The 54904-nt window shown below is 65.1% G+C and carries 56 protein-coding genes, 1 tRNA gene and 3 pseudogenes; 30 read left to right on the top strand and 30 right to left on the bottom strand.

Annotated features, from left to right (window positions below; translation table 11 throughout):
* From A5906_RS45895 to A5906_RS40245, 5 genes and pseudogenes are all read left to right on the top strand, one after another.
* Window positions 1–920, top strand: a pseudogene (locus A5906_RS45895) (helicase-related protein); the annotation flags it as partial.
* A 10-nt stretch (window positions 921–930) separates the two neighbouring features.
* Window positions 931–1200 (top strand): annotated as a pseudogene (locus A5906_RS40230) (RNA-binding S4 domain-containing protein); the annotation flags it as partial.
* A gap of 132 nt (window positions 1201–1332) precedes the next feature.
* A complete protein-coding gene (gene fdxA / locus A5906_RS40235) occupies window positions 1333–1671 on the top strand; it encodes a ferredoxin FdxA (protein WP_018643465.1) in 339 nt (112 codons plus the stop codon).
* Window positions 1672–2014: 343 nt separating this feature from the next.
* A complete protein-coding gene (locus tag A5906_RS40240; RefSeq protein ID WP_080140586.1) occupies window positions 2015–2806 on the top strand; it encodes a CarD family transcriptional regulator in 792 nt (263 codons plus the stop codon).
* A gap of 57 nt (window positions 2807–2863) precedes the next feature.
* Entirely contained in the window at window positions 2864–3607 is a 744-nt protein-coding gene (locus A5906_RS40245; RefSeq protein WP_136615842.1) for a hypothetical protein, read from the top strand.
* Window positions 3608–3646: 39 nt separating this feature from the next.
* Here the strand turns inward: A5906_RS40245 and A5906_RS40250 are convergent, their stop codons facing one another.
* The 7 genes from A5906_RS40250 to cyoA are packed head-to-tail and all read right to left on the bottom strand — an operon-like array spanning window position 3647 to window position 10560.
* Complete coding sequence (locus A5906_RS40250; RefSeq protein ID WP_080140588.1) at window positions 3647–4180, bottom strand: response regulator transcription factor; 534 nt, start codon at window positions 4178–4180, stop codon at window positions 3647–3649.
* On the bottom strand, window positions 4170–5567 hold the full coding sequence (locus A5906_RS40255) for an ATP-binding protein (protein ID WP_080140589.1): 1398 nt from the start codon (window positions 5565–5567) through the stop codon (window positions 4170–4172). Before A5906_RS40255 ends, A5906_RS40250 begins: the two co-directional genes overlap by 11 nt.
* Window positions 5539–6387, bottom strand: coding sequence for an SURF1 family protein (locus A5906_RS40260; RefSeq protein ID WP_080140590.1), 849 nt, complete (start codon window positions 6385–6387; stop codon window positions 5539–5541). The genes A5906_RS40255 and A5906_RS40260 overlap by 29 nt, the downstream gene beginning before the upstream one ends.
* The gene (cyoD, locus tag A5906_RS40265; protein ID WP_080140591.1) at window positions 6384–6764 is read right to left on the bottom strand and encodes a cytochrome o ubiquinol oxidase subunit IV; all 381 of its coding nucleotides are present in this window, start codon (window positions 6762–6764) and stop codon (window positions 6384–6386) included. The genes A5906_RS40260 and cyoD overlap by 4 nt, the downstream gene beginning before the upstream one ends.
* Window positions 6761–7390, bottom strand: coding sequence for a cytochrome o ubiquinol oxidase subunit III (gene cyoC, locus A5906_RS40270; RefSeq protein ID WP_080140592.1), 630 nt, complete (start codon window positions 7388–7390; stop codon window positions 6761–6763). Before cyoC ends, cyoD begins: the two co-directional genes overlap by 4 nt.
* Window positions 7391–9388, bottom strand: coding sequence for a cytochrome o ubiquinol oxidase subunit I (gene cyoB / locus A5906_RS40275; protein ID WP_080140593.1), 1998 nt, complete (start codon window positions 9386–9388; stop codon window positions 7391–7393). It lies immediately after the preceding gene.
* A gap of 11 nt (window positions 9389–9399) precedes the next feature.
* On the bottom strand, window positions 9400–10560 hold the full coding sequence (cyoA, locus tag A5906_RS40280) for a ubiquinol oxidase subunit II (protein ID WP_080140594.1): 1161 nt from the start codon (window positions 10558–10560) through the stop codon (window positions 9400–9402).
* A gap of 180 nt (window positions 10561–10740) precedes the next feature.
* On the opposite strand from cyoA, the gene A5906_RS40285 reads away from it, so the two are divergent.
* Window positions 10741–12069 (top strand): MFS transporter, encoded by a 1329-nt coding sequence (locus tag A5906_RS40285; RefSeq protein ID WP_080140595.1) that lies wholly within the window; start codon window positions 10741–10743, stop codon window positions 12067–12069.
* 231 nt (window positions 12070–12300) lie between these two features.
* Here A5906_RS40285 and A5906_RS40290 read toward each other — a convergent pair whose 3' ends face one another.
* On the bottom strand, window positions 12301–13791 hold the full coding sequence (locus A5906_RS40290; RefSeq protein ID WP_080140596.1) for a M48 family metalloprotease: 1491 nt from the start codon (window positions 13789–13791) through the stop codon (window positions 12301–12303).
* Between the two features lie 32 nt (window positions 13792–13823).
* Entirely contained in the window at window positions 13824–14675 is an 852-nt protein-coding gene (locus A5906_RS40295) for a thermonuclease family protein (protein ID WP_080140597.1), read from the bottom strand.
* A 257-nt stretch (window positions 14676–14932) separates the two neighbouring features.
* On the opposite strand from A5906_RS40295, the gene A5906_RS40300 reads away from it, so the two are divergent.
* The 3 genes from A5906_RS40300 to A5906_RS40310 all read left to right on the top strand — a co-directional run bounded on the left by A5906_RS40300 (window position 14933) and on the right by A5906_RS40310 (window position 17814).
* Complete coding sequence (locus A5906_RS40300) at window positions 14933–16138, top strand: ABC transporter substrate-binding protein (protein ID WP_080140598.1); 1206 nt, start codon at window positions 14933–14935, stop codon at window positions 16136–16138.
* A gap of 135 nt (window positions 16139–16273) precedes the next feature.
* Window positions 16274–17062, top strand: a complete 789-nt coding sequence (locus tag A5906_RS40305; protein ID WP_080140599.1) for an enoyl-CoA hydratase — start codon at window positions 16274–16276, stop codon at window positions 17060–17062.
* A gap of 2 nt (window positions 17063–17064) precedes the next feature.
* On the top strand, window positions 17065–17814 hold the full coding sequence (locus tag A5906_RS40310) for a VOC family protein (RefSeq protein WP_080140600.1): 750 nt from the start codon (window positions 17065–17067) through the stop codon (window positions 17812–17814).
* 215 nt (window positions 17815–18029) lie between these two features.
* Here the strand turns inward: A5906_RS40310 and A5906_RS40315 are convergent, their stop codons facing one another.
* Genes A5906_RS40315 through A5906_RS40325 form a run of 3 tightly spaced genes read right to left on the bottom strand, consistent with a single transcriptional unit; the run spans window position 18030 to window position 21103 of the window.
* Window positions 18030–18842 carry an enoyl-CoA hydratase/isomerase family protein gene (locus A5906_RS40315; RefSeq protein ID WP_080140601.1) on the bottom strand — a complete coding sequence of 271 codons (813 nt, stop codon included), beginning with the start codon at window positions 18840–18842 and terminating at the stop codon, window positions 18030–18032.
* A gap of 17 nt (window positions 18843–18859) precedes the next feature.
* A complete protein-coding gene (locus tag A5906_RS40320) occupies window positions 18860–20020 on the bottom strand; it encodes an acyl-CoA dehydrogenase family protein (protein ID WP_080140602.1) in 1161 nt (386 codons plus the stop codon).
* Window positions 20021–20038: 18 nt separating this feature from the next.
* Window positions 20039–21103 (bottom strand): acyl-CoA dehydrogenase family protein, encoded by a 1065-nt coding sequence (locus tag A5906_RS40325; RefSeq protein ID WP_080140603.1) that lies wholly within the window; start codon window positions 21101–21103, stop codon window positions 20039–20041.
* A gap of 246 nt (window positions 21104–21349) precedes the next feature.
* On the opposite strand from A5906_RS40325, the gene A5906_RS40330 reads away from it, so the two are divergent.
* Window positions 21350–22135, top strand: a complete 786-nt coding sequence (locus tag A5906_RS40330) for an SDR family NAD(P)-dependent oxidoreductase (RefSeq protein ID WP_080140604.1) — start codon at window positions 21350–21352, stop codon at window positions 22133–22135.
* 128 nt (window positions 22136–22263) lie between these two features.
* Here the strand turns inward: A5906_RS40330 and A5906_RS40335 are convergent, their stop codons facing one another.
* Both A5906_RS40335 and A5906_RS40340 read right to left on the bottom strand, forming a co-directional pair.
* Window positions 22264–22536, bottom strand: coding sequence for a GlsB/YeaQ/YmgE family stress response membrane protein (locus tag A5906_RS40335; protein WP_080140605.1), 273 nt, complete (start codon window positions 22534–22536; stop codon window positions 22264–22266).
* A gap of 42 nt (window positions 22537–22578) precedes the next feature.
* On the bottom strand, window positions 22579–23172 hold the full coding sequence (locus A5906_RS40340) for a YidB family protein (RefSeq protein WP_080140606.1): 594 nt from the start codon (window positions 23170–23172) through the stop codon (window positions 22579–22581).
* Between the two features lie 162 nt (window positions 23173–23334).
* Between A5906_RS40340 and A5906_RS40345 the strand changes: the two genes are divergently transcribed.
* Window positions 23335–24336 carry a 2-dehydropantoate 2-reductase gene (locus A5906_RS40345; RefSeq protein ID WP_080140698.1) on the top strand — a complete coding sequence of 334 codons (1002 nt, stop codon included), beginning with the start codon at window positions 23335–23337 and terminating at the stop codon, window positions 24334–24336.
* A gap of 32 nt (window positions 24337–24368) precedes the next feature.
* Window positions 24369–24578 carry a hypothetical protein gene (locus A5906_RS40350; protein ID WP_080140607.1) on the top strand — a complete coding sequence of 70 codons (210 nt, stop codon included), beginning with the start codon at window positions 24369–24371 and terminating at the stop codon, window positions 24576–24578.
* 117 nt (window positions 24579–24695) lie between these two features.
* Here A5906_RS40350 and A5906_RS40355 read toward each other — a convergent pair whose 3' ends face one another.
* A complete protein-coding gene (locus tag A5906_RS40355) occupies window positions 24696–25316 on the bottom strand; it encodes a hypothetical protein (protein WP_080140608.1) in 621 nt (206 codons plus the stop codon).
* A 208-nt stretch (window positions 25317–25524) separates the two neighbouring features.
* Between A5906_RS40355 and A5906_RS40360 the strand changes: the two genes are divergently transcribed.
* From A5906_RS40360 to A5906_RS40375, 4 genes are all read left to right on the top strand, one after another.
* Window positions 25525–26553: an alpha/beta hydrolase gene (locus tag A5906_RS40360; protein ID WP_080140609.1), complete on the top strand. Its 1029-nt coding sequence runs from the start codon at window positions 25525–25527 to the stop codon at window positions 26551–26553.
* A gap of 191 nt (window positions 26554–26744) precedes the next feature.
* Window positions 26745–27383, top strand: coding sequence for an RraA family protein (locus A5906_RS40365; protein WP_080140610.1), 639 nt, complete (start codon window positions 26745–26747; stop codon window positions 27381–27383).
* A 27-nt stretch (window positions 27384–27410) separates the two neighbouring features.
* A complete protein-coding gene (locus A5906_RS40370) occupies window positions 27411–27782 on the top strand; it encodes a dimethylsulfonioproprionate lyase family protein (RefSeq protein WP_080140611.1) in 372 nt (123 codons plus the stop codon).
* A gap of 124 nt (window positions 27783–27906) precedes the next feature.
* Window positions 27907–28863, top strand: a complete 957-nt coding sequence (locus tag A5906_RS40375; RefSeq protein ID WP_080140699.1) for a tripartite tricarboxylate transporter substrate-binding protein — start codon at window positions 27907–27909, stop codon at window positions 28861–28863.
* 12 nt (window positions 28864–28875) lie between these two features.
* On the opposite strand, the gene A5906_RS40380 is transcribed toward A5906_RS40375, so the two are convergent.
* Window positions 28876–29235, bottom strand: a complete 360-nt coding sequence (locus tag A5906_RS40380) for a VOC family protein (RefSeq protein ID WP_080140612.1) — start codon at window positions 29233–29235, stop codon at window positions 28876–28878.
* Window positions 29236–29376: 141 nt separating this feature from the next.
* Between A5906_RS40380 and A5906_RS40385 the strand changes: the two genes are divergently transcribed.
* Window positions 29377–29453: transfer RNA gene (locus tag A5906_RS40385), tRNA-Arg, on the top strand.
* A gap of 126 nt (window positions 29454–29579) precedes the next feature.
* Entirely contained in the window at window positions 29580–30719 is a 1140-nt protein-coding gene (locus A5906_RS40390) for an amidohydrolase/deacetylase family metallohydrolase (RefSeq protein ID WP_080140700.1), read from the top strand.
* 7 nt (window positions 30720–30726) lie between these two features.
* Here the strand turns inward: A5906_RS40390 and A5906_RS40395 are convergent, their stop codons facing one another.
* The 3 genes from A5906_RS40395 to A5906_RS40405 are packed head-to-tail and all read right to left on the bottom strand — an operon-like array spanning window position 30727 to window position 32211.
* A complete protein-coding gene (locus A5906_RS40395) occupies window positions 30727–31269 on the bottom strand; it encodes a TlpA disulfide reductase family protein (protein WP_167523713.1) in 543 nt (180 codons plus the stop codon).
* Between the two features lie 31 nt (window positions 31270–31300).
* Entirely contained in the window at window positions 31301–31762 is a 462-nt protein-coding gene (locus A5906_RS40400; RefSeq protein ID WP_080140614.1) for a DsrE family protein, read from the bottom strand.
* 20 nt (window positions 31763–31782) lie between these two features.
* A complete protein-coding gene (locus tag A5906_RS40405; protein WP_080140615.1) occupies window positions 31783–32211 on the bottom strand; it encodes a DoxX family protein in 429 nt (142 codons plus the stop codon).
* Window positions 32212–32314: 103 nt separating this feature from the next.
* Here A5906_RS40405 and A5906_RS40410 point away from each other — a divergent pair, with 103 nt between their 5' ends.
* On the top strand, window positions 32315–33199 hold the full coding sequence (locus A5906_RS40410; protein WP_080140616.1) for a LysR family transcriptional regulator: 885 nt from the start codon (window positions 32315–32317) through the stop codon (window positions 33197–33199).
* Between the two features lie 15 nt (window positions 33200–33214).
* On the opposite strand, the gene A5906_RS40415 is transcribed toward A5906_RS40410, so the two are convergent.
* Both A5906_RS40415 and A5906_RS40420 read right to left on the bottom strand, forming a co-directional pair.
* Window positions 33215–34360, bottom strand: coding sequence for an acyl-CoA dehydrogenase family protein (locus tag A5906_RS40415; protein WP_080140617.1), 1146 nt, complete (start codon window positions 34358–34360; stop codon window positions 33215–33217).
* Window positions 34361–34495: 135 nt separating this feature from the next.
* Window positions 34496–35440: an SDR family NAD(P)-dependent oxidoreductase gene (locus A5906_RS40420; RefSeq protein WP_080140618.1), complete on the bottom strand. Its 945-nt coding sequence runs from the start codon at window positions 35438–35440 to the stop codon at window positions 34496–34498.
* Between the two features lie 74 nt (window positions 35441–35514).
* On the opposite strand from A5906_RS40420, the gene A5906_RS40425 reads away from it, so the two are divergent.
* Both A5906_RS40425 and A5906_RS40430 read left to right on the top strand, forming a co-directional pair.
* The gene (locus A5906_RS40425; protein ID WP_080140619.1) at window positions 35515–36171 is read left to right on the top strand and encodes a TetR/AcrR family transcriptional regulator; all 657 of its coding nucleotides are present in this window, start codon (window positions 35515–35517) and stop codon (window positions 36169–36171) included.
* Window positions 36172–36196: 25 nt separating this feature from the next.
* Complete coding sequence (locus tag A5906_RS40430) at window positions 36197–36874, top strand: alpha/beta hydrolase family protein (RefSeq protein ID WP_080140620.1); 678 nt, start codon at window positions 36197–36199, stop codon at window positions 36872–36874.
* Window positions 36875–36953: 79 nt separating this feature from the next.
* Here A5906_RS40430 and A5906_RS40435 read toward each other — a convergent pair whose 3' ends face one another.
* Window positions 36954–37928: a ketopantoate reductase family protein gene (locus A5906_RS40435; protein ID WP_080140621.1), complete on the bottom strand. Its 975-nt coding sequence runs from the start codon at window positions 37926–37928 to the stop codon at window positions 36954–36956.
* A 155-nt stretch (window positions 37929–38083) separates the two neighbouring features.
* Between A5906_RS40435 and A5906_RS40440 the strand changes: the two genes are divergently transcribed.
* The gene (locus A5906_RS40440; RefSeq protein WP_080140622.1) at window positions 38084–38887 is read left to right on the top strand and encodes an enoyl-CoA hydratase-related protein; all 804 of its coding nucleotides are present in this window, start codon (window positions 38084–38086) and stop codon (window positions 38885–38887) included.
* A 3-nt stretch (window positions 38888–38890) separates the two neighbouring features.
* On the opposite strand, the gene A5906_RS40445 is transcribed toward A5906_RS40440, so the two are convergent.
* Window positions 38891–39163: a hypothetical protein gene (locus A5906_RS40445; protein WP_080140623.1), complete on the bottom strand. Its 273-nt coding sequence runs from the start codon at window positions 39161–39163 to the stop codon at window positions 38891–38893.
* 102 nt (window positions 39164–39265) lie between these two features.
* Window positions 39266–40131 (bottom strand): annotated as a pseudogene (locus tag A5906_RS40450) (LysR family transcriptional regulator).
* 111 nt (window positions 40132–40242) lie between these two features.
* On the opposite strand from A5906_RS40450, the gene A5906_RS40455 reads away from it, so the two are divergent.
* The 4 genes from A5906_RS40455 (at window position 40243) to A5906_RS40470 (ending at window position 44351) form a co-directional block, all read left to right on the top strand.
* Window positions 40243–41607 carry an FAD-dependent oxidoreductase gene (locus tag A5906_RS40455; RefSeq protein WP_080140624.1) on the top strand — a complete coding sequence of 455 codons (1365 nt, stop codon included), beginning with the start codon at window positions 40243–40245 and terminating at the stop codon, window positions 41605–41607.
* Window positions 41608–41638: 31 nt separating this feature from the next.
* On the top strand, window positions 41639–42643 hold the full coding sequence (locus A5906_RS40460) for an ABC transporter substrate-binding protein (RefSeq protein WP_080140625.1): 1005 nt from the start codon (window positions 41639–41641) through the stop codon (window positions 42641–42643).
* Between the two features lie 129 nt (window positions 42644–42772).
* A complete protein-coding gene (locus tag A5906_RS40465) occupies window positions 42773–43546 on the top strand; it encodes an ABC transporter ATP-binding protein (RefSeq protein ID WP_080140626.1) in 774 nt (257 codons plus the stop codon).
* Complete coding sequence (locus A5906_RS40470; protein ID WP_080140627.1) at window positions 43539–44351, top strand: ABC transporter permease; 813 nt, start codon at window positions 43539–43541, stop codon at window positions 44349–44351. Before A5906_RS40465 ends, A5906_RS40470 begins: the two co-directional genes overlap by 8 nt.
* Before the next feature lie 156 nt (window positions 44352–44507).
* On the opposite strand, the gene gtdA is transcribed toward A5906_RS40470, so the two are convergent.
* Window positions 44508–45548: a gentisate 1,2-dioxygenase gene (gene gtdA / locus A5906_RS40475; protein WP_080140701.1), complete on the bottom strand. Its 1041-nt coding sequence runs from the start codon at window positions 45546–45548 to the stop codon at window positions 44508–44510.
* A gap of 221 nt (window positions 45549–45769) precedes the next feature.
* On the opposite strand from gtdA, the gene maiA reads away from it, so the two are divergent.
* Both maiA and A5906_RS40485 read left to right on the top strand, forming a co-directional pair.
* Window positions 45770–46402, top strand: a complete 633-nt coding sequence (gene maiA, locus A5906_RS40480; RefSeq protein WP_080140702.1) for a maleylacetoacetate isomerase — start codon at window positions 45770–45772, stop codon at window positions 46400–46402.
* Complete coding sequence (locus A5906_RS40485) at window positions 46392–46904, top strand: MarR family winged helix-turn-helix transcriptional regulator (RefSeq protein ID WP_080140628.1); 513 nt, start codon at window positions 46392–46394, stop codon at window positions 46902–46904. The genes maiA and A5906_RS40485 overlap by 11 nt, the downstream gene beginning before the upstream one ends.
* A 196-nt stretch (window positions 46905–47100) precedes the next feature.
* Here the strand turns inward: A5906_RS40485 and A5906_RS40490 are convergent, their stop codons facing one another.
* The 5 genes from A5906_RS40490 to A5906_RS40510 form a co-directional block, all read right to left on the bottom strand.
* On the bottom strand, window positions 47101–48714 hold the full coding sequence (locus A5906_RS40490; RefSeq protein WP_080140629.1) for a benzoate-CoA ligase family protein: 1614 nt from the start codon (window positions 48712–48714) through the stop codon (window positions 47101–47103).
* Window positions 48711–49877 (bottom strand): FAD-dependent monooxygenase, encoded by a 1167-nt coding sequence (locus tag A5906_RS40495; RefSeq protein ID WP_080140630.1) that lies wholly within the window; start codon window positions 49875–49877, stop codon window positions 48711–48713. Before A5906_RS40495 ends, A5906_RS40490 begins: the two co-directional genes overlap by 4 nt.
* Before the next feature lie 189 nt (window positions 49878–50066).
* Complete coding sequence (locus A5906_RS40500; RefSeq protein ID WP_080140703.1) at window positions 50067–50282, bottom strand: hypothetical protein; 216 nt, start codon at window positions 50280–50282, stop codon at window positions 50067–50069.
* 130 nt (window positions 50283–50412) lie between these two features.
* On the bottom strand, window positions 50413–51243 hold the full coding sequence (locus A5906_RS40505) for a hypothetical protein (protein WP_080140631.1): 831 nt from the start codon (window positions 51241–51243) through the stop codon (window positions 50413–50415).
* Between the two features lie 146 nt (window positions 51244–51389).
* A complete protein-coding gene (locus A5906_RS40510; protein WP_080140632.1) occupies window positions 51390–52397 on the bottom strand; it encodes an NADP-dependent oxidoreductase in 1008 nt (335 codons plus the stop codon).
* 210 nt (window positions 52398–52607) lie between these two features.
* Here A5906_RS40510 and A5906_RS40515 point away from each other — a divergent pair, with 210 nt between their 5' ends.
* The gene (locus A5906_RS40515) at window positions 52608–53903 is read left to right on the top strand and encodes a dicarboxylate/amino acid:cation symporter (RefSeq protein WP_080140633.1); all 1296 of its coding nucleotides are present in this window, start codon (window positions 52608–52610) and stop codon (window positions 53901–53903) included.
* Between the two features lie 12 nt (window positions 53904–53915).
* Window positions 53916–54833 carry an amino acid ABC transporter substrate-binding protein gene (locus A5906_RS40520; protein ID WP_080140634.1) on the top strand — a complete coding sequence of 306 codons (918 nt, stop codon included), beginning with the start codon at window positions 53916–53918 and terminating at the stop codon, window positions 54831–54833.
* The last annotated feature ends 71 nt before the right edge of the window (window positions 54834–54904 follow it).

Genomic DNA, 54904 nt, shown 5'->3' on the forward strand with positions numbered 1-54904 from the left:
CCGCCGCGCCTGCTGCCGTCGAGACGGTTGCGGCGGAGACGCCGCCCGCTGAAGGCGCCGCTGCGACGTCAACCGAGACTGCGGCTGAGGCCGTCGCCGGACTGCCGGAGGAGACGCCGGCTGCCGAGGCTGCTGTTGAAGCCGTCACCGTTGAAGACGCGCCCGGCATGGAGCAGCACGACGAGCCCGCCCATGACGAGCCGGCGCTCGAAGCGTCTCCCGACGCGCCCTTCACGCCCGAAGATGCCCCCGGCATCGCGCCGCCGACTGACGAGGCGGCAGTGCCGGTCGAGGCTGCCGGCCTGGAAGCCGCACCTGCCGAGACCGCGGCGACCGAAGCCGCCGCATCGCCCGATGCCGCCGCGCCGGTCGAGGCCGCAGCGACACCCGCCGAGCCCGAGCTGGTCGAGGTCTGGCGTCCCGGCGGCCGTCACGAGGATCGCAAGCCGCGCCACGAGCGTCATCGCCACCAGCGCCACCATCATCAGCCGCGCCCGCAAGCCGGTGCTGAGGCCGGCGCTGCACCCGATGCAGCGAGCGCCGCGCCCGGCGAAGCCGCCGAAGGCGCGAAGCCGGGTCACCGTCATAGCGGACATCGCAAAGACTTCCGCAAGGGCCGCGAAGAAGGTGGTGGCGAGCGCCGCGAGCAGCGCAGCGACAACAATCGCCGCTTCGAGGGCAAGGATCGCGATCGTGATCGGGGCAAAGGCAAGCCCGGCGATCGCGACAGCGGCCGCGAGCACCGTGGTGGCCGTGACCGCGACAAGGGCCGCGATCGTCGCGACCGCGAGTCGGGTCCGTCGCTGCGGCCCTACGCCTCGAGCGCGAACCCGCGCGAGCGCGATCGTCCCATCGATCCGAACTCGCCGTTCGCAAAACTCGCCGCGCTGAAAGAGCAGCTGTCCGGTCGCAAGGAGTGATCCCACGACCGAGCGGCAGCGCCTCGACAAATGGCTGTGGCACGCCCGGGTGGTGAAGGCGCGCACCTCGGCGGCCGAGCTCGTCGGATCCGGCCACGTTCGCGTCAATGGCACGCGCGAGACCTCGCCCGGCCATGCGATCAAGCTCGGCGATGTCCTCACCATCGCCCTCGACCGCACCGTGCGGGTGTTGAAGGTCACCGGCTTCAACGAGCGCCGCGGCGATGCCGCCTCCGCGCGCGTGCTCTATGAGGAGCTGAGTGGAGCAAATCGCAATTAATTGCGCTTCGCGTTCATTTCTTGGTCGATCAATCACACAAAGCCGTCATGATCGGGTCTTCCCGACCTTGCGGCGCCGGGCCATCCGCGCTACGCAAGCCGCGACTTTTAAAAGAGCTTTTCGGAGCGTTGGATGACCTACGTCGTCACTGAAAACTGCATCAAGTGCAAGTACACCGACTGCGTCGAGGTCTGCCCGGTCGACTGCTTCTACGAGGGTGACAACATGCTCGTCATCCACCCCGACGAGTGCATCGATTGCGGCGTGTGCGAGCCGGAATGCCCCGCCGACGCCATCAAGCCGGACACGGAACCGGGGCTGGAAAAGTGGCTCCAGGTCAACGCCGATTACGCCAAGAGCTGGCCGAACATCACCCAAAAGAAAGAATCACCCGCCGACGCGAAGGAATTCGACGGTATGGAAGGCAAGTTCGAGAAATATTTTTCTCCGAACCCGGGCTCGGGAGACTAATTTCCGCCCAAACTTAACCCTAATACCTTCGTTGCGGCCGAAAACCAGCCTCAAGACCCCTAAATCATTGATTTTTGCGGGAAATGTGCTATATTGGGCACATTAAGCCGAACCCCGTCAGCCCCGTTGGCCCCTCTGGGTTCCCGTGAAACCAAATGTCGAACAGGGGCGTGGCAGTTTCCGCGCGCAGGCTGTGTCACAGAAAACGCGTAAAAAGAGTACTTCAGCGAGGGCTTCCCATAAGGAGGCCAAAAAAGTCGCCGCGGCCAGCCGTAGCGCATCCAAGGGTCGGACCGCGACGAAGGCGCCGGCTGCAAAGTCCTCGAAGAACAAAAGAAGCGCAATGCCTAACAAGACTGCCAAGCCGGCCGCGAAAGCGACCGTTTCCAAGCCTGTTGCTGCCAAGGCTCCCGCTGCCAAGCCCGCGCCGAAGGCCCCTGTTGCTGCTCCTGCGAAGGCTCCCGTTGCTGCCAAGCCGGCCGCAAAGCCCGCTGCTGCGCCGAAGGTCGAGGAAAAGAAGGTCGTGACCCAGCGTCAGGGCTTCAAGGCCAACGAGTTCGTCGTTTATCCCGCCCACGGCGTCGGCCAGATCCTGGCCATCGAGGAGCAGGAGATCGCCGGCGCGAAGCTCGAACTGTTCGTCATCAATTTCATCAAGGACAAGATGACGCTGCGCGTTCCGACCGCCAAGGTCGCCAATGTCGGCATGCGCAAGCTGTCCGAGCCCGCCCTCGTCAAGAAGGCGCTCGAGACCCTCAAGGGCCGTGCCCGCGTCAAGCGCACCATGTGGTCGCGCCGCGCCCAGGAGTACGAAGCGAAGATCAATTCGGGCGACATCGTCGCGATCGCCGAAGTCGTGCGCGATCTCTACCGCTCGGAGTCGCAGCCGGAGCAGTCCTACTCCGAACGCCAGCTTTATGAAGCGGCGCTCGATCGTCTGTCCCGCGAGATCGCGGTGGTGCAGCACTCGACCGAGACCGAAGCGGTCAAGGAGATCGAGGCCCAGCTCGCCAAGAGCCCGCGTCGCGCCAACGCCAAGGCGGAAGCCGCCGACGGCGAGGGCGATACGGATGCCGAAGGTGACACCGACGATACCGATGGCGACGACACCACCGTCGCCGACGAGGCCGCGTAAGCAGCTTCGTTCCGCGCAAAGAAATCAAAAGCCCGGCCGTTCGGCCGGGCTTTTTGTTTGCGCGCGGTCTCGCTCATTGATTCCAGTGAACCGGGAGCAGGTCCGCAGGCACTGATGAAAGCAGCGCCAGGCAGTTTCACCGAGATGGCCAAGTCGATCCTCCGCGCCCTTCAGTCCTGCCTCCTCCTGTGCTGCATGACGCTTCATGCGGCAGCAGCCGAGCACATCGTATTCAAATATGGACACACCGCAGATCTGCGCGGCCTTGCAAATGTTCTGACCGCCTTCCGCTCCGCGTGCCTCGCCGAGCCCGTGACAGCGAGCCTGCCCGCCCAGCTTCTTCCCGACGGCTATCGGATCGTCACCCGCGCGGTACACATGTGGGGCAAGGAGGACGGATCGTTTCCGGATACCGCCATTCTGTCGAAGACTGGCGACGAGGACGGCGATATCGCCGGCGGCTACCCCATCATCGATTTCATGCTTCCGACCGCAAAGCTTCCCGACGGTGCATGCAGCGTCAGGTGGAAGCGGCGATGGGCGCAGGATTATCCCGATGGCGCCAGTCGCCTGAGCCTCGACATGGCGGCATCCCTTGCCGCGCGGGTGTCTTACTATCTCGATGCGACCCTGACCTCCAAGCCCAACGACATCTTCGCCATCGCAGGCAGCTACAGCGACCTGACGACGTGGCGGACCGGGTGCAGAGCGACGAAGCCCTGTCGCTTCGACGTCAATGCGCGTTTCGATCAGGAGGGGGTCGACCTCACCGTCACGTCCCGGGGAGAGGTGAAGAAGTAGGCCGCTCTCTCGGGCGGCACCGCGCTGCTGCGCGTCAGCCTATTTCACCGGCCGCTTCTCGAGCTTCCGCGCCAGCGTGCGCCGGTGCATGCCGAGCCTTCTCGCCGCTTCCGAGATATTGAAATCCGTCTCGATCAGGGTCTGGTGGATGCGCTCCCATTCCAGCGTCTTGATCGAGGTCGGCCGCGCGTCGAGCGCGACCTCGGCGTTGCCTTCGGCCTTGTGGAAGGCGGCCTCGATGTCGTCGGTGTTCGACGGCTTTGCCAGATAGTGGCAGGCGCCCAGCTTGATGGCCTCGACGGCGGTGGAGATGCTGGCAAAGCCGGTCAGCACCACGATCAGCATGTCCTCATCGTGCGTGTGCAGCAGCTCGACGCAGGCGAGCCCCGAGGCGCCGCCGAGCTTTAGGTCGACCACGGCATGGCCGAAGGAGCGCTCCTCCAGCACCTTGCGCACCTCCTCGATCGAGGCGGCGATCACGACCTCGTAGCCGCGGCGCTCGAACGAGCGCTTCAGCGTGCGCGCAAAGCCGGAATCGTCCTCGACGACGATGAGCGAACGGTCAGGGGTCAAAGCTGCCTCCGATCGCGAGGGTTGCGAGCGGCAGCGTCAGGCGGACGGTGGCGCCGCGCTTCCTGTGGTTCTCGGCGGTCACGCTGCCACCCAGCTTGCGCACCACATTCACCACCAGGAACAGGCCGAGCCCGCCGCCGGGGCGGCCCTTGCTCGATTGATAGGGCTTTCCTAGCTGCGCCAGCATCTCCGGCGCAAAGCCCGGGCCGCGGTCGGAGATCGACAGCACGAGATTGTCGCCCTCGCGCTCGGAGAGCAGCTCGACCCATTCGCGCGAAACCTCGTAAGCGTTGTCGAGCACGTTGAAGATGACCTGCTTCAGCGCGACGTCCGAGACGATCGCGACGTCCTCGCCGAAGGTGTTGACGAAATAGAGCGTGCGCGCCGAACGCGCGTCGCGCCACTCTTCCACCAGCGCGGTGACGAAAGCCGTCACCGTCGTCGGCGAGGAGCCTTCGCCGCGGGCTTCGCCGGCCGATACCAGGATGCCCGTCACGATCGACTTGCAGCGCTGCAGCGAGGTCTCCATCTCCGCGAGGTCCTCGGCGAGCTCCTGCCTGGAGGCAAGGTCCGGCATGCGGCGCCAGTCGCTCAGGATCACCGAGAGCGAGGCCAGCGGCGTGCCGAGCTCATGCGCGGCGCCGGAGGCCAGGAGGCCCATGCGAACGATGTGATCCTGCTCGGCCGCATGCTGGCGCAGCGCCGCCAGATGCGCGTCGCGCTCGCGCAAATTCCTGTTGATGCGGGTCACGAACACGACCAGCAGCACGGCGTTGAGCGCGAAGCCGAGCAGCATGCCGGCGACGGTGAGCGTGTAGGTCTCGCTGAGCGGATTCGGCGGCAAGTCGAGCGGTCGATAGGCCAAGGTCAGCCAGACGAAGCATGCGCAGGTCAGCGCCACCAGCGACCAGGTCGAGCGGGCGTCGAGCAGCACGGCAGCCAGCGTCACCTGGAGCAGGAACAGCGAGGTGAAGGGATTGGTCGCGCCGCCGCTGAGGTAAAGCTGCGCGGTCAGCGCCGCGACGTCGAGCATCAGGGCGACCAGCAACTCGTTGCTGGAGATCGCGGCGCGATGGCGCACCCAGACCAGGCTCGAGACGTTGAGCAGCACCAGCGCGCCGATCACGGCGCCCATCCGCTCCAGCGGCAAGGGAATGCCGAGCCAGAAATGCACGCCGCCGATGGTCACGATCTGGCCGACCACCGCGGTCCAGCGCAGCTGGATCAGCAGCGTCATGTTCTTGCGGTTGGTCTCGTCGTCGGTGGGCGCAGCGCCGATCAGCTCGCTGCGCGCGTCCGGCGGCGATTGCAGCGTGACGGCCAGCTCGCCAAATGGTTGGGAAGGCGTTCTTCCGTCGTCAGGCCTGTTCGACGATCGTTCCAGCATCTGATCCCGTCCTGCGGGCGGCGGCATCTGGGCCGCCGGCCGGTTCGTGGACGAAGCGCCTGCGACGGAACAGCCCGCCGCCGAATGTGACGAAAAGTTTACCGGCCAACATGAAAGCCAGGGCAAACCACGTCAGCGCATAGATCAGGTGGTTATTGGGAAAGCGGATCACGGTCAATCCGCCGATCGGCCCGCCGGCGCTTTGTGATCCCGCGTCGGCATCGACGAAAAACGGGGCGACGTCGTGCAGACCGCGTGAGGCCGCGATCGCGGCGACATCCCGCGAATACCAGCGGTTGTGCTGGGGAACGTTGTTGCGGAGGAAGCCGCCCTTCGGCTCGGTGATGCGCAACAGGCCGGTGATCTCGACCCGGCCCTCGGGATTACCGCCTAGACGCGTCGATGCGTCGCGCCGCTCGGTCGGCACGAAGCCGCGGTTGACCAGAACCAGCGTGCCGTCGCCGCGCTGAAGCGGCGTCAGCACCCAATAGCCCGCGCCTTCCTCGGTCACGGCCTGAACCAGCGTCTCGCGGTCGTGCAGGAAGCGGCCGGCCACGCTGACGTGCCTGTACTCGTCGCTTGCGGCGGTGACGGCGGGCCACGCCGCGGGCGCGGGAATCGGCTGGGCCGGGGCATGGACGCGCTGCTCGACCCGGTCGATCAGCGCCAGCTTCCAGGCGCGGCGCTCGATCTGCCAGACGCCGAGGGCGATCAGAATTGCAAAGGCCGTGAGCGACAGGACCGTGAGCCACAGGGACGGACGTGCAGCCTTGCCGCGCGTCGCGTTTCCCTTGCTCGTCACGGTCCCGAGATCGCTCACTTCATTCCGCTCATCTGGTGGATGGGCATCATGTTGCTGTTGAGATGGCTCATCACCCACAGCGAACCGGACAGCGCGATCACCACCATGACGATGGTGAAGATCAGCGCCATCATGCTCCAGCCGTTCTCGGACTTGGTGTTCATGTGCAGGAAGTAGATCATGTGCACGACGATCTGCACGACCGCGAAGGCCATGATGACCAGCGCGGTGATCTGCTTGCTCGGCAGCGCGCCGCTCATCACCAGCCAGAACGGGATCGCGGTCAGCACGACCGAGAGCACGAAGCCGAGCATGTAGCCCGAGAACGTGCTGTGGGCGTGGCCGTCGTCGTGGTGATGGTCGTGCGCGCCGGCTGCGTGGGTATCGGTGCTCATCGCAGAACTCCCAGGAGATAGACGAAGGTGAAGACGCCGATCCAGACCACGTCGAGGAAGTGCCAGAACATCGACAGGCACATCAGGCGGCGGCGGTTGGCCTCGATCAGGCCGAATTTCCCGACCTGCACCATCAGGGTCACCAGCCAGATCAGGCCGCAGCTGACGTGCAGGCCGTGGGTGCCGACCAGGGTGAAGAAGGCGGACAGGAAGGCGCTGCGCTGAGGGGTGGCGCCTTCGTGGATCATGTGGGCGAACTCGGTGAGCTCGATGCCGATGAAGGCGGCGCCGAACAAGCCGGTGATCGCCAGCCAGATCTGCGTCTGGGCGACCTTGTTCTGCTGCATGGTCAGCATGGCAAAGCCGTACGTGATCGACGACAGCAGCAGCATCGAGGTGTTCACCGCGACGAGGTTCAGGTCGAACAGGTCCTTCGGCGCGGGGCCGGCGGCGTAGTTGCCCCCGAGCACGCCGAAGGTGGCGAACAGGATCGCGAAGATGAGGCAGTCGCTCATCAGGTAGATCCAGAAGCCGAGCGAGGTGCTGTAGCCTTCCGGATGCGGGTGTTCGTCGGCGAGATAGAACAGCGGCTCGCCTGTTTGCGTGGGATTGACAGCGATCGTCATTTACTTGGCTCCGGCGAGCAGTTTGGTGCGCGCGTCCTCGGTCCGGATGACGTCCTCAGCCGGGATGTCGAAGTCGCGGTGATAGTTGAAGGTGTGACCGATACCGACGGCGAGCATCGCGATGAAGCTCACGGCCGCCAGCCACCAGATGTACCAGATCAGGCCGAAACCCATCGCGGTGGCGAGGCCGGCGAGAATGACGCCGGTGCCGGTGCTGCTGGGCATGTGGATCGGCTTGAACCCGGTGAGCGGACGCTGATAGCCGCGCTTCTTCATGTCCCACCACGCGTCATTGTCGTGAACGACGGGGGTGAAGGCGAAGTTGTAGTCCGGCGGCGGCGATGAGGTCGCCCATTCCAGCGTGCGCGCGTCCCAGGGATCGCCGGTGACGTCCTTGAGCTGTTCGCGCTTGAGCAGGCTCACTGCGAACTGCATCAGCATCGAGAGAATGCCGATGAAGACGAACAGCGCCCCGATCGCTGCGATGACGAACCAGATCTGCAAGCTAGGATCGTCGAACACGCGCAGGCGGCGGGTCACGCCCATCAGGCCGAGCACGTAGAGCGGCATGAAGGCCAGGTAGAAGCCGGTGACCCAGAACCAGAACGACATCTTGCCCCAGAACGGATCGAGCTTGAAGCCGAACGCCTTCGGGAACCAGTAGTTGATGCCGGCGAACGCACCGAACACCACGCCGCCGATGATCACGTTGTGGAAGTGCGCGATCAGGAACAGGCTGTTGTGCAGCACGAAGTCGGCCGGCGGTACCGCGAGCAGCACGCCGGTCATGCCGCCGACCACGAACGTCAGCATGAAGGCGATGGTCCACATCATCGGCAATTCGTAACGGATGCGGCCGCGATACATCGTGAACAGCCAGTTGAACATCTTCGCACCCGTCGGGATCGAGATGATCATCGTGGTGATGCCGAAGAACGAGTTGACGCTGGCGCCAGATCCCATCGTGAAGAAATGGTGCAGCCACACCAGGTACGACAGGATGGTGATGACGACCGTGGCGTAGACCATCGAGGTGTAGCCGAACAGCCGCTTGCCGGAGAAGGTCGAGGTGACCTCCGAGAAGATGCCGAAGGCGGGAAGAACCAGGATGTAGACCTCGGGGTGGCCCCAGATCCAGATCAGGTTCACGTACATCATCGGGCTGCCGCCGAAATCGTTCGTGAAGAAGTTGGTGCCGACGTAGCGGTCGAGCGAGAGCAGCGCGAGCACGACGGTCAGGACCGGGAAGGAGGCGACGATCAGGATGTTGGTGCAGAGCGAGGTCCAGGTGAACACCGGCATCTTCATCATGGTCATGCCCGGGCAGCGCAGCTTGACGATGGTGCAGATCAGGTTGATGCCGGATAGCGTCGTGCCGACGCCGGCGACCTGCAGCGCCCAGATGTAATAGTCGACGCCGACGTCGGGACTGTAGCCGATGTTCGACAGCGGCGGATAAGCCAGCCAGCCGGTGCGGGCGAACTCGCCGATGAACAGCGAGGCCATCACCAGCACCGCGCCGCCGACCGTCATCCAGAAGCTGAAATTGTTCAGGAACGGGAACGACACGTCGCGCGCGCCGATCTGCAGCGGGACGACATAGTTCATCAGGCCGGTGACCAGCGGCATCGCCACGAAGAAGATCATGATCACGCCGTGGGCGGTGAAGACCTGGTCGTAGTGATGGGCGTTGAGATAGCCCTCGGAGCCGCCAAAGGCGAGCATCTGCTGGCCGCGCATCATCAGCGCGTCGGCGAAGCCGCGCAGCAGCATCACGATGCCGAGGATCATGTACATGATGCCGATGCGCTTGTGGTCCACGGTGGTGAACCATTCGCGCCACAGGTAGCCCCAGAGGCGGAAATAGGTGAGGCCGGCGAGCAGCGTGGCGCCGCCGAGCGCGACCACCACGAAGGTGCCGACGACGATCGGCTCGTGCAGCGGCAGCGATTCGATGCCGAGCCGGCCGAAGATGAGCTTGAGAAGATCAGGAGACATGCGAGCTCTCTTTAGGAGTCTGACTTCGGACGCTGTCCGAGGAAGAAGGACGAGGACTTCAGCGGCGTGAAGGTCGGCCGCTTCAGGCCGGCGCCGGTGAGCGGCGCAATGTCGGTCGGAGCCTTGATCGACGCGGTGGTCTGGCCCTGCGGCGCATCCGGCGTGCAGGTGCCGGCGACGAAGGTCGGCTCGGGTCCAAGCGGGGTGCCGCGGCGGGCGTACTTGTCGTAAGTAAGGGGCAGGGTGTTGTTCAGGCCTTCATGGCCGCGACCGCCCTTGGCGTCGATCGCCATCATCTCGCTCTGGCACATCTTGCCGGTCTCGACGCACATGTTGAGGATCAGGCGGTAGAGATCGGAATCGATGGTGCCGTAGCGGCGCACCGGCTCGTTCTGGCTGGGCTTTTCGAGCTGGAGATATTCGGCGCGGCCGAGCGAGCTTCCGGAGGACTTGGCGCTGGCGATCCAGGCGTCAAAGCCCTTGTCGTCGAGGCCCTGGAAGTTGAAGTGCATGCCGGAGAAGCCGGCGCCGCTGTAGTTGGCCGAGAAGCCCTTGTAGGTGCCGGCGTGGTTCACGACGGCGTGGAGCTTGGTCTCCATGCCCGGCATCGCGTAGATCTGGCCGGCGAGCGCGGGGATGTAGAACGAGTTCATCACCGAGGAAGCGGTGATGCGGAAGTTGATCGGACGATCGACGGGAGCTGCGAGATCGTTGACGGCGGCGATGCCGTAATCCGGATAGATGAAGAGCCACTTCCAGTCGAGCGCGACGACATCGACCTCGAGCGGGGCCTTGGACTGGTCCACGGCCTGCTCCGCCTTGATGCGGCCGAGGGTGCGATAGGGGTCGAGCAGATGCGTGCCCATCCAGGTCAGCGCGCCGAGGCAGACGATGATCAGCAGCGGCGCCGACCAGATCACCAGCTCGAGCTTGGTCGAATGGTCCCATTCCGGCTCATAGCGGGCCGAAGTGTTGGACTGGCGGTAGCGCCAGGCGAACAGCACCGTCAGCGCCATCACGGGGACGACGATCAGGAGCATCAGGACGGTGGAGATGATGACGAGGTCGCGCTGCTGGGCAGCGATGTCGCCGGCTGGCGCCAGCACGACGTAGTCGCAGCCGCTGAGTGCGGCAGCCAGAGGTAGTAGCGCCAGGATCTTGAGACGAGACACGGGCCGAGCCTTTGAGAATGAGTTTCCTTTGCGGGGCCAACGGGTAGCTGCGACGCAGCAATCCGGACATTGGACAATTTGTCCAATGTTGCAGTGCGGAATGTTGGGCCAGACAAGGCGGGATCGCCTGGCTCCCGCCGGGCGGTCGGCTTTGGTTTTCAGGACGTTAAGGGCGCACGAATGGCGACGGCACAGACCCCTGCAATGGCAGACCTCCACACGGGTGAGCACGGCCACGACCAGGCCAGTCCCGGCGAGATCGCCATCGGCGTCATCATCGGCCGCACCTCGGAATTCTTCGACTTCTTCGTGTTCGCGATCGCGTCGGTGATCGTGTTTCCCCGCCTGGTGTTTCCGTTCACCAGCGAGCTGACCGGCACGCTCTATTCCTTCATGATCTTCGCGCTGGCGTTTTTGGCCCGGCCGATCGGCACCGTCATTTTCATGACGGTCGACCGTGAGTACGGCAAGACGGCCAAGCTGGTCTCGGCGCTGTTCCTGCTCGGTACCGCCACCGTCGCGCTCGCCTTCCTGCCCGGCTATCACGAGATCGGCGTCGCCGCGATCTGGCTGCTGGCGCTGGCGCGCATCGCGCAGGGTCTGGCCTGGGGCGGCGCCTGGGACGGCATGGCCTCGCTGCTGGCGCTGAATGCGCCGGCCTCCCAGCGCGGCTGGTACGCAATGGTGCCGCAGCTTGGCGCTCCGCTCGGGCTGATCGTGGCGAGCGCGCTGTTCGCCTATTTCGCCGGCAACCTCTCGGCCGACGACTTCTTCGACTGGGGCTGGCGCTATCCGTTCTTCGTTGCGTTCGCCATCAACGTCGTGGCGCTGTTCGCGCGCCTGCGCATGGTGACGACGGAGGAATATGCCTCGCTGTTCGAGACCCGCGAATTGCAGCCCTCGCGCATCTCCGACACCGTCGCCCGCGAAGGCCACAACATCATGCTCGGTGCGTTCGCGCCGCTGGCGAGCTTCGCGCTGTTCCACATGGTCACCGTGTTTCCGCTGTCCTGGGTGTTCCTGTTCACCCGCGAGAGCCCGGTGCGCTTCCTGATCATCGAGATCGTCGCCGCCGTGTTCGGCGTCGCCGCGATCGTCGCGTCCGGAATCATCGCCGACCGCGTCGGCCGCAAGTCGCTCCTGATGGGGTCGGCGATCGCGATCGCGATCTACAGCGGCTTTGCCCCGCAGCTGCTCGATGCCGGCGCGTTCGGCGAGACCATCTACATGGTGATCGGCTTCATCCTGCTGGGTCTTTCCTTCGGCCAGTCCTCCGGCGCGATCGCCTCGAACTTCAAGCAGGCTTATCGCTACACGGCCTCCGCGCTGACCTCCGACATGGCCTGGCTGTTCGGCGCCGGCTTCGCCCCGCTGGTGGCGCTGCTGCTCGCCACCAATCTCGGTGTCATCGCCTCGGGCGCGTATCTGCTCTCCGGCGCGTTCTGGACCCTGCTCGCGCTCTGGCTGAGCGGCCAGCGCGAGGCGGGGGATATGGACGCGGGCGCTTAGGGCCCAGACAATCTCGGTGTCGTCCTGGCGAAAGCCAGCCCATTAGCCCGATTGTTTATTGTTGAAGCGCGCTGGAGCTGCCAGCGTGCCCGTTCTGTAGTCGTGTGATTATGGGTCATCCCGGATGTGCGCGCGCTTTGGCGCGCTTGTCCGGGACGACAGCGGAATTTGTCGAGCGAGATCCCGCGTTCGCGCTCAGCGCGCTCCGGGATGACGGGCGCTTAACGCACGTCAATCCGCCACGATCTTCACGCGATCGCGCACCTTCACCTGCGCGGTGCGGTCGAGGCCGTTGAGCACGCGGAAGCGTTCGGCGGGGTGATCGACGCCGGACATGCGGTGGGAGAGCGATTCCACGGTGTCGCCGGGCTGCACGGTGATGACCTTGATGCGCAATGGGCGCGCGGCCTGGATCTCGTCGAGCGTCAGGCGGCGGAATGAGTTGACGGTCTCGCGCGCGTTGCGCTCGCTCTCGGTCGACTTCTGACGGGTGGCGAAGATGAAGCGATAGACGTCGCTGCCGAAACGCAGCGCATAGACCTTGAACTGCCACTGGTCGCCCTTGGCGGTGGCGGACGCGCCCGGGAAGCCGTTGATGGTGAGGTCCTCGGTCGAGGCCTTCTCGACGCCTTCCATCCAGCCGGAATTGAGGTAATCGCCGAGCGACTGCTCGGCCGGCACGCGCACCACGTCGAAGCGCATCGCCTGCGAGCCGCCGTCGCGCACGCCGATCACGGCCTGCGCTGTGTTGTCGAGCGTGAAATTGTCAGGCGCCTGGAAGGTGAAGCCGAGCTTCGGATGCAGGAAACGGCGGCCGCGGACAAAGCCTTCGCTGGGGTCTTCGCCATAGACGAGGTTGTCGATCGCAGCGAGATAGCTCTCGCGGTCGCGCTCGGCGCCTTCGGGCGCCGCATATTGCCGCGCGATGTTCTGCGCGTTCTGCACGCGCTCCGGCGTTGCCGGATGCGACGAGGTGAAATCCTGCGCGCGCGGATCGAGCGAGCTCTTGCCGGCCTTCAGCTCGGCATTGCGCTCCATCGCGGAGAGGAAGCGGGCCGCGCCATAGGGATCGAAATGCGCTTTCGCGGAGATGCCGACGCCGATGCCATCGGCCTCGAACTCCTGGTTACGCGAAAAGCTCGCCATGGTGAGCTTGGTCTTGGCGAGCGCGAGCGCGGTGAGATCCGGATCATTGCTCATGTCGGTGACGACGCGGGTGACGATCGCGGCCTGGCGCGCCTGGTCCTCGCGCATCGCGGCGTGCTTGGACAGCACGTGCGCCATCTCGTGGCTGAGCACGGAGGACAATTCCGACGTGTCGCTCGCCAGCGCAAGCAGTCCGCGCGTGACATAGAGCTGGCCGTTCGGCAGCGCGAAGGCGTTCACCGCGCCGGAGTTGAGAATGGTGACCTTGTAGCCCTGGTCGGGGCGGTCGGACGCGGCGACCAGCCGGTCGACGGTCTTGCTGACAAGCGATTCGAGTCTGGGGTCGTCATAGGCGCCGCCATAGCTCGCCAGGATGCGCTCGTGCTCCTTCTCGGTGGCGGGGGTCTGCGCCACCGCCGGCTTCGGCTTGGGCATCGCGACCGTGGGCGGCGCGGCGGCGGTCTGGAACCGGCCCATATCGCCGCAGCCGGCAAGAAGCCCGCCCAGCGCAAGGCAAAGCGCGGCCGGCGCAGCCCGCAGGCGGCGGCAATCACCCAGTCCGTGCCGTTCTAGCACCCCATTCACGTTGCTTAACCCGTGCCCGGCCGTTAAGGCCTTACCCCAGTAGGCTCATTTGCGCCCAGCAATTCAACCTGTCCCAAGAGACGCACATCGATACGCGGCCCCGTATTCCCCTCGATCCAGCCTCGGACAAGAATTCGCTTATTCTCCAAGGCCTTAAGGGAGATCCCGGCGCTTTCGAATGCCGGTAGCGCGCGCCTTGAAATAGTCACGGCGAAGCCGCGTGTCCAGTTCCGTCCGAAGTTGAGGTAGGTCGTTGCCCCAGCTTGCCGGACCGACAGGACTTTGCCCTCGACCACCATAAAGCGCCCGATCCCCGCCAAAATATCGTCCGGACTTTCCGCGTTTTTTATGGCCAATGGGTCAGCCCAGTTGCCCATTTTTTGGCGCCTTGCCTGCGCCTCCGACGCCATCAGGGCGGCCGCGCAGTCCTTGTCGGCGATTTCGGCGGAGGCGATGGCCTCGCCCTGGGCCAGCAGCGTGGCCTGCACCGAAGCGTCGCTTTCGCCGATGAAGACGAACGCGCCCTGACGGCCATAACGGTCGGGCGTGTCGTCGGTGCTCCGCAGCGTCACGTCGCGTCCGACCAGCAAAGATGCCAGAGCCTGCTTCGTCGTCGCCGTTGGCTCGATGCCGGCAAGGCGGACCTCGCGACCGTCATCGAGGCGCACGCTCCGTCCATCGACGATGGCAGTGACGCGGCCTTCGCCTTGCGTCTCGAAGTGGCATGGCATCGCGAACGCGGAGTGACCCGCGACGAGAAGACATGCGACGATGAAGGGAAGCCGTTGCGTCACGTGACCCGGAGAGGTTGTGTTACGTCCGGAGTTTAACTCAAGCGTGGCGGGTCGCGAAAGGGCTTCCTCGTACGCCGTCATTGCGAGGAGCCCTTCGCGGAGAAGCAATCCAGAATCTTTCCGCGGATGCATTTCTGGATTGCTTCGCTGCGCTCGCAATGACGGAGTCGAAACATTTCGCTGTGCCCCACCATTCCGCTTTGCGGAAAACACGCGCGGCAATCGCGCGCTCTCAGCACCCGCGCGCTTGCTGCCCTCCCGGGCATGCGGCATGATTGCCGGAACAACGATAACCAAGCCGCCATCAGAGTACGGCGCGATAAGGGAGGTCTTTTTCGATGAAGAATATTTTGTCCGGCATTTTTGCCGCTGCGTTTGCCCTGAGTGCAAGCGCCGCGCAGGCCCAGGACAAGCCGCCACTCAAGATCGGCGGCATCCTCGACATGTCGAGCCTGTATGCCGACATCACCGGTCCCGGCAGCGAGACTGCAGCGAAGATGGCCGTTGAGGATTTCGGCGGCGAGGTGCTGGGACGCAAGATCCAGGTGCTGGCGGCGGACCATCTCAACAAGGCCGATCTCTCCGGCAACATCGCCCGCGACATGCTGGACAATCAGGGCGTCGAGATGATCTACGACGTCGCGGCGTCCGCGACGGCACTCGCCGCCGGCGAGATCGCGAAAGCGCGCAACAAGATCATCATCTTCAACGGACCAGGCTCGATCCGTCTCTCCAACGAGGCCTGCGGTCCCTATACCGTGCATTACGTATTCGATACCTTCGGCCAGGCCAACGTGACCGGCCTTGCGGCCGTGAAGTCGGGCCTCGACACCTGGTTCTTCCTCACGGCCGATTACGCCTTCGGCCAGGACCTGGAAAAGGACACCAGCAACGTCGTGACCAAGACCGGCGGCAAGGTGGTCGGCAGCGTCCGCCATCCGCTCAACACGTCGGATTTCTCCTCGTTCCTGCTTCAGGCCCAGGCCTCCAAGGCCAAAGTGATCGGGCTCGCCAACGCGGGCGGCGACACCGTCAACGCCATCAAGCAGGCCGCCGAGTTCGGCATCATGAAGGGCGGTCAGAAGGTCTCGCCGCTGCTCGCCTTCGTCACCGACATCGACTCGATCGGGCTGGAGACCGCGCAAGGCCTGCTGCTGGCGGAAGCCTTCTACTGGGACATGAACGACGAGACGCGCGCGTTCTCGAAGCGCTTCATGGAGCGCGTGAAGCGGCCGCCGACCTCGGCGCAGGCCGGCGTCTATTCGTCCGTGACGCATTATCTGAAAGCCGTGAAGGCAGCCGGCACGACGGATGCCGCCGCGGTGATGAAGGTGATGAAGGAGACTCCGATCAACGACTTCTTCGCGAAGAACGGCAAGATCCGCGAGGACGGCCGCATGATCCACGACATGTATCTGTTCGAGGTGAAGAAGCCGTCGGAATCCAAGGGCCGCTGGGACGACTACAAGCTGCTCGCCACCGTGCCCGGCAGCGAGGCGTTCCAGTCGCTGGAGCAGTCGCGCTGCCCGCTGGTGAAGAAATAAGTCTCGTCATTGCGAGGAGCTCTTGCGACGAAGCAATCCAGATTGTCTCCGCGGAAACATCTCTGGATTGCTTCGCTACGCTCGCAATGACGGGTGGGTGATAGCTCGGTCAAACAACAACAAGGGAGACGTCCCATGAACGACATGGTCCTGCAGAAGCTGGAAGGCGGGCTGCTCACCATCACCATGAACCGTCCGGAGCGGAAGAACGCGCTCAACCCCGACATGGTGCGCGGGCTGGTCGAGGCCGCGCGGCGCGCCGCTGACGATCCGGAGGTGCGCGCGGTGCTGTTCAAGGGCGCCGGCGGTTCGTTCTGCGTCGGCGGTGACGTCAAGTCGATGGCCGAGGGCCGCGCGCCGCTGCCGTTCGAGCAGAAGCTCGCAAATTTGCGCCGCGGCATGGAGGTCTCGCGCATCCTGCACCAGATGCCGAAACCCGTGGTGGCGCAGCTCGATGGCGCCGCGGCCGGCGCCGGCCTGTCGATGGCGCTGTCCTGTGATCTCCGTATCGCCAGCGAATCCTGCAAGATCACCACGGCTTTCGCAAAAGTCGGCTTCTCCGGCGATTACGGCGGCACCTATTTCCTGACCCAGCTTCTCGGCAGCGCGCGGGCGCGCGAGCTCTACCTGATGTCACCGGTGCTCACGGCGAGGGAAGCACATGCGATCGGCATGGTGACGAAGGTCGTGCCCGACGCCGAGGTCGATGCCGCCGCGCACGAGCTCGCGCTGTCGCTGGCGCAAGGGCCCTCGATCGCGCTCGGTTTCATCAAGCGCAACATCAACAACGCCGAGCATCTGGCGCTGGAGGATTGCTTCGACGGCGAGGCGATCCACCACACCCGCTGCGGCGACACCGCCGATCACAAGGAGGCCGCAAAAGCCTTCGTCGAGAAGCGCAAGCCTGCCTTCAGGGGCGAGTGACGATGGCGCCCTATATGCGCTTGCGGCAGATTTGCCTGGTCGCGCCGCAGCTCGAGCCCGTGATCTCCGACATCGCCCGGATCATGGGCCTCGCCGTCTGCTACCGCGACGGCAATGTCGCCAAATACGGCCTGGAGAATGCGCTGCTTCCGGTCGACACGATCCTGCTGGAGGTGGTGGCGCCGTTCAAGGACGGCACCACGGCCGGCCGTTTCATCGAGAAGACCGGCGGCCGCGGCGGCTACATGGCGATCTTCTGCTGCGATGATCCCGACGAGCGCGGACGTCATGCCAACGCCATGGGCGTGCGCACCGCCAACGTGATCGACCACGCGCCCTATCACGGCGTGCAGCTCCACCCCCGCGACTGCCGTGCCGCCTTCATCGAGTTCAACCACACCGAAGGCAGCGACGACATCCTGGGCCCGTATCCGCCGGCGGGGCCGGACTGGCAGAAATTCATCCGCACGGACATGACGCAGGCGCTGACGGCGGTGGAGATGCAGAGCCCGGATCCGGCGGGGCTCGCGGAGCATTGGGGCAAGATCATCGGGATCGCGCCGATCGATAGCGAATTGAAGCTGCCCAACGCGATCCTCCGCTTCGTGAAGGGCGCCAGCGAGATCATGAGCGCGCTGGAGTTTCGGGTGGCTGACGCGGCTCAGGTGCTGCATGCCGCCAAGGCGAGGGGCCTTGCGGTCGCGGGCAATGAGTTCTTGCTCGGCGGGGTGACGTTCCGGCTTGGTGCGTGACGATCGTCGGTTCGCCGATGATAGCGAGGGTAGCACGTCAAAGATTGTTGTCGTCCCGGCGAAGGCCGGGACCCATACGCCGCAGCAATTGTTCTGCGAACACTCGGAGTCACCTGCTCGTCCTGAAACCACTCCCCGTGGTTATGGGTCCCGGCCTTCGCCGGGACGACCTGGGGGTTGTAGCGACGTCAGAGTGACACGGCAAAACGCGTCGATCACCTTCCCCTAAAATTCGCCGCGCGTCGCTCTTCGGTGGCCTTCACGCCTTCCTTGAAATCTTCAGTCGCGCGCAGGCGCGTCTGCTCGGCGAGCTCGTGATTGGTCGCGGCCATCACGCGGTCCGCGAGGCCATTGCGCATCGTGGCGCGGGTGGAGAGCAGGCCGAGCGGGGAGCATTCGGCGATCTCATTGGCGAGCTTCATTGCGGCCGATTTCACCTGGTCCTGCGGCACCAGCTCGTTGGCGAGGCCCCATTTGACCGCCTCTTCGCCGGTGACGCGGCGGCTGGTGTAGAACATCAGCTCGGCGTTGTTCTTGCCGATCAGCTCGGGCAGCGTCACGGTGAGGCCGAAGCCGGGATGGAAGCCGAGTTTTGTGAAATTCGCGGAGAAGCGCGCTTCGGGACAGGTGACGCGGAAATCCGCGGACACCGCGAGACCAAGGCCGCCCCCGATGGCAGCTCCTTGCACAGCGGCGACGATCGGCTTCTTGGCGCGGAAGATGCGCACAGCCTGGATGTAGAGATGGTTGATCGGCCCCAGATTGTCGGCCGGATCGCCCTTCTTCTCGGCTTCGCGCGCTTCCTGCGCCTGCCGCGCCGGGTCGCCGAAATTGGCGCCGGCGCAGAACGCCTTGCCCTGCGCCGAGAGGACCGAAGCGCGGATCTCGATGTCGCGGTCGAACTCGTCGAGCGCATCCGCAATCTGGTTGATCAGCGAGATGTCGAAGAAGTTGAGCGGGGGCCTGCGGATCTCGATGGTGCCGACGTGGCCGACTTTTTCAACGCCGATGTCTTTATACGTGCTCATGATGGTCCTCGATTGAATTAGCGCAGCCCCAAACCACGCGCGATGATGCCGCGCAGGACTTCAGTGGTGCCGCCCTGGATGGTGAGTTTCGGTGCGGTCTTGATGGCGAAGTCGAGCTGCCGCTCCAAGGTCTCGCGGTTGGTCGCGGTCTCCTCGACGAAGGCGGCAAGATCGCGGACGCGATGCGGCAGCTGCTGCTCCCAGACCGTGCCGATGTCCTTGACGATGGACGCTTCGACCACCGGCTCCTTGCCGGCTTCCAGCATGCCGGCCACCGAGACCGACATGCGTCGCATGGTGTGGAGCTGCGCGACCAGCCGGCCGATGCCTTCGGCGCTGCGCGTGTCCGGACTAGGACCGACCGCGCGCACCAGCTCCGTCAGCACGTAGTAGGTTTCGAGAAAGCGCTCGGGGCCCGAGCGCTCATAGGCGAGTTCTGATGTCGCCTGCTTCCAGGCGCCGTCGACTTCGCCCAGCACGTGATCGTCGGGCACGAAGAAGTCGGTGAAGACCACCTCATTGAACTCGTACTGGCCGGTGATCTGGCCGATCGGATTTACCTTGATGCCCGGCTGCTTCATCTTGACCAAAAATTGCGTCAGGCCGTGGCGGCGGTTCTCCTTGGTCGGCGGCGAGGTCCGAAAGATCGCGATCATGTAGTCGGCGATATGCGCGGACGAGGTCCAGATCTTGGTGCCGTTGATGAGATAGCCGCCATCGGTCTTGGTCGCGCGCGTCTTCGCCGCGAACAGGTCGGAGCCGGAGTTCGGCTCGCTCATGCCGATGGCAAAGCAGATCTCGCCGCGACAGATGCGCGGCAAGATCTCCATCTTGATGTGCTCGGGCGCATATTTCAGCAGCACCGGCCCGCTCTGGCGGTCGGCGACGAAGAACCGCCGTGTCGGGGCATTGGCGACGCGCATCTCTTCGGTCACCACGTAGCGTTCGAGGAAGGAGCGCTCCTGGCCGCCATATTTCTTCGGCCAGGTCATCCCGAGCCAGCCCTTGGCGCCGACCCGGCGGGAAAATTCCGGCGCGTCGGTGTCCTCGCGGTTGGGCTTGTTCGGATCGAAGGTGCCGGCGGCGATTTCCTCGGCGAGAAACGCGCGCACTTCCTTGCGCAGCTGTTCGCACTTTTCCGGCAGGCGGATCGGATCGAAACGGAGGGCAGCGGTCATTGTTGTCTCGTCTCCTGATCAGCGCGACGCCACGAGCGGCCACAATTCATCGGCGCCTCTGGTGGCGACCAGCTTGCCGAGTTCGACCGCCCAATGGCTTTCCGAACCGAAATCGTCGCGCCAGGCCAGCGCGCGCAGCGAGTAGCGGTGCAGGATGTGCTCCATGGTGAAGCCGATCGCGCCATGGACCTGATGCGCGATGCCGCCGCCTTTTTCGGCAGCTTCCGCGCAGCGGATTTTTGCCGAGGCGGCCTCGAGATAGACTTCGTCGTTGAACGACTGCGCATTCGCGATGGCGTCGGCGGCGGAGGTCGCGGCCGCAAGCGCTGCGGCGGATTCGCCGGCGAGGCGCGCGAGATTGTGCTGCACCGCCTGGAATTTCGAGATCTTCTTCTCGAAGGCGACGCGCTCGTTGGAATAGCGCACGGAGATGTCCAGCATCGATTCCAGGGCGCCCGCGATCTGAAGGCTGCGCGCAACGCCGCCCATCAGCATCATCGTTGTCTGGTCGAGGCCCTTCGGCGCCGGTTTGATCGAAAGGGGCTGCACCTTGTCGAGCGTCACGGTGTCGCTGTGGTCGTAGCCGACATTGAGCCCGGATTCGATCCGCCCCTTGCTCGCATCGACCAGCGCGACGACCGCGCCGTCCTTGCCGTGCGCCAGGACGGCAAAATGCTTTGCCGCTTTCGCAAAGGGCACACCGCGGGCGCGGCCGGAGAGCGCCCCGTCCGCATCAAGCATGATGCGATCCTTTGGAGACGCCGGCACGACCGTCATCTCGCCCTCGGGCGAAGCGATCCTCGCTTGGGCGAGCAGCCAGCCCGCCAGCATGGTCTCGGCCAGGGGAACCGCGACCGCGAAGCGGCCGGCGGCGTTCAGCAGCGCGAAGCCGTCGGCAAGACTCGCGCCGGAGCCGCCGAGACCGTCAGGCACCCAGGAGAGCGGCAAGCCGGCTTCGCTCAGCGCCTGCCACAGCGGCGCCTGCCACGAATTCGTCTTGTCGTTGTTGATCTCTTGCGGGTCGGCGAGATCGGCGAAGATTTTTTCCGCGGTCTCGACGACGATATTGTCACTCTCCGCCACAGCGTTCCCCGTGTTTTGCCATTGGCGCGTCCCGCCTGACGGGGCGGCGCGCAGGTTCTTCTTGCGCCCGATGATCGGAAAAAGCCATGGCCCTGACAAGCGTTGATCGCAGGTCCATCTGCAGCATCGGCATGGGGACGAGAGCCGCTCTGGACTAATTCCGCTTAGCGGAGTTTGCTCGATTTGCAGGGCGCGGCAAACTCGCTAAACAGGGCGCCTGAGGTTACAAAGGGAAGGAAATACCGGATGGCAAAGGACGGCTTGTGCGCAATCGTGACGGGGTCCGCATCCGGGCTGGGTGCGGCGACTGCGGAAATTCTCGCGCGGAGCGGGGCGCGGCTCGTCATCAACTATTCGTCGAGCCAGAAGGAGGCCGAGGCCACCGCGGAAGCCTGCCGCAAGGCTGGCGCGGCGGAGGTCCTGGTTGCGCAGGGCGACGTCTCCAAGGATGAGGATTGCCGCAAGATCGTCGCGGCCGCCAGCGCCTGGGGCCGCCTCGACATCCTCGTCAACAATGCCGGCACCACCAAGCATGTCGCCCATGCCGATCTCGACGGATTGTCGGCGGAGGATTTCCAGCGGCTCTATGGTGTCAACACCATCGGCCCGTTCCAGATGGTGCGCGCGGCGCGCCGGCTGCTCGAGGCCGGTGCGAAGGCGTCGGGCCGGCCTTCGGCGGTCGTGAACGTGTCGTCGGTCGCCGGCATCAGCGGCGTCGGCTCGTCGATCGCCTATGCCGCCAGCAAGGGCGCGCTCAACACCATGACCTTGTCGCTGTCGCGCGCGCTGGCGCCGCTGATCCGCGTCAACACGGTGTGCCCCGGCTATATCGACACGCCCTGGTTCACCAAGGGCCGCGGCGAGGCGGGCGCCAAGCAGGTGCGCGACAGCGTGGTGGCGAAGGTGCCGCTCAAGGTCGCATCGAGCGCCGACGACATCGCCCAACTCGTCTGCTTCCTGGCGATGCCCGCCTCCAGCAACATGACCGGCGAGGTTGTGCGCATGGATGCGGGGATGCATTTGACTACTTAACTCGTCATTGCGGGCGAAGCGAAGCAATCCAGAACCTGTCCGCGGTGACAGTCTGGATTGCTTCGTCGCAAGAGCTCCTCGCAATGACGACGTGGAGGCAGTGTGACTTCCACCGACGCCTCAGCGGCCTACCCCTTTATCACCCCGCTCGCCACCAGGCGGTGCCAGATGAACAGCACCACCACCGCGCCGATCGTGGCCATGATGAAGCCGGCGCCCTGGTCGGGGCTGTAATGACCGATGGCCTGGCCGACGAAGGTCGCCAGAAACGCGCCGGCAATGCCGAGGATGGTGGTGAGGATGAAGCCGCTCGGATTGTTCGGCCCCGGTGCAAGCCAGCGCGCGATGAGGCCGGCGACGAAGCCGACGACGATGATCCACAACAGGCCGCCGAAACTCATGACAGTGCTCCCCTTGTCCTGAACGCGTCGATCAGACGTTGATTAAATCCTTCCCGAGATCTCATTCTCGGTCGGCAGCCGTCCGTCCGGCGTCAGGTGATCGACCACCTGCGGCAGATATTGGCTGAGACCGGAGAGCAGTTCCTCGCGCGACAGGCCGCTCTGGGCGGACAGGCTCTCGATCTGGTCGGCGCCGAGCGCATTGGCGAGATCGCCGGGCGCGATCGGCTTGTTCTCGCCCTTGCCGACCCAGGAGTTCGCGGCCTCGCCGTGGCCGCCCTGCTGAAGCTGGTTGAGGAGATCGCCGAGCCCGCCGCTCAGCACGGTGCCCGCCGCGCCACCCGCGAGCAGGCCGCCGAGGCCGCCCTTGAGCAGATCGCTGAGGCCGCCGCTGCCGCCGGGGAGCGCGGCGTTGCCGGTATTGACGGGCGTCGGCGGCGGCAGCGGTGAGCGCTGCTGCGGGGCAGGCGCGGCGTCGGGCTGGCCCGCCGTCAGATGCTTGAAGGCCTTCCAGGCGAGCAGGCCGAGCAGCGCCATCGTCATCGGCGACATGCCGCCGGAGGATTGCTCTGAGCTTGGTGTGCTCTGGCCGCGGGGGCCGTTCTGCATGCCGTTGAGGACATCGAGTAGACCCATGGTAGCCTCCTTTGGCGTCTCGTTCTGCGAGCGCTCGCCGCTGACTGCCCCCGGGGCGAAAACATATGGGGCTCTCATGACGGTTACAAGGCGGATGCGTCGCAACCGATGGGCAGGCGGCGCTGCCTCTGCTATCCAAGGCGGAACGTTAAGGAGAACAAGGTGGTTGCGGATCGATCCATCGTGGTGGCCGGCGCGGGCGCCATCGGCTGCTTCGTCGGCGGCATGCTGGCATCCGCCGGCCGCCGGGTCGCGCTCCTGGTGCGGCCGCGGGTGAAGACCGAGATCGAGCGGTTCGGCCTGCGCCTGACCGATTTCGACGGCTCGGAGAAGAAGCTCGATGCCGGCCAGCTCGCTCTCTCGGAAGACCCTTCGATCTTCCACAGCGCCGGCATCGTGCTGGTGACGGTGAAGAGCGCCGACACCGCCGATGTCGCCGATCAGATCGCGCAGCATGCGCCGCAGGATGCCGTCATCGTCTCGCTTCAGAACGGGATCGGCAATGTCGCGGTCTTGCGCGAACGCCTTGGCGGCCGGCCTGTGCTCGCCGGCATGGTGCCGTTCAACGTGGTCGCGATGGGTGAGGGGCGCTTCCACCGCTCGAGCTCCGGCGACATCCATGTCGGAGCAGACGCGGCAAACACCGCCGGGGCGCTTTCGGTGCCCGGCCTCAACATGCGCGCGAGTGGCGACATCACCGGCGTGCAATGGGGCAAGCTGATCATCAATCTGAACAACGCGCTCAGCGCGCTGTCCGACATGCCGCTCGCCGCGCAACTGGCAAACCGCGACTGGCGAAGGCTGTTCGCCGACCAGATGGCGGAAGGGCTGGCCGCGCTGCACGCCGCCGGCATCGCTCCGGTCTCGTCAACCCCGATCCCGATGAACTGGTCTCCGACCTTGCTGCGGTTGCCCGACATGATCTTCAACGCGATCCTCGGACGGACCATGAAGATCGATCCCGAGGCGCGCTCCTCGATGTGGCAGGATCTGAAGCAGGGCCGCAAAACCGAGATCGACTATCTGCAGGGCGCCGTCATCGCGCTTGCCGAGCAGAACAATGTTGCCGTGCCGCTGATGCGCCGCATTGTTGCGCTGATCAGGGAGGCCGAACACGCCGGCAAGGGCCCCCCGGGGCTTTCGCCACAGCAGATACGCGGCTAGCGCTTGCGCCCGTCATTCCATGGAGACGCGTGATGAAACGTAGCTTGATGATCGGGCTTGCTCTCGCCGCGCTCTGCGGCACATCGACGCTCGCCTACGCCAGGCCGCCGACGGTCGTGCCCTCGCCCGGCTACGACAGGCGATTGCAGGAAAGCAGGTCGCAGCTGGGTGGTTCGGCGACGCCAACGGCGGATGCGCCGGTGATCAAACCGAAGCGGGCAAAGAAGAAGCACGCGAATTGAGGATGGGGCGGGAAGCTCTATCCATGCGTCATTGCGAGCGCAGCGAAGCAATCCAGAATCCGTCCGCGGAAAGACTCTGGATTGCTTCGCTGCGCTCGCAATGACGGCTGTGGTTGGCTACCCCTTTTTCGCCGGCTTGCTCGGCGTCGGGTTGAACAGCCTCTTCAGGTCGTTCAAGCTTTCCGACAGCCGTGGCCATTCGCAGGAGAACGAGCCCTTGGTGCAGGGCGCGCCTTTCGGGCGCTGGCCCGCCGCCTGCTGCACCTTGGGCCGTTCGACCGGAACGGGCACGCGCTCGGCCTCGGTGCGCAGCGCGACCCGCTGAAGCTGCTGCACCTGTTGCTCCTGCTGCTCGCGCTGCTGGCGTGCGGTGGCCTGGGCCGCTTCATTGCTGCGGCGCCGATTGGCGAGGTAGGCGGTATAGGCTTCGTCGATCTTCCGCTGCTCCTCCGGGGTCGGGTTGGGTCCGGCGATGTCGAAGGTGCGGTCCTGGAGGAAGTCGTAATAGGTGTAGCCGCCACCCGGCTTGCGACGGCCGGCGAACTTGGCGTTGCAGTCGGCGAGCGCGGATGTCTTCTCGGCCTTCGTTGCAGCCTTCTCGGCGATATCGGCGCATTCCTCGAAATCGATAGGCGCGCGCTTCCACCACTGGGCCTGGGCATGCGACTGCGTCAGCAGAAAAATTCCTGCTGTGGCAATAAGAAGCGCCGCACGACGCGATGCAACGACAACCGACATTTTACGAGAGCATTCCTTACACGACTCAACCCGAACCGAGTCGGACCAGATTTTTGCCCCTTTATCGCCGGCTTGTCACCCATGGAACCCGGGAATTTCATGGCCGCGATGCTGACATTTTTTGCTTGACGTGGCGCAGGAGTCACAGCCGTGCGGCACATGTTGCGCTTAGACTTTTATCGATTTGAATCCGAGGGGAATCTTCGTCATGAGAGCGCTGGCCCGACTTGCCGCACTCGCCCTGGTGCTGATTTGCGGTCACGCCTTCGCTGCGGACGAGGATGCGCCCAACCGCAAGCCGGTGAAGGCCATCGGCGATGCCAGGCTCTCGGTCGGCGGGCGGGGAATGCTGCCGCTCTACCTCTCGCGCGACTGGTCGATGCCGCTGCCGGCGGTCTCGCGCGCGGTCATCGTGCTGCATGGACGGCTGCGCAATGCCGACGAATATTACATCTCGGCGAACAACGCGCAGGCCGCCGCCGGCGACGACGGCAAGAGCGCGCTGATGATCGTTCCGCAGTTCCTGGCGGAGATCGATGTCGAGGCGCACAAGCTGCCGCAGGACATGCTGCGCTGGTCGCTCGAGGGCTGGGAGGGCGGCGATGCCGCGCTGGCGCCGAATCCGGTGTCGTCCTTCGAGGCGCTCGATGCGATCCTGGCAAAACTCTCCGACCGGCGCGTCTTTCCGAACCTGAAGCAGGTCGTGGTCGCCGGGCATTCCGGCGGCGGTCAGGTCGCGCAGCGCTATGCGATCGCCGGCAGGGGCGAGGCGCCGCTGCTGCGGCAGCACATCGACATCCGCTATGTCGTCGCCAATCCCTCTTCCTATGCCTATTTCAGCGCCGAGCGGCCCGTGCCGAAGGTTGCCGCATCCTGTCCCGGCTACGACAACTGGAAATACGGCATGGGCGATCGTCCGCCCTACCTTGCGGACGCGACACCCGCTGCACTCGAGCAGCGCTATGTCGAGCGCGAGGTGATCTACCTGCTCGGCACGCTCGACACCAATCCAAAACAGTCCGCGCTCGACAAGAGCTGCATGGCGGAGGCGCAGGGGCCCACGCGCTACGCCCGCGGCCACGCCTATGCCGAAGTGATGGCCAAGCGCGACCACGGCACGCCCAACCATCGGGTCTGGGATGTCGCCGGCGTCGGCCATGACGGCGACAGGATGCTGACCTCGAAATGCGGGCTCGCGGCGCTGTTCGACAGTCCTGGCTGCGGCGCGGAGCGCTGATGCGGGTGCCTTGAAGGCGCAGCTTCCGCTGTTACACTTCGTCCCGCAAGCGCCTCACCCCGGGGCGCTGCCAAGAAGCTGTTGCGCGACGAGCGCGCTGCGTGGATGAGGGAAGGGCGCGCCTTGCGGATTCTGCCGGTGAAGACGCCGGCGCACGCCGAATAAGAAAATTCACGAAAGGACTCTTTGACATGACCATCACCATCGCAACGAACAGCGTGCCGAAGCCGCCCGCCGACATCATCGCGGGCTTTCGGGACGCGCCGACCTCGGTCATTTCAGACAACCTCGCCCGCTTGCCGGGTGCGGTCGGGCTCAAGCCTTATCATCGCGGCGGCAAGCTGGTGGGGACGGCGTTCACCGTGCGCACCCGGCCCGGCGACAATCTCGCCATCCATCGCGCGCTCGATCTCGTCGGGCCCGGCGACGTCATCGTGGTCGATGGCGGCGGCGACGAGACGCGGGCTCTGATCGGCGAGATCATGAAGAACATCGCGCAATGGCGCAAAGCCGAAGGCTACGTCATCGACGGCGCGATCCGCGATGTCGCGGCCTTCGCGGCGGACGATTTCCCCTGCTATGCCCGTGCCGTGATCCATCGCGGCCCCTACAAGAACGGCCCCGGCGAGATCAATGTGCCTGTTACCGTCGGCGGCAGCGTGATCGCCCCCGGCGACATCGTCGTCGGTGACGAGGACGGCGTGGTCTCGTTTCCGGCCGCAGGTGCTGCGGCGTTGCTGGAAGCGGTCCGCGCCCAGGTCGCGCGCGAGGAGGAGACGCTGAAGGCGATCCGCGAGGGCCGCTACCAGGGCTCCTACGGCAAAGCTTGATCGGAGAACAACGAAGGGGAGAATGGCGTGAGCCAGAAGGACGAATTCCACAATATCGACAATCCCGACGACGGCCTCTTCCGCGAGCTCGCCGCGGGGGTGACCACGCGCATCTTCTCCGGCGAGCAGGCGATGCTGTCGGTGGTGACGTTGGCCCCGCACGCGCAAGGTTCGCTGCATCATCATCCCGAGGAGCAATGGGGCGTGCTGCTCGACGGCTCCGCCATCCGCGTCCAGGGCGATGAGGAGATCCCGGTGAAGAAGGGCGATTTCTGGCGCACGCCCGGCAATGTGCCGCACACCATGCGCGCCGGCCCCGACGGCGCCCGCGTGCTGGACATCTTCAGTCCCCCTCGGCCAGAATACAGGAAAGCAGGGTCGGGCTTCGGGACGACCTGAAGCGCTGCGCGCATCAGGTATTTATCTGAGCATGATCTCTTCGGAAAGCCGCTGATGCTTTTCCGGATCATGCTTGAGCGCCAAAGAGCAAAAAGCCGGGCGCAAGAACAAAAGGGAGGGGACCATGACGATCACACGACGCACGCTCTTGGCCGCGCCGGCCGTTCTCGCAATGGCGCCTGCGGTCGCGCAGGCCAGCAAGATCACGCTGGTCGTGCCGTTTCCGCCGGGTGGCTCGACCGACGCGATGGCGCGGCTGCTCCAGAGCAATCTACAGACAAAGCTCAACCGCATCGTCGTGGTCGAGAACAAGTCGGGCGCCGCCGGCGCGCTCGGCGCGGCGCAGGTCGCCAAGAGCCCGGCCGACGGCGCGACCTTCCTGGTGACCTTCGATTCCCACGCGGTGATCCCGTCCATCCTCGACAAGCCGCCGGTCGATGTCGAGCGCGAGCTGATGCCGGCGCTGCTGATCGGCACCGCGCCTTATGTGATCGCGGCCGGCGCCGGCCGTCCCTACAAGAGCTTCGCCGACGTGGTCGCCGCCTGCAAGGCGACGCCCGGCGCGGTGAAATACGCCTCCGTCGGCATCGGCACGCTCGGCCATCTCGCCATGACCGTGCTCGGCAACAAGGCCGGCGTCGAGATCATGCACGTGCCCTATCGCGGCGGCGGTCCGGCCATGAACGACGTGCTCGGTGGCCATGTCGATCTCATCGCGGGATCGGCGGCGCTGGTCGCCGCCCAGCTCGGCACCAACATGCTACGACCGATCCTGCAGCTCGGCCGCGAGCGACTGCCGGCCTTGCCGGACACGCCGACCGCGATAGAGGCCGGCTTTCCGGATTTCGAGACGCTGGCCTGGTGGGGCATCTTCGCGCCCGCGGGCACGCCGCCCGACATCGTGTCGGCCATGGCAACCGCCTCAAAGGAGATCCTGAGCGAGCCCGCCACCGCCGCCCAGCTCAAGGAGACCCAGCACATGACGCTGCTGCTCCAGGACGGCCTCGCCTTCAAGACCTTCTTCGACAAGCAGGTCGCCTATTGGGGCAAGGTGGTGAAAGACAACAATATCAGGGCGTAGTCGGCCGCCGTTTCATGGCCCGCGCAGGGGCCGCGCGAAACTGAGCTCATGGCCGTCGGGGTCGGTGAGATGGAAGTAGCGCTCGCCCCATTCGGCATCGTGCGGCGTGGTCGACGGCTGCCATCCGGCAGCGCGCGCCTGCGCGTAGGTCTCGTCGACATCGGCCACGTAGAAGATGACCCGGCCCCACCAGGACCACAGCTTGTCTTCCGGTTGTGCGGTCAAGTTGAGGTAGCCGGTCCCGACGCGAAAGCTGGTGAATGCGGCGGCTTCGCCGCCATACAGGAGCTCGAACCCCAGCGACCGGTAGAAGTGCACGGCGCGCGCCATGTCATGCGTGCCGAGCGTGATGGCGCTGATGCTTTCGATCATGTGAGCTGCTCCGCCGCGAGGGGCCTGGAAGCGATTGTATAGCCGCCCCGTTCAGGTTGACGATGGTCTGGCCCGCCTGACGGCTGGCGAACCGCATTTTGCTCTGCTATGACGGGGCGAGCCCGTCCCCATGGGTTCCGCGGTCCCGTAGCTCAGCCGGATAGAGCGGCGGTTTCCTAAACCGTAGGTCGGAAGTTCGAGTCTTCCCGGGATCGCCATTTTGTCATGGGCAATAGCTGCTATTTGGCAGGCTCTTCGGCGCAAGAATTGCTAGAAGCACAGGACTTCCTTCCCGGCCTCGCCGACAAATCGGCTGCGCCTCACTTCCCTGTCCGGAGACCATGATGCCTTTCGACTTGATCCTGCGCGGGGGGCGGGTAATCGACCCGTCCCAGAAGCTCGATGCCGTGACCGATGTCGCCTTCGCCGGCGGCAAGGTCGCTGCAGTCGGGGCCGGGCTCAAGGCGGATCCGGGCACGGAGGTGCGTGACGTCTCGAAGTTCATCGTCACGCCGGGGCTGATCGATCTCCACACCCATGTCTATTGGGGCGGCACTTCCCTCGGCATCGATGCCGAGGAATTCTGCCGCCTCTCCGGCGTCACCACGGCGGTGGACACCGGCAGCGCCGGTCCCGGCAATTTCGCGGGCTTCCGCAAGCACGTGATCGAGCCGAGCCAGGTCCGCATCCTCGCTTATCTGCACGTCTCGCATGCCGGCATCTTCGGCTTCTCGCACCGGATCATGGTCGGCGAGAGCGAGGAGCTGCGGCTGATGAATCCGATCGAGGCGGCCATGGTGGCCGATGCCAATCGCGATCTCATCGTCGGCATCAAGGTGCGCGTCGGCCTCCACTCGTCGGGTACGTCCGGCGCGGTACCGCTCGACATCGCGCTCGAGGTCGCCAATGAGGTCGGCATGCCACTGATGGCGCATATCGACCATCCGCCGCCGAGCTATGAGGAGGTGCTGGAGCGCCTGCGTCCCGGCGACGTGCTGACCCATGCGTTCCGCCCCTTCCCCAACACGCCGGCGACCGCACAGGGCACGGTGAAAAAGGCGGTGCTGGACGCGCGCGAGCGCGGCGTGCTGTTCGACATCGGCCACGGCAAGGGCTCGTTCGCGTTCAAGACCGCACGCGCCATGCTCGCCAACGGCTTCTATCCGGACACCATCTCCTCCGACATCCACCAGCTCTGCATCGATGGCCCGGCCTTCGACCAGGTCACGACCATGTCGAAGTTCCTGTGTATGGGCATGGAGCTCTCCGACGTCGTTGCGGCCTCGACGGTGAACGCGGCGATGGCGCTGCGCCGCCCCGAGCTCGGCAGCCTCAAGCCCGGCAGCGTCGGCGACGCCACGCTGATTTCGGTTCGGCAAGGCCAGTTCGACTATGAGGACGTCGTCGGCGAGCACCTGATTGGCGATCGCAAGATCGTCTCGGAGGGTGTCGTGGTCGGCGGCCGCTGGTGGCATCCGAACTGAGACAGCACTAACCCTGCTCGCGATAGAATTGCAGCAGCCGCGCGCCCGCCGGCGAGAGCCAGTCGGGCGTCCCAGTGATGTAGCCTTCGACGCGGCTGCTCGTTCCGACGAGATAGGTGATGGGCATGCCGACGAGCGAGAACATCGTGGTCGATGCTTCGGCTGCCGCGCCGTAAGGATCGGCATAGCAGGCGAGGTTCTGCACGGCGAGGCCGCCGAGAAACGCGCGGATCTTGCGCAGGTCTTTCGTGTCCGTGCAGATGGCGACGATATCGAGCCGGTCGGGCCGCGATCTCGCAAGGCTTGCGAGCATCGGCAGATCGAGCTTGCAGGCCGCGCACCAGGTCGCCCAGAAGTTCACCAACGTGATGCGGCCCGGCCTCGCCGTCACGATCGCATCCCGGCCCTGCAAATCCTGAAGGCGGAGCTGTGGCATCATCGTGCGCGGCCGCACCAGTGTGAACTGGCTGCGGCCGGCCTCGAACACCGGCGGCCAGCTGTCCTCCGCGCGGCCGGCGGGCGGGACAGCGAGAGAGGCTGCTGCGGCCATCAGGACTGACCGTCGCGACAGCGGTTCCGCCTTACGCATGGATATAGGCCCAGCCCTTCAGTTGCAGATCGACGACGCGCCCGATCCCGAACGGGACGAGGCTCGCGCCTGATATCAGCGGGATGGAGGTCTGTTCCTTGGCTTCCGCGATCGCCTTGGACGAAGCGCACATGCTGTAGGTGAGATTGGGCAGCGATTGCCGCAGCGTCGCGAGCGGCTCGACCAGCGGGGTTCTGTCGGCGCGGAAGACGTCGATGCCCTTGCCGTTGGCGACGACCTCGATCAGCAATTTTGCGCCCCGGTCGGCAAAATGCTTGGACAGGTTGGCCGAATAGCTGATCGCATGCCCCATGACATAAGGCTCGTTGCTGTCGATCAGGATGACGACGCCCTCGGTGAGGCGATCCTCCTTGGCCGCGGCGGCGCCGCCGGCCGTGAGGATCGCGCTGCCTGCGAGCAGGCCCCTGCGGGACCATCCCTTGGCTAAGATCATGGCCGCGACGTTCCTGTTGGTCAGAACTGCCGCGGCGCGATCGGAGCCTTGCTGTTGCGTCCCCACAGCACGAACAGGCTGAGGGCCAGCAGGACGACATTGAGCGGCGTTACCGCGGCCTCGCCGCGCGAGAGGTGGAAGAGAAGCGCAATCACCTGCAGCACCGAGCAGCCGAGCGCAGCGAGCACCGTCAGCCGCGGCAGGATCCGCGTCAGCGCCGGCAGCAGGATGCCGATCCCGCCAGCGAGGTCGACCAGCGCGATGGAGCGGACGAAGGTCTCGGAATATTGCCCGGCCCAGGGCATCATCGCGGCCAGCTGCGGAATGGGGGTGGTCAGCTTGACGAACCCTGCCGAGATGAAGACGAAGGCGAGGACGACCTGCGCGATCCAAAGGCCGATGCGAAGGGCGCGGCCGGGGGTGGCGGTCTCGAGGGTGGTGGTGGACATGGCGGTTCTCCAAAGAATGAGGGCCGCCACCATTTGATGGTTTCTCCATTTTTGATCATTATGTGTTCCTGGATTGGTTCATTTCCTGGATGTTGATGATCTGATGGATACGCTGGTCAGCATGAGGGTGTTTTGCCTGGTCGCAGAGCTGAAGAGCTTTGCGACCGCGGCGCAGCGCCTGCGCATCTCTCCCGCCATGGCAAGCAAGCACGTGATGCAGCTCGAGAAGCGGCTAGGTACGCGGCTGCTCAACCGGACCAGCCGGCGCGTCAGCCTGACCGAGAGCGGCGCGCTGTATTTCGAGCAGGCGCGGCAGATGCTCGATTCGCTCGACGAGGTCGAGACTGCCGTCAGCAAGGCGACCGTCGTTCCGCGCGGCACGCTGCGGCTGACCGCGCCGGTGTGGATGGCGAACACGATCTTTGCGGGCGTGCTGGCGGACTACCAGGCCCGCTATCCGGAGGTGTGCATCGACATCGATCTCAGCGGGCGCCTCGTCAATCTGGTCGAGGAGGGTTTTGATCTCGCCTTGCGCGCGACGGCTGCGCCCGAGGAGGCGCTGATCGCGCGCCCGATCACCAGCGTGCCGTTCTACCTGGTGGCCACGCCCGCCTTCCTCAAGCGCGCGGGCCGTCCGAAGAATTTCGCCGATCTCTCCGGCCGGCCCCTGTTGCACTACGCGCTCTATCCAGGGGAAAGCTTCTCCCTGAACAGGAACGGCACGGTCGAGACCGTCAAGCTCAACCCGGTCCTGCGCAGCGGCAACGAGACGCTGCTCCACATGGCTGCGCTGGAAGGCATGGGCTTCGCCTTCCTGCCGAAATGGCTGGTCACCGAGGACATCGCCAGAGGACGTCTCGTGCATCTGCTGCCCAACGAAGTCATCTTCGAGGGACGACTGCTCGCGGTCTATCCCAGCCGCAAATATCTCTCCGCGAAAGTGCGGACCTTCATCGACTTCGTCGCCGCCGACAAGCGGATGAGGTGAGCCGGGATAGCCCGATCACAACGACCGCGCGATCAGCAGCTTCATGATCTCGTTGGTGCCGCCATAGATCTTCTGGATGCGGGAATCGATGAAGATGCGCGAGATCGGATATTCCTGCATGTAGCCGTAGCCGCCGAACAGCTGGAGGCATTCATCGGCGGTCTGGACCTGCTTGTCCGAGCACCAGTATTTCGCCATCGACGCCGTCACGGTGTCGAGATCTTTCGCGACCAGGCGCTCGATGCACCAGTCGACGAAGACGCGCGCGATCATCGCCTCGGTCTTGCGCTCGGCGAGCGTGAAGGCGGTGTTCTGGAAGTCAAGCAGCGGCTTGCCGAATGCCTTGCGCTCCTTGGCGTACTCGGTGGTGAGTTTTACGGCGCGCTCCATCGAAGCGACGGCGCCGACCGCCAGCGCAAGCCGCTCCTGCGGCAATTGCTGCATCAGCTGGACAAAACCCTGGCCCTCTTCCTTGCCGAGCAGGTTTTCCGGCGGGACCGTGACATTGTCGAAGAACAGCTCCGACGTGTCGGAGGCGTGCAGGCCGATCTTGTCGAGGTTGCGTCCGCGCTTGTAGCCGTCGGCGCCCGCGGTCTCGACCACGATCAGTGAAATGCCTTTTGCGCCGGCCTCGCCGGTACGCGCGACCACGATGACGAGATCGGCGGCCTGGCCGTTGGTAATAAAAGTCTTCTGGCCGTTGATGACGTAGGAATTGCCCTGCTTCTTCGCGGTGGTCTTGACGGCCTGAAGGTCCGAGCCGGTGCCGGGTTCGGTCATGGCGATGGCGCCGACCATCTCTCCGCTCGCCATCTTCGGCAGCCAGCGCTGCTTCTGCTCCTCCGAGCCGTAATTGAGGATGTAGTGCGCGACGATGGCGCTGTGCACGGACACGCCGGTCGTCAGCTCCGGCACCGTGCTCTCGAGATCGTCGAGCACCGCCGCGTCATAGGCGAAGGTCGCGCCCAGACCGCCATATTCCTCCGGCACGCTCGCGAGCAGCGCGCCCATCTCGCCGAGCCCGCGCCAGGCGAAGCGATCGACCATCTTCTGCTCGCGCCATTTTTCGGCATGCGGCGCCAGGTCCTTGGCAAGATATTTCCGGAACTGGTCGCGGAAGACGTCGAGCTCTTCGGTCATCCAGGAGGAGCGGTAGGACATGGCGGCCTCGATCGTTGCTGGCGATGTGCCCGCTCAGCCGTGCCACAAGGCCGGATGCGGGCGCAAGCCCGCCGCCTTGCTACGCCCGCTGAAGCTGCCAATGATTGTGTCTTGAGGCTGCGCCCGGCCGATGCCCTATCCCGCCTGCGCGGTTTTGCCGCCGTCGACGACGAACTGCCCGCCAGTCGTGTAGGGGTGATCATCCGAGGCGAGCGCCAGCGCGAAGGCCGCGATCTCCTCCGCAGTCGCCACCCGCTGCATCCCCGGCACGTGGCTCTTGGCCCATTGCGCGATCGCCACGTGCCAGGCTGCATCGGGGAGATTTTCCATGCCGGCGAGCCTGCGGATGAACGGCGTGTCCGTGGTGCCGGGGATCAGCGTGTTGATGCGGATGCCGTGCTGGGCATATTCGAGCGCCGCGGCCTGGACCATGCCGACAAGCCCGCGCTTGGCCGCGGAATAGGCAGAGCGCTTCGCCGTCGTGGCGATGGCGTTGGATGACGAGGTGACGACGATCGATCCACCCTTCTGCATCATGTGTGGAATCTGGTACTTCATCGACAGGAACACGCCGCGCAGATCGGTATTGATCACGTCGTCGAATTCGGCTGCGCTGTACTGATGCAGCGGCTTTTCGATGGAGATCCCGGCATTGTTGAAAGCGACGTCGAGGCGGCCATGAAGATCGATCGTCTTGTCGACCAGGGCCTTGACCTCCGCCTCGTTGCGGACGTCGGCCCGGACGAACGCCGCATCGCCCCCGCCCGCCTTGATCTCGTCCTCCACCTTCGCCCCGCGCTCGACGTTGCGCCCGCAGAACACGACCTTGCCGCCTTCGGCGGCGAACATTACCGCGGCGGCGCGGCCGATGCCGGAGGTGCCGCCCGTCACGATGATGACCTTGTCGGTGAAACGCTGGCGGCCACTCGGCTTCTGCTGCGGCAGCGCCGCGCCCTGACCGAGCGCCACGCCGCCGACGAGGCCGCCGACCGCACTTGCCAGCATGCCCAGCATGGCGCCGCCGACCAGATGGCGCCGTTTCAACGGGGAGGCCATGGTGCTATGCTCAGTTTCGGTCATTTCGAACTCCGGGCCGGTCTATCTAAACAGTGTTAAGTTAGATAGCCCTCAATCTGAACAGTGTCAAGTTACGCATGACGAAACCGATCGCGCCCGCGCGCGCCAAGCCGAGCCACAAGGTTCCGAAGCCGGAAGCCGGCTATCATCATGGTGAGCTTCAGGAAGCCCTGATTGCGGCCAGCGAGGCCATTCTCGCCGAGCACGGCGCCGAAGGTTTCACCTTGCGCGAGGCTGCCCGCCGGGCCGGCGTGTCGCCGGCCGCGCCGTCGCATCATTTCGGCAATGCGCAGGGGCTTTTGACCGAGGTGGCGATCCGCGGCTATGCCGCGCTTGCCGACGCGCTGCGGGAGGCTGCGTCCCGCAAGCAGGATGCGCGCGAAAAACTCCTCGCTCAAGGCCTGGCCTATGTCGAATTCGCGCTGAAGCATCCCGGCCGCTTTCAGATGATGTTTGCCAACAAGCGCCTCGTCGCGGACGATCCGCGTCTCGGGCAGGCGAGCAGGGCGGCCGGCCGCGAGTTCGAGATCATCATCGCCGAGCTTGTCGGCGGGACGCCGAGGCAAGCGAAGACCGCGGCCGCGGCCGCCTGGTCCACCGTTCACGGCTTCGCGAAGCTTGCCCTCGAAGATAAGTTCGGCTCAGTGAACAGCGAAGCCGGATACCGCGAGATCATGGCGAGGCTCAATCACGTCCTGAACTATCTTTGGCCGGCGAGCAGCGCGCGTCGCTAAATCCAGATCGAGGGTTGAACGGGTCATGACAGCCAAGGCGACCGAGCTCAAGCTCGACATCGAACGCATCGGCACGGTCTCCGCGATCCTGACGCAGCCGGCCCATGCGCGCGCCTGCTACGTGCTGGCGCACGGCGCGGGTGCTGACATGCGGCATGCCTTCATGGCGAAGGTCGCGGTGGGCCTCGCCGAGCGCGGCATTGCGACGTTCCGCTTCAATTTTCCCTACATGGAAGAGAAGAAGGGCCGCCCCGACCAGCCGGCCGTCGCGCATGCCGCCATCCGCGCGGCTGTCGCGGAGGCGGCGCGACAGTGCCTCGGTGTGAGGCTCATTGCCGGCGGAAAATCGTTTGGCGGGCGCATGACCTCGCAGGCGCAGTCCAAGGCGCCACTGCCTGGCGTGAAGGGGCTCGCCTTCCTCGGCTTTCCCCTGCATGCCGCCAAGAAGCCGTCATCCGAACGCGCCGAGCACCTCGCCAGCATCGCGATCCCCATGCTGTTCCTGCAAGGCACGCGCGACGACCTTGCCGATCTCGGCCATCTCAAGCCTGTCATCGCGGCGCTCGGCGCGAAGGCGACGCTGCATGAGATCGAAGGCGGCGATCACTCCTTCGCGGTGCTGAAGAAGTCCGGCCGCAGCAATGACGAGGCGCTCGCAGAAGTGCTGGATGTGCTCGTCGCCTGGATCGACCAGCTCGCCTGAGGCGCGAGCATGATCCGGAAAAGTGCGCAGCGGTTTTCCGAGAAGATCATGCTCGAAAAGACAACCTGAAGCGCGCGCTTCACGCCGAATAAAGCCCCTTGTCGCGCGCCTTCTGGATCGCGAGCGCAGCGATCAGATCGAGCGTCGGCGTCGACAGGCCGGCGGTGCGCGCGAAGGCGGCGGGGGCCTTCACCAGCACGTCGATCTCCATGGCGCGGCCGAGCTCGTAATCCTGCAGCAGCGATGGCTTGTGGTTGGGAGCGGGACCACTGCGGCTGACGCGCTTGACCTCGGGGATGAAGTGCTGGGCGATGTCGTTGGCCTCGTTCAGCATGCGTGGAATGACTTCGGTAAAGGCCGGGTCATCGCGCACCGCGCGTGCGGTCTGGCCGGTGAGCAGGCACAGCACCGACAGCGACATGTTGGTCAGCAGTTTTGACCAGATCGCCTCGCGGATTTCGGCCACTGGCGGCGATTCCAGCCGCGCGTCGTTGAAGACGTTGCGGAGCTTTGTGATGCGCTCGCAATTGCGATCGTCGCATTCGCCGATCAGCAGGCGGTTGCGATCCGGCGTCAGGTTCTGCACGACACCGGGCGCGGTCACCTCGTTGGACGAGAAGATGACCCCGCCGATGATCCGCTCCTTCGGTATGCAGGCGCGCAGGCGGCCTCCGGGATCGAGGAACGAAATGTCCGGCGGTGTCGGATGCCGCGGCGGCAGGCCGATGCCATACCACCAGGGAATACCATTCTGCGCGAACACGATGGCGGTATCGTCCTGCAGTAGCGGCTTGATGCTGGAGACCAGGCCCGTCAGCGCGGTTGCCTTCAGCGTGGAAATCACGACGTCCTGCGGGCCGAGCTGGGCCGGATCCCCCGACGCGTTCACCTTGGCGCTCACCTCGGAATCGCCAACCCGCAGCTTGAGGCCGTTCGCGCGCACCGCTTCCAGATGCGCGCCGCGCATCACGCATGAGACCTCATGGCCGCCGCGTGCCAGCCGTACCGCAATGTGGCTGCCGACCGCGCCCGCGCCGAAAATGCAGATGCGCATGTATGTCCTGTCCCTGATCCCATGGTGCCGCCCGAAAGACAGCATGACACAAGCCGCCATGCGATGGACGCGGCCGCCCTACGCCGGAAAGATATGGATCAAGGTGCGCGGCCTCGGCCATAGTGCGCGGCAAACAAACGATCGGAGGATCGCCGATGACTGCCAGCCCCGTCCTGTGGAGCCTCGATGAACGCGGGGTTGCAACCGTCACGTTGAACCGGCCGGAGGTCAACAATGCCTATGACGGCGCGCTGATATCAGGCGTGCTCGCGGCCATGGACGATCTGGCCAAGAAGCCGGCCTTGCGGGTCGTCGTTCTCAGAGGCAACGGCAGGCATTTCCAGGCCGGTGCCGACCTCAAATGGATCAACGGCGTGCGGCCGCAATCGGCCGAGGCCAACGAAGCGGCCTCGCGGGCGACCTTCGAGGCCGTGCAGCGGCTCAACACCTTGCCCATCCCGACGGTCGCGCTGGTGCAGGGCGGCTGCTTCGGCGGCGGCACCGGCGTGATCGCGGCCTGCGACGTCGTGATTGCCGCGGATAACGCCCTGTTCTCCATCACCGAGGTGCGCTGGGGCCTGACCGCCGCGATCATCATTCCGCAGCTCTGCGACGCCATCGGTGTACGGCAAGTCCGCCGCTACGCGCTCACCGGCGAGCGCTTCGGCGCCGAGGACGCTCGCCGCATCGGCCTCGTCCATGAGGTGGTGCCGCTCGCCGATCTCGAGGCCGCAGGAGCCAAGGTGGTCGAGCAACTGCTTGCCAACGGGCCGGGGGCGATGGCCGAGACCAAGAAGCTCGCGCTGGAAAGTTCGTTCGGCGGCATGGCAGTGGACGATGCCGCCTATCAGCGGCTCGTGCAGCTGCATTCGCTCAAGCGCCAGAGCGCGGAAGCGGCGGAGGGGCTGGCCTCGTTCGCCGAGAAGCGGGCGGCGAAGTGGAGCGGCGGGAAAGGTTGAGCGTCAGCAGCCGCGGCAGATGTTGTTGATGCTGCGATAGACGGCGTCGTCGTCCTGCCGCATCTGGCGCAGGGTTTCGAGCGTCGTGCTCTCGGCGGCCGGCGCGGCCGGCTTGCGCTTCGCCGCGAGCTCGTCCTCCTGCCGCTTGTAGCAGGCTTCGCGATCGGGCTTGGCCTGGATGAAGCGGCAGTTCTGCTCCAGGGCCAAGGCGGCGGTGGTTGAGATCGCGAGCGAGATCAGGGCGGCGAACGCGTATTTCACGAATGTTGAATCCATGGCGGCCCTTCTCTCAGGTCTGTCACGCGAGAGCAATTGCGATGTTGCGACAGGTGCCCGACACGGCGCGCACCGCGTGGCCCGTCTCACAGTTGACACGGCCTACAGCGACGGCGCCAGTGACGTTTTCAGCAGCGTCAGCAACGCCTGCACCGCAGCGGCGTTGCGCCGCCGCTCGGGGATTGCGGCCTTCACCCACAATTCCGGAATGGGGAAGTCGCGCAGCACCGGCTTCAGCGTGCCGTCACGCAAGGCATCCGCGACCAGATAATGCGACGTCAGCGTGATGCCGTTGCCGGCGATCGCGCTGCGTTGGACGAAAGCAGCGGGCTGACCTGGATGCTGATGCGGCCGCGCGGTCCGTCGAAGACCCATTCCGGGCCGGTGGGCATGAAGCTGAGGCAGCGATGCTCGACGAGGTCGCGCGGATGCTTCGGCGTTCCGTGCTTCTTCAAGTAAGCGGGCGAGGCGCAGAGCAGTCGCTTCAGCGGACACAGCGGTTCGTCGACCACGCCGCCGAACGAATGCGGGAAGGCCCCGATGGCGATGTCGAAGCCTTCGGTGACGGGATCGACCGGGCGGTCGATCAGCACGATCTCGAGCTTTAATTTCGGGTTCTGGGTCTGGAACGCGCTGAAGGCGTCGGCGAGCCGTGCCACCGTCAGCGAGGTCGGCGCCTTGATGCGGAGGTGATCGACCAGATCGTGGCCCTTCTCGCCCATGCGCGAGAGCAGGTCGGTGGCATCGGTGACGACGCCGCGCGCGCGATGCACGTAGCGCTGGCCGGCCTCGGTGAGACGCAATTGCCGGGTCGAGCGGTGAAACAGCGGCGTGCCGATCCGGGCCTCCAGCTGCGTGACGCGCTTGGCCACGACCGAGGTCGAGACGTTGAGCTTGCGTGCCGCGGCGGAGAAGCCGGCGGCATCGGCGGTGGCGAGGAAGGCCTGGAGGTTCACGAGGATGTCCATTTCAACCTTTCTCGATTCGCGAAAACTGATCGCGTATTTTGGTGGATTGTAGCCCGACCTGCGTTAATTCATAGTCGCCCGCAAGCAAGAGATTTCGGGAAGGGACGCGCCATGCGGGCCACGACGATCGAAGAACCAGCGCGCCAAGTGCCGCTCTACGGCGAATATGAAGTCGTGGTGCTCGGCGGCGGCCCCGCCGGCATCATCGCGGCCGCCTCCGCGGCGCGCGCGGGGCGGAAGACCCTGCTGATCGAGCGCTACGGCTTCCTCGGCGGCATGGGCACCGCGGCCGGCGTCACCAATTTCTGCGGCCTGCACGGCAACGTCTACGGCAAGGCGCACCGGCTGGTGCAGGGCATGGCATCCGAGCTCCTGGCGCGGATCGATCTTCTCAACGGCCTCAACACACCGCACCTGATCCTCGGCAAGGTGTTTGCCCAGGCCTACGACACCGCGGCCTACAAGATCGCGGCCGACGGGCTGCTCGCGAGCCACAAGGTGCACATCCTCTTCCATGCCCTCGGCGCCGGCGTGGTGATGGGCGACAACAGGCGCATCGATGCGCTGCTGGTCGAAACCAAGGCCGGCCGGCAGGCGGTGCGCGCCGAGATCTTCATCGATTGCTCCGGTGACGGCGATCTCGCGGTCTGGGCCGGTGCGCCTTATGAGATCGGCGACGAGCACGGCCATCCGCTTTATCCGTCGATGATGCTCCGTCTCAACGGCATCGATCCGGAGCAGGCGGGCGAGGCCTGGCGCACCATTCCGCAACTGATGGAAAAAGCGCTTGCCGCCGGCACGCACACATTCCCGCGCAAGAGCGCGATCGTGCGGCCGCAGAAGTCCGGCATCGAATGGCGCGTGAACTTTACGCAAGTGGCGCGCGAGGACGGCCACGCCATCAACGGTGTCGAGCCCGACGATCTCACCCGTGGCGAGATCGAGGGCCGCAAGCAGGCGCTCGCCGCGTTTGAATTCCTGCGCACCGTGCCCGGGTTCGAGAAGTCCTACATCGTCGATCTGCCGCCGCAGCTCGGCATCCGCGAGACCCGCCGCATCAGGGGCGGCTATCAGCTCAGCGGCGAGGACGTGCTCGGCTGCGCCTCGTTCGAGGATTCCATCGGTGTCAACGGCTGGCCGATCGAGGCCCATGTTCCCGGTGACGTCGTCTTCACCTTTCCGCCAATCCCGGAATCCCGCGGCTACAACGAGCTGCCGTACCGGATGCTGGTGCCCGAGGGCGTGGACAATCTGCTGGTCGCCGGCCGCTGCGCCTCGATGACCCACGAGGGCCAGTCGGCGGCACGGGTCTCTGGTGCCTGTTTCGCGATGGGCGAGGCGGCCGGTTCCGCCGCCGCATTGGCGCTCTCCGGAAACCGGCTTCCCCGCGAAATCCCCATTGAAAAATTGCAGGAAACGTTGAAACAACAGGGCGCCTTCATCGGGCGGGACCAGGCGGTGCCCGAAGGCCTGTAACGAACTGCAAGACAACACGAGAGGAAACGGGATGATCGGAATTGCACGGCTCGCTGCTGCCGGCCTGATGGCGATCATGGCGATGGGCACGGCGCGGGCCGAGGACGTCCTGAAGGCCAAGGTCGGCGTGCTCCGCCTGTCCTCCTCCGCGCCCGTCTTCATCGCGCAGGACAAGGGCTATTTCCGCGAGGCCGGCCTCGATGTCGAGCTGAAATTCTTCGATGCGGCGCAGCCGATCGCGGTCGCCACCACCTCGGGCGATGTCGATTTCGGCGTCACCGCCTTCACGGCCGGTCTCTACAATCTCGCCGGCAAGGGCGTGCTGAAGGTGATCGGCGGCATGAGCCGTGAGAAAGCCGGCTATCCCCTGATCGGCTATTTCGCCAGCAACAACGCCTATGCGAGCGGCCTGAAGACGCCGAAGGATCTCGCCGGCAAGCGCGTGGCGATGACGCAGGTCGGATCGAGCTTCCACTATTCGCTCGGCCTGCTCGCCGACAAATACGGCTTCAAGCTCGCGGACGTGAAGATCGTGCCGCTGCAATCGCTGTCGAATGCGGCCGCCGCGCTGAAGGGCGAGACCGTCGATGCGGCGCTTCTGCCGATCTCCACCGCGCGAAAACTGATGGACGAAGGCGGCGCGAAGTTTCTGGGCTGGGTCGGCGACGAGACGCCGTGGCAGCTTGGCGCGGTGTTCGCCTCGCCGAAGACGCTGACCAACAAGGCGCTGGTGACGAAATTCCTCGGCGTGCTCGCGAAAGCCGACCGCGAATATCACGACGTCATTCTCGCAGCGATGAAGGACGGCACAGCCCCGATCAACGAGCAGACAAAGCCGTTGCTGGAGATCATCGCAAAATACACCAATCTGCCGGTCGAGCAGGTGGTCGGCAACTGCGCCTATATCGATCCCGACGGCAAGCTCGACGTGAAGAATGTCGACAACCAGATCAAATGGCTGCAGGAGCAGGGCTTTGCCGACAAGGGCTTTGACGCCGATACGATCATCGCGAAGGATTATGTGAAGGCGGACTGACCTTTCGTCATTCCGGGGCTCGCGAAGCGAGAGCTATGGCGCGCACTTGCGCACCTGAGAATCTCGAGCTTCCGGGTCTGATCCTACGGATCATCCCGGAACGACGGAGAACAGGATAGACCAGACAGCATGGACCTGATTGCCAATCACATCACCCATCGCTTCGGCGATCTCGCCGTGCTCGACGACGTCTCCTTCACCCTCAGTGCGGGCGAAGTGGTGGCGATCGTGGGGCCCTCGGGCTGCGGCAAGAGCACGCTGCTGTCGATCCTCGGCGGGCTGCTGCAGCCGACCTCGGGCGCGCCTGAGCTGCGCGGGGCGCCGCCGGCGGACAGTCTCAATCCGCTGACCTTCGTGTTCCAGGATTTCGCGCTGCTGCCCTGGGCCACTGTCGAGGAGAACGTCGAATTCCCGCTGCTGCACACCCAGCTTTCGGCGGCGCAGCGCCGCGCGCAGGTCGAGGATGCCTTGCGCCGCACCGGGCTGACCGATTTTCGCAAGACCTATCCGAAGCAGCTCTCCGGCGGCATGCGCCAGCGCGTCGGCATCTCGCGTGCGCTCGCGGTCAAGCCTGCGATCCTGCTGATGGATGAGCCGCTGTCGGCGCTGGATTCGCAGACCCGCGAGCTGCTGATGGAGGATTTCGTCCGCCTGCTCGCCGATGGCGGCATGGGGGCGGTCTATGTCACCCATAATCTCGAAGAGGCGGCGCGGCTCGCCGATCGCATCGTGGTGCTGTCGCGGCGGCCCGGGCGTATCCGCGAGGTCGTGACCGTGCCGATGACGCGCGCGGCGCGCGGCGAGGCCGCGGCGCGCGAGAAGCTGCTCGCGCTGCAGAACCAGATCTGGTCGCTGATCCGCAACGAGGCGATCGATGCCGAGCGCGAGGTGCAGCATGCTTGATCGCGCGGCGACGAAAGATGAGACGACCCGGCGCGTCCGCTTCCGTGGCGCCGGCTTCGTGCCTGCCTCGAGCCGCTTCGGCGGCTGGATTGCGCTCGGGCTCGTCATTGCGATCTGGCAGGCCGCCGGCAGCGCAGGCCTCGTCAATCCGCTGTTCCTGCCGGCGCCGTCGGCGATCATGCGCGCGATCTATCAGCTCGCGATCTCAGGCGCGCTCTGGGAGCATGTGTCCGCCTCGCTGCTGCGCATCGGCGTCGGCTGGCTGCTGGGAACGGTGGCCGGCGTCGCCGTCGGCTTTGCCATCGGCCTGTCGCGGCTGGCGCGCAGCGTCGGCATCACCTTCATCTCGGCGCTGTTCCCGATCCCGAAGATCGCGCTGCTGCCGCTCCTGATCCTCTGGCTCGGTATCGGCGAAGAGCCGAAGATCGCGACCATTGCCTTGGGCGTGTTCTTCTCGACCGCGATCTCGGTCTATAGCGGCGTCGATGCCGTGCCGCGCAACCTGATCCGCATGGCGCAGAGCTTCAACGTTCCCTTCGCCACCATCGTGCGCAAGGTAATCTGGCCTGGTGCGCTGCCCGCGATCCTCGCCGGCTTCCGCATCACCGCGTCCGTCGCATTGTTGCTCGTGGTCAGCGCCGAGATGATCGGCGCGCAATACGGAATCGGCGCCTTCGTGCTGCAGGCCGGCAATCTGATGCAGACCGATCAGCTGCTCGCGGGCGTGGTGATCCTGTCGGTGTTCGGCCTTGCGGTGGGCAAGGTGATCGGCTGGCTGGAGACGCGGCTGCTGCACTGGCGGTGAGGCATGCTCCCGTCATTGTGAGCGCAGCGAAGCAATCCAGAATCTCTCCGCGGTGACAGTCTGGATTGCTTCGCTGCGCTCGCAATGACGGTGTGGATGCAATCGCGCCACAACCCCCTGCCTTGCCGTGACGACAAAGTGGCTAGCAGCCTGCTCTCACGCGTTCCCGCGATCCTCGCGAAACAGATCCAGCTTCTGCTGCACCGGCCGATCCGAGAAGCTGAACAGGACGGCGTCCTCATCCGCCTCGTGCGTCACCCAATGCCAGCTGGGCACCACGAACAGATCGCGCGGGCCCCATTCAAACACGGCATCGCCGATGCGGCTGCGACCCTTGCCTTCGATCGGGCAGAACACGGTGGCATCGGTCGAACGATAGCGCGCGGTCTCAAAGCCCTTTGGCAGCAGCTGGATGAAGGTGCCAATGGTCGGCATGGCGAAATCGCCGGTCTCGGGATTGCTGAACTTCAGCTTCAAGCCGTGGCAGGCGTCCCACTCCTGGCTCGTCCTGGCCTTCTCCAGCGCTTCGCGGGTATAGGCGTAGGGATAGCTGAAGATCGGCGAGGTCTTCGAGCTCCGCTTCACATCGACCGGCAGCAGATTGTGACCGTAGCGGGCAAAACTGTCGCCCGCAGGCTTGGTGATCTTCTGCTGGTCCTCTTTCGAGCCTTCCGCGAAGGAGCAGTCGAAGAACTGCACCAGCGGGATGTCGAGACCATCGAGCCAGAACATCGGCTCATCGGTCTCGTTGGAGTGGTCGTGCCAGGTCATCGATGGCGTGATGATGAAGTCGCCGGGCTCCATGGCGGTGCGCTCGCCGTCCACCGCAGTATGGGCGCCCTTGCCTTCGAGTACGAAACGCAGCGCCGACTGGCTGTGCCGGTGCGCGGGCGCGACGTCGCCAGGCACCACCATCTGCACGCCGGCATAGAGCGAGGTGGTGATCTTGGACTGTCCGCGCAGGCCAGGATTTTCCAGCACCAGCACGCGACGTTCGGCCTCCTTGGCGGTGATCAGCTTGCCGGCCTCCGTCATGTAGTCGCGGATGGTGTCGAACTTCCAGAGGTGCGGCCGGCAGGCGCTTTTCGGCTCCGGCGTGATCAGATCGCTCATCACCGTCCACAGCGCGGTGAGATTTTCGCCGTCGATCTTCTTGTAGAACGCCTCGCGTTCCGGTGTCCTGGTCACGGCTTCCATGGCGGCGCTCCCGTTCGTTTTGTTGATTGACAGTATACTGACGATCTGGGTAGCGTCAATGTGACGGACGACATAGGTCCTCGTCATTCCGGGGCGACGCGCCAGCGTCGAGCTACGGTGCGCAATTGCGCACCTGAGAATCCATAACCCCGATCGGGAGTATGGATTCCGGGCTCTCGCTTCGCGAGCCCCGGAATGACGAAAATAAATGGGAGGTCTCGATGAAGCTGCACGGCTATTTCCGCTCCAGCGCCGCCTATCGCGTGCGGATCGCGCTGAACCTGAAGGGACTTGGCGCCGAGCACCTGCCGCATCATTTGCGCAAGGGCGAGCAATGCGCCCCTAGCTATCTCGCCATCAACCCGCAAGGGTTAGTGCCGGCGCTGGAGGACGATGCGGGTGCGGTGCTGACCCAATCGGTCGCCATCATCGAATGGCTCGACGAGACCCATCCCCGGCCGCCACTGCTGCCGAAGGATCCGCTGCGGCGTGCCAAGGTGCGGGCGTTCGCGCTGGCAATCGCCTGCGACACCCATCCGGTGCAGAATCTGAAGGTGCTGGCGCGGCTGCGGGAGCTCGGCCTGCCCGAGGACAAGGTCCAGGACTGGGCCGCCTGGGTCAACCGTGAGGGCCTGTCGGCCTGCGAGACGCTGGTCAAGGACGAGACGGGCCCGTTCTGCTTTGGCGATGCGCCGACGCTCGCCGACCTCTGCCTGGTGCCGCAGCTCGCCAATGCCCGCCGCTTCGGCGTCGATGTCTCGGCCTATCCGCGGCTGCTGAAGGCGGAAGCCGCGGCGAAGGCGCTGCCGGCCTTCGCCAATGCAGCGCCGGAGAAGCAGCCCGATGCCGAGTAAGCCTGCCGCTCCGATCACGATCGACGCCGTCTATGCCGCGCCGGGCTATCTGTTCCGGCGCATGCAGCAGATCGCGGTCTCGATCTTCATGGAGGAGTGCAAGGCCTTCGACCTCACGCCGGTGCAATATGCCGCGCTGATCGCCATCCACACCCATCCCGGCATCGACGCGACGCGGTTGTCGGCGGTGATCGCCTTCGACCGCTCGACGCTCGGCAGCGTGATCGAGCGGCTGCAGGCCAAGGACTATATCGAGCGCAAGCCCGCGCCTGAGGACAAGCGGATCAAGCTGCTCTATCTGACCAAATCAGGCGCGGCGATCCTGCGCGAGATCATCCCCGCCGTCGAGCGCGCTCAGGGGCGGATGCTGGAGCCGCTGAAGCCCGGCGACCGCAAGGCGCTGATGGGATTGCTGACGCAACTCGTCGACCTCAACAACGAAGCTTCGCGCGTGCCGCTGCGAGCCGAGGACGCGCTGGAGCATCTGGGCAAGGGTGGGTGAGGGGTGAGTGGGGCGGTGCTGTTGCCTCATTCTCCACCGTCGTCCCGGACAAGCAAAGCGCAGATCCGCGACCCATACGCCGCAGCAGCAGTTTGGCGAAGATAGGCAATGACCATCTCGCGCGACCACTACTGCTGCGGCGTATGGGTCCCCGCCTTCGCGGGGACGACAGCGAGAATTTGGCGGCGCCCCCGCCTCACATCCGCAACAGCGCCTGCCGATCGATCTTCCCCGTGCCCGTCTTCGGCAATTCGTCGATGAAGATCACCTCGCGCGGATATTTGTACGGCAGCAGCTTGCCCTTCACGTAATCCTGCAGCTTCCGGGTCGCCTCACTCTGGTCTACCGCGCGGTTGTTCATCACCACCACCGCCTTCAGCGTCATGCGCCGGTCCGGCAGCTCGGCGGCGAACACCGCGCATTCGCGGATATCGGGGTGGTCGGCGAGGCACAGCTCGACCTCGAGCGGATAGACCCACTGTCCCGAGATCTTGATGAGATCGTCGGCGCGGCCGCGGAAGAAGTGAAAGCCGTCGGCATCGCGCACGAAGCGGTCGCCGGTGTAGATCCAGCCGCCCTCGCGGATGGTTTCGGCGGATTTGTCCGGCCGGTTCCAGTACAGCGGCGTGTTGGAATCGCCGCGCACCCACAGAATCCCTTCCTCGTTGTCGCCGACCTCTTGGCCGTCCTTGTCGCGCAGCGCAACCTCGTAGCCGGGGACGCGCAGGCCCGCGGCGCCGAGCTTCTTCTGCTCGGGACGGTTGGACAGATAGATGTGCAGCACCTCGGTCGACCCGAGGCCCTCGACGATCTCGAGCCCCGTGAGCGTCTTCCAGCCGTTGAAGACCTCGGCCGAAAGCACTTCGGCGGCGGAGAGCGCCATGCGCAACGACGAGAAATTCGTCTTCTCCGCGCCCTCGGCCTTGGTCAGCGAGGTATAGAGCGTCGGCAGGCCGAAGAAGACCGTCGGCTTGTACTGCGCGATGGCCGCGAAGATCGCCGCCGGCTTCGGCTGACCCGGCAGCAGCAGCGTCGCCGCGCCCGCCGAGAACGGGAAGGTGACGGAGTTGCCGAAGCCATAGGCGAAGAAGATCTTCGGCACCGAGAAGCAGATGTCGTCGGGCGTCAGCTTCAGCACATTCCGCGCAAAGGCGAGCTCGCTATAGGCCATGTCGTGCTGGAGATGCACGATGCCCTTGGGCCGGCCCGTCGAGCCCGAGGAGTACATCCAGAACGCCATCTCGTTGCGATCGGTGTCGGCTTCGGCGAGCGCCGCCGGAAATCGCGCGAGCCAGCTTGCCGCCGCGACTGCTCCCGGTGCGGCGTGCTCGCCGACCTCGCCATTGACGACGACCAGCGTCTGCAGCTTCGTGTCCTTGCACGCCTCGGCGTTGAAGCGCGCACAGAACTCCGAATCCGCCACCGCGACAGCAGCGCCGGAATCGGCGAGATAGAACTGCAGGAGGTCCGGCGGCGTCAGCGTGTTGATGAGCAGCGGCACGAAGCCGGCCCGCACCGCGCCGAAGAAGGCGGCCGGATAGACCGGGGTGTCGTCGAGGAACAGCAGCACGCGGTCGCCGCGCTTGAGGCCGAGCGAAGCAAAGCCATTGCCCCAGCGGCAGGCCTCCGTGCAGAGTTCGGCATAGGTGCGCGCGCCTGCAGGGCCAATGAGGGCGAGCTTGTCGCCGCGGCCCTGGGCCAGATTGTCGAACAGGACACGGCTCGCATTATAGGCTTGCGGAACGGCAAAGCCGATCTCGCGCGTGCCCGCGCTGTCGGCGGGCACCTGGTCGCGAATCTCGTTGCTCATGCTGTCACCTCGCCGGCCGCATCCCCGGCATCGCCTGCACCATTCTTGGCGGCCTCGTAGCGTGCCATGAAGGCCGGCGACATGTGGCGCAGGCGTGCATCGTCGATGCGTCCGGAACGGGTGATGTAGCTGTAGGCGAAATCGAGGAGATCGAGCTGCATGTGCTGGGCGAAGTGCTCGTACCAGAATGCGCTGGTGCGCGCCGCATTGATGAGCTTCTGCACCACCGGCTTGCGCTCGGCCTGGTAGCGCTGCAGCGCGGTGGTCAGATGCGCGTCCGATTCCAGCGCCTTGACCAGCGCGATCGCGTCCTCGATCGCGAGCCGCGTGCCCGAACCGATCGAGAAATGCGCCGAGTGCAGCGCGTCGCCGAGCAGCACCATGTTCTTGAACGACCAGTGCTCGTTCCAGACCCAGGGGAAATTGCGCCAGACCGACTTGTTCGACACCAGGCAATGACCGCCGAGCGTGTCGGCGAACACCTCCTCGCAGACGCCCTTGGACTGCTCGAGGTCCTTGTAGGCGAAACCATAGGCCTGCCAGGTCGCGTGGTCGCATTCGACTAGGAAGGTGCTCATGGTCGGCGAATAGCGATAGTGATGGGCGTTGAAGGCGCCGCGGTCGGTCTTCACGAAAGTCTGCGACAGTGTGTCGAAGCGTTTCGACGTGCCGTACCAGACGAACTTGTTGGAGGAATAGGACAGCGAGGTACCGAAATCGCCCTCATAGGCGCGGCGCACCAGCGAATTCAGCCCGTCCGCGGCAACGATCAGATCGTGGCCATTGAGCTGGTCGATCGCATGGACCTGTGTGTCGAAGCGCGGTGTGACGCCGGCATCGAGCGCGCGCTGCTGCAGAAACCTCAGGAGTTCGAGCCGGCCGATCGAGGAGAAACCGACGCCGTCGATGGCGACGCTGTCGCCATGCAGGTTCAGCGTGATGTTCTCCCAGCTCTCCATATGCGGCGCGATCGCATCGACCGTCTCGGGGTCGTCGGCGCGCAGGAACTCCAGGGCCTGGTCGGAGAACACAACGCCAAAGCCCCAGGTCGCGTCGGCCGGGTTCTGTTCGAACAGGTCGACTTGATCCTCGGGGTGACGCTTCTTCCAGAGATAGGCGAAGTAGAGCCCGCCGGGCCCCCCGCCAATCACGGCGATCCGCAACGTCTTCCTCCCTAATTGACAGTATACTTACTATCTAGGGGTAGACTAATGTGCTCCGACGTCCAGCGCCAGCGGAATTATCGGCAAGGCGCGGCACGCCGAAGCCCGCTTCCGGACACGCGCTCCACGCATGTCCGAAACCGTCAGGCAGGAATCATAGCCAACCCGCGCCGGATTGACCACCCGGGGTCAGACGCAGCGCTTCACGTAGACGCCGTTGACCAGCACCCTGGTACAGCGGACGACCGGAACCGGCTTGCGGACGACGACGGCCGCGTTCGGCCCGGCGCAACCGGCGCGATAGACGCCGCGGGCGCACACCACCGCATTGGCATCTTTGGCCTCGAACGTCATGGTCGCCCCGAAGGCGAGGAGGGCGGAAGCGATCAGCAGCAACGAACGCATGTCTTTCTCCCGGTCTTGGCGTGATTGAAATCGGATGTTGGCAAAAGGTTTGTCGTCGCAGCCGCGCGAAAATTCATTCGCGCGATGCTTCGTCACGATCACGCGCCTTGGCGCATGAGAGGTCCCCGCCTCAACGCACGGCGAACGGGGCGAGCACGTCCTTGCATGCCGGCGACAGCGAGGCGGCATTGTTGGAGATGCATTGGATGATGCGGCCGCCGCCGGGTGCGACGCCGGCACAGAGGGTGCGAATGTCGGCGCCGCAGGCCGACCGGACGATGAACAGTTCTTCGCGCGGCCGCAGCGGACGCAGCACGATGACAGCCGGTGCCGCAGCAGGCGCGGCCGTGGCGGCCGGCGCAGCACCTGCAGCAGGTGCGGCCGTCGCCGCACCGCCGCCCAAAGCGGCATTCACGGCCTTGGCGCAGCCCGCCGACACCTTCGCCTTGTTCTTCTCCAGACATTCGAGCGCCGGCGCGCCGCCCGGCGGCACGCCGGCGCAGACCTTGGGGTAGTCGCCGCGGCAGGCGCTCTTGATCGCGGAGACCTGCGCGCTGCTCGGCTGCTTCGGCGCTGCCGCTTTCGGGGCGGCTGCCGCGGCCGGTTTGGCCGCGGGCTCGGCGGCGGGCGCCGCTTCCGACTTTGCAGGCTCGGATTTGGCGGGTTCGGATTTGGCGGGCGCAGCTTCCGTCTTCGGCGCGGATGCCGGCTCGACGGCGCGAACCGCGGTCTGGCATCCCGGCGACAGGCTGGACATGTTCTTGGCGAGGCATTGAAACGCTTCGACGCCGCCGGGCGTCACGCTCGAGCAATGCGCCATGAAGTCCGAGCGGCATGCGGACCGGATGGCGCTCTTCTGCGCCTCGGTCGGCGCTTGCGCGAATGCGCCTGTTGCAGTTGCGAAGAGAGTTGCGGCAAGCAACGCGATGCGCGTCGAAGCATGTTTCAACGTGTTGAACATCTGAGTGAATTCCTGCCCTATCGGCAACGCCGACAATTTTCAAAAGATATGCAAGCGCAATCGTCGCGGGCAATGCCTCGCGGGCAGCATCTTTGGCCGCTTTGGCCTCTACCGCAAGTAGATATTCTTGAGCGACCGCGGCGCAACTACGTCGTAAGCTTCACCATGCGCTTGCCGCGGTTCGCGCCTGCAAGCAATCCGATCAGCGCTTTCGGCGTGTTCTCGAGGCCATCGATGATGTCCTCCTGCACCTTCAGCCTGCCGGATTTCACCCAGGCCTGGAGATCGGCGAGCGCGCGCTGGCTGTCCTTCATGTAGTCCATCACGATGAAGCCTTGCATCACGAGCCGCTTCACCACGATCAGTCCGGGCACGCCGCGCGGACCGTGCGCGGAGGGTGTGCCGTCATATTGCGAGATCGCACCGCAGCAGGCGATGCGGCCGTAATTGTTCATCTGCGGCAGGCAGGCTTCCAGAATCTCGCCGCCGACATTGTCGAAATAGACGTCGATCCCCTTCGGCGCAGCCGCGCGCAACGCCTTGAACACCGCGCCGTCCTTGTAATCGACCGCGGCATCGAAGCCGAGCTCGGAGGTCAGCCAGTGACACTTGTCGGCGCCGCCGGCGATGCCGACGACCCGGCAGCCTTTGATCTTGGCGATCTGCCCGACGATCGAGCCGACCGACCCCGCAGCCGCCGAAACCACGACCGTTTCGCCCTCCTTGGGCTTGCCGACCTCCAGCAGGCCGAAATAGGCGGTAAGGCCGGCGATGCCGAACACGCTGAGCAGATGCGTCATCGGCTCGAGCTTCGGCATTTTCGTCAGATGCTTCGCCGGCACCGCGGCGAACTCCTGCCAGCCGGTGTCGCCGAACACGATATCGCCGGGCGCAAGCCCTTCGGCCTTCGAGCTAACGACCTCGGCGATGGCGCCACCGGCCATCACGCTGTTGGCTTCGACGGCTGAACGATAGGTCGCGCCGTGCATCCAGGCCCGGTTGGCGGCGTCGAGCGAGATGTAAAGCACGCGCAGCAAGGCCTCGCCGTCCTTCGGCTCCGGCATCGCGCCCTCGACCATCTTGAAGTGCTCGGGACCGAGCTTGCCGCTGGGCTTTTCGACCAGCAGAATCTGGCGATTGATGTTGCCGCTCATGGCGTTCCCCTCTTCCTTGTTTGGCGATTATTGAAGCAGCCGCCGCAAAGAAAACGTGCAGGCCGCGTTCATTGTGCGCTGCATGAAGGCTAGATCGCGGAAGATCGTTTCACAACGGGAACATCCGGCCAACGCGGTCGCTCGCCAATCGTGTTGCGTCGTCGTCATATCTGCGACATCATGAAACAGCCGGTGTGTGGGGGTCTTTCAATGTCGAACAGGTTTACACAATACATTCTGGCCGCGATGGTGCTGGGCATCGTCATGGGGGCGGCGATCTTCAACTTCCTGCCCGACACGCGCGCCGATTGGGCCTCCTCCATCAACCTGATCGCCATGATGTTCCTGCGCCTGATCAAGATGATCATCGCGCCGTTGGTGTTCGCGACCCTGGTCGGCGGCATCGCGCATATGGGAAGCGGTTCGCGGCTCGGGCGCATCTTCGCCAAGACCATGGGCTGGTTCATCAGCGCCTCCTTCGTGTCGCTGCTGCTCGGCCTCGTCATGGTCAATCTGCTCCAGCCCGGCGCGAACTTCCCGGGCACGCTGCCGCAGGCGGGGCAATCGACCGGCTTGCCGGTCTCGGCCTTCTCGATCGAGAAATTCCTGACCCATCTGATTCCGACCTCGATCGCGGATGCGATGGCGCAGAACGAGATCCTCCAGATCGTGATCTTCGCGGTGTTCTTCTCGGTGGCAATGGGCTCGATGCCCGAGCGCTCCAAGCCGATCCTGGCGATGATCGACGACGTCGCCCACATCATGCTCAAGGTGACGAGCTATGTGATGCTGTTCGCGCCGCTCGCGGTGTGGGCCGCCATCACAGCCACCGTCGCCAAGAACGGCCTCGGTGTGCTGTGGAAGCTCGTCGTCTTCATGGGCGGCTTCTATCTCGCGCTGGCGATCCTGTGGGTCATTCTGATGATCGTCGGCTTTGTCGTGATCGGGCCGCGCTACAGCCATCTCTTGAAGCTGATCCGCGAACCGCTGATGATCGCGTTCTCCACCGCGAGCTCGGAGGCGGCCTACCCGAAGACGCTGGAGGGGCTGACCAAGTTCGGCGCCTCGTCGCGGATTTCGAGCTTCGTGCTGCCGCTCGGCTATTCCTTCAATCTCGACGGCACGATGATGTATTGCACCTTTGCCAGCATCTTCATCGCGCAGACCTACCACATCGAGATGTCGCTCGCGACGCAACTGGCGATGCTCGCGACCTTGATGATCACCTCGAAGGGCGTCGCCGGCGTGCCGCGCGCCTCCCTCGTCGTGATCGCCTCGACGCTGTCGCAGTTCGGTATCCCCGAGGCGGGCCTCCTGATGATCATGGGCATCGACACCTTCCTCGACATGGGGCGCAGCGCCACCAACGTGATCGGCAACTCGCTTGCGACCGCCGTGGTCGCGAAGTGGGAAGGCGAGCTCGGGCCGGAGCACGAGCTCGGACCGGGCGAGGTGGCGACGCCGGACATGGTGCCTGGCGAATTGCCTGCGATGGCCGGCCATTGACGGAGGTGCACCATGCGCCGCTCATTGGCGATATCGGGCTTGTTGCTCGCAGCTTGCCTGCTGGCAACCGGCGCCTCAGCGCAGACCGGCGGCAGCGAAGGGCTTAGCCCGACGCTGTCGGCCATCAAGAAGGCGCACACCGTGCGGCTCGGCTATCGCGAAAGCTCGCCGCCGTTCTCCTTCCTTGACCAGTCGGGTCGTCCGATCGGCTATAGCCTCGAACTGTGCGAGGCCATCGTCGAGGAGATCGGCGTCGAGGTCGACGATCCCAATTTGAAGATCGACTACGTCAAGGTCACCTCGGATGACCGCATCGATGCCGTGCTCCAGAACAAGATCGACCTGGAATGCGGCTCGACCACCGCCAATGCCGAGCGCGCCAAACGCGTCGCCTTCTCGCCGCTGATGTTCGTTGCCGGCACCAAGCTGATGGTGCCGAAGGCGTCGAATGTCCAATCGCTGACCGATCTGAAGGGCAAGACCGTGGTGGTGACGAAAGGCACCACCAACGAGCAGGCGGTCCAGGCGGCCGACAAGAAGTTCTCGCTCGGCCTCAACATCCTCACCTCGCCGGATCACGAGCAGTCGTATCAGATGCTGGTCGACGGCAAGGCCGATGCGTTCGCGACCGACGACATCCTGCTGTTCGGCCTGATCGCGCGCCACAAGGCGCAGGACAAGTTCCGCGTCACCGGCGACTATCTGTCCTATGATCCCTACGGCATCATGTTCAAGAAGGGTGAGCCGCAGCTCTCCGCCGTGGTCGAGCGCGCCTTCCGCAAGCTCGGCTCCAACCGCGATCTCGTCCCGCTCTACAACAAATGGTTCACCGCACGGCTGCCCACGGGCGAACGGCTCAACGTGCCGATCTCGCTGCAGCTGGAGGAAGCCTTCAAGGCCATGGACGATTCCGCCAGCGCGAATAATTAGGCGGCTTGTATTGCGATGATCGCGCCGCGATCTCGCTGCACCCTTTCCCCCTGTGGGAGAGGGTGGCTTCG

The sequence above is a fragment of the Bradyrhizobium sacchari genome (genome assembly GCF_002068095.1).
GTDB classification, from domain to species: Bacteria; Pseudomonadota; Alphaproteobacteria; order Rhizobiales; family Xanthobacteraceae; genus Bradyrhizobium; species Bradyrhizobium sacchari.

Excerpts from the sequence above, each read along its gene's own strand:
- A5906_RS40415 (WP_080140617.1), bottom strand. The coding sequence starts at position 34,360 with ATGTCCTACCGCTCCTCCTGGATGACCGAAGAGCTCGACGTCTTCCGC.
- A5906_RS40335 (WP_080140605.1), bottom strand. The coding sequence starts at position 22,536 with ATGAGTTTCGGCGGCCTGTTGTGGATCATCGTCGTCGGCTTCGTCGCC.
- A5906_RS40470 (WP_080140627.1), top strand. The coding sequence starts at position 43,539 with ATGCTTGATCGCGCGGCGACGAAAGATGAGACGACCCGGCGCGTCCGC.
- A5906_RS40505 (WP_080140631.1), bottom strand. The coding sequence starts at position 51,243 with ATGTTCAACACGTTGAAACATGCTTCGACGCGCATCGCGTTGCTTGCC.
- A5906_RS40405 (WP_080140615.1), bottom strand. The coding sequence starts at position 32,211 with ATGTCCACCACCACCCTCGAGACCGCCACCCCCGGCCGCGCCCTTCGC.
- A5906_RS40445 (WP_080140623.1), bottom strand. The coding sequence starts at position 39,163 with ATGGATTCAACATTCGTGAAATACGCGTTCGCCGCCCTGATCTCGCTC.
- A5906_RS40375 (WP_080140699.1), top strand. The coding sequence starts at position 27,907 with ATGACGATCACACGACGCACGCTCTTGGCCGCGCCGGCCGTTCTCGCA.
- A5906_RS40460 (WP_080140625.1), top strand. The coding sequence starts at position 41,639 with ATGATCGGAATTGCACGGCTCGCTGCTGCCGGCCTGATGGCGATCATG.
- A5906_RS40430 (WP_080140620.1), top strand. The coding sequence starts at position 36,197 with ATGACAGCCAAGGCGACCGAGCTCAAGCTCGACATCGAACGCATCGGC.
- A5906_RS40240 (WP_080140586.1), top strand. The coding sequence starts at position 2,015 with ATGCCTAACAAGACTGCCAAGCCGGCCGCGAAAGCGACCGTTTCCAAG.
- A5906_RS40455 (WP_080140624.1), top strand. The coding sequence starts at position 40,243 with ATGCGGGCCACGACGATCGAAGAACCAGCGCGCCAAGTGCCGCTCTAC.
- A5906_RS40485 (WP_080140628.1), top strand. The coding sequence starts at position 46,392 with ATGCCGAGTAAGCCTGCCGCTCCGATCACGATCGACGCCGTCTATGCC.
- A5906_RS40395 (WP_167523713.1), bottom strand. The coding sequence starts at position 31,269 with ATGGCCGCAGCAGCCTCTCTCGCTGTCCCGCCCGCCGGCCGCGCGGAG.
- A5906_RS40490 (WP_080140629.1), bottom strand. The coding sequence starts at position 48,714 with ATGAGCAACGAGATTCGCGACCAGGTGCCCGCCGACAGCGCGGGCACG.
- A5906_RS40305 (WP_080140599.1), top strand. The coding sequence starts at position 16,274 with ATGAACGACATGGTCCTGCAGAAGCTGGAAGGCGGGCTGCTCACCATC.
- fdxA (WP_018643465.1), top strand. The coding sequence starts at position 1,333 with ATGACCTACGTCGTCACTGAAAACTGCATCAAGTGCAAGTACACCGAC.
- A5906_RS40310 (WP_080140600.1), top strand. The coding sequence starts at position 17,065 with ATGGCGCCCTATATGCGCTTGCGGCAGATTTGCCTGGTCGCGCCGCAG.
- cyoD (WP_080140591.1), bottom strand. The coding sequence starts at position 6,764 with ATGAGCACCGATACCCACGCAGCCGGCGCGCACGACCATCACCACGAC.
- cyoC (WP_080140592.1), bottom strand. The coding sequence starts at position 7,390 with ATGACGATCGCTGTCAATCCCACGCAAACAGGCGAGCCGCTGTTCTAT.
- A5906_RS40350 (WP_080140607.1), top strand. The coding sequence starts at position 24,369 with ATGAAACGTAGCTTGATGATCGGGCTTGCTCTCGCCGCGCTCTGCGGC.
- A5906_RS40425 (WP_080140619.1), top strand. The coding sequence starts at position 35,515 with ATGACGAAACCGATCGCGCCCGCGCGCGCCAAGCCGAGCCACAAGGTT.
- A5906_RS40380 (WP_080140612.1), bottom strand. The coding sequence starts at position 29,235 with ATGATCGAAAGCATCAGCGCCATCACGCTCGGCACGCATGACATGGCG.
- A5906_RS40390 (WP_080140700.1), top strand. The coding sequence starts at position 29,580 with ATGCCTTTCGACTTGATCCTGCGCGGGGGGCGGGTAATCGACCCGTCC.
- A5906_RS40300 (WP_080140598.1), top strand. The coding sequence starts at position 14,933 with ATGAAGAATATTTTGTCCGGCATTTTTGCCGCTGCGTTTGCCCTGAGT.
- A5906_RS40435 (WP_080140621.1), bottom strand. The coding sequence starts at position 37,928 with ATGCGCATCTGCATTTTCGGCGCGGGCGCGGTCGGCAGCCACATTGCG.
- A5906_RS40320 (WP_080140602.1), bottom strand. The coding sequence starts at position 20,020 with ATGACCGCTGCCCTCCGTTTCGATCCGATCCGCCTGCCGGAAAAGTGC.
- A5906_RS40440 (WP_080140622.1), top strand. The coding sequence starts at position 38,084 with ATGACTGCCAGCCCCGTCCTGTGGAGCCTCGATGAACGCGGGGTTGCA.
- A5906_RS40500 (WP_080140703.1), bottom strand. The coding sequence starts at position 50,282 with ATGCGTTCGTTGCTGCTGATCGCTTCCGCCCTCCTCGCCTTCGGGGCG.
- A5906_RS40515 (WP_080140633.1), top strand. The coding sequence starts at position 52,608 with ATGTCGAACAGGTTTACACAATACATTCTGGCCGCGATGGTGCTGGGC.
- A5906_RS40520 (WP_080140634.1), top strand. The coding sequence starts at position 53,916 with ATGCGCCGCTCATTGGCGATATCGGGCTTGTTGCTCGCAGCTTGCCTG.
- A5906_RS40365 (WP_080140610.1), top strand. The coding sequence starts at position 26,745 with ATGACCATCACCATCGCAACGAACAGCGTGCCGAAGCCGCCCGCCGAC.
- A5906_RS40465 (WP_080140626.1), top strand. The coding sequence starts at position 42,773 with ATGGACCTGATTGCCAATCACATCACCCATCGCTTCGGCGATCTCGCC.
- A5906_RS40510 (WP_080140632.1), bottom strand. The coding sequence starts at position 52,397 with ATGAGCGGCAACATCAATCGCCAGATTCTGCTGGTCGAAAAGCCCAGC.
- A5906_RS40410 (WP_080140616.1), top strand. The coding sequence starts at position 32,315 with ATGGATACGCTGGTCAGCATGAGGGTGTTTTGCCTGGTCGCAGAGCTG.
- A5906_RS40315 (WP_080140601.1), bottom strand. The coding sequence starts at position 18,842 with ATGAGCACGTATAAAGACATCGGCGTTGAAAAAGTCGGCCACGTCGGC.
- A5906_RS40255 (WP_080140589.1), bottom strand. The coding sequence starts at position 5,567 with ATGCTGGAACGATCGTCGAACAGGCCTGACGACGGAAGAACGCCTTCC.
- A5906_RS40360 (WP_080140609.1), top strand. The coding sequence starts at position 25,525 with ATGAGAGCGCTGGCCCGACTTGCCGCACTCGCCCTGGTGCTGATTTGC.
- gtdA (WP_080140701.1), bottom strand. The coding sequence starts at position 45,548 with ATGGAAGCCGTGACCAGGACACCGGAACGCGAGGCGTTCTACAAGAAG.
- A5906_RS40295 (WP_080140597.1), bottom strand. The coding sequence starts at position 14,675 with ATGACGGCGTACGAGGAAGCCCTTTCGCGACCCGCCACGCTTGAGTTA.
- A5906_RS40420 (WP_080140618.1), bottom strand. The coding sequence starts at position 35,440 with ATGACCGAAACTGAGCATAGCACCATGGCCTCCCCGTTGAAACGGCGC.
- A5906_RS40330 (WP_080140604.1), top strand. The coding sequence starts at position 21,350 with ATGGCAAAGGACGGCTTGTGCGCAATCGTGACGGGGTCCGCATCCGGG.
- maiA (WP_080140702.1), top strand. The coding sequence starts at position 45,770 with ATGAAGCTGCACGGCTATTTCCGCTCCAGCGCCGCCTATCGCGTGCGG.
- A5906_RS40285 (WP_080140595.1), top strand. The coding sequence starts at position 10,741 with ATGGCGACGGCACAGACCCCTGCAATGGCAGACCTCCACACGGGTGAG.
- A5906_RS40340 (WP_080140606.1), bottom strand. The coding sequence starts at position 23,172 with ATGGGTCTACTCGATGTCCTCAACGGCATGCAGAACGGCCCCCGCGGC.
- A5906_RS40355 (WP_080140608.1), bottom strand. The coding sequence starts at position 25,316 with ATGTCGGTTGTCGTTGCATCGCGTCGTGCGGCGCTTCTTATTGCCACA.
- A5906_RS40400 (WP_080140614.1), bottom strand. The coding sequence starts at position 31,762 with ATGATCTTAGCCAAGGGATGGTCCCGCAGGGGCCTGCTCGCAGGCAGC.
- cyoB (WP_080140593.1), bottom strand. The coding sequence starts at position 9,388 with ATGTCTCCTGATCTTCTCAAGCTCATCTTCGGCCGGCTCGGCATCGAA.